42 protein-coding genes (1 of these 42 running past the window's edge) are annotated in these 57,671 nt (G+C 67.0%); 16 read left to right on the top strand and 26 right to left on the bottom strand.

Annotated elements, in window-relative coordinates:
* Both KF833_19445 and KF833_19440 read right to left on the bottom strand, forming a co-directional pair.
* Nucleotides 1–647 carry the 5' portion of a hypothetical protein gene (locus tag KF833_19445; GenBank protein ID MBX3747490.1) on the bottom strand. It extends 361 nt beyond the left edge of the window, so the window shows 647 of its 1,008 coding nt (coding positions 1–647); the start codon lies at nucleotides 645–647; its stop codon lies beyond the left edge, outside the window.
* Complete coding sequence (locus KF833_19440; GenBank protein ID MBX3747489.1) at nucleotides 644–2,389, bottom strand: amidohydrolase family protein; 1,746 nt, start codon at nucleotides 2,387–2,389, stop codon at nucleotides 644–646. Before KF833_19440 ends, KF833_19445 begins: the two co-directional genes overlap by 4 nt.
* Nucleotides 2,390–3,075: 686 nt before the next feature.
* Here KF833_19440 and KF833_19435 point away from each other — a divergent pair.
* Nucleotides 3,076–6,822 carry a VCBS repeat-containing protein gene (locus KF833_19435; protein MBX3747488.1) on the top strand — a complete coding sequence of 1,249 codons (3,747 nt, stop codon included), beginning with the start codon at nucleotides 3,076–3,078 and terminating at the stop codon, nucleotides 6,820–6,822.
* Between the two features lie 40 nt (nucleotides 6,823–6,862).
* On the opposite strand, the gene KF833_19430 is transcribed toward KF833_19435, so the two are convergent.
* Nucleotides 6,863–8,116 carry a hypothetical protein gene (locus tag KF833_19430; protein MBX3747487.1) on the bottom strand — a complete coding sequence of 418 codons (1,254 nt, stop codon included), beginning with the start codon at nucleotides 8,114–8,116 and terminating at the stop codon, nucleotides 6,863–6,865.
* 735 nt (nucleotides 8,117–8,851) lie between these two features.
* On the opposite strand from KF833_19430, the gene KF833_19425 reads away from it, so the two are divergent.
* A complete protein-coding gene (locus KF833_19425; protein ID MBX3747486.1) occupies nucleotides 8,852–9,568 on the top strand; it encodes a type II secretion system protein in 717 nt (238 codons plus the stop codon).
* On the opposite strand, the gene KF833_19420 is transcribed toward KF833_19425, so the two are convergent.
* Complete coding sequence (locus tag KF833_19420; GenBank protein ID MBX3747485.1) at nucleotides 9,555–10,139, bottom strand: pseudouridine synthase; 585 nt, start codon at nucleotides 10,137–10,139, stop codon at nucleotides 9,555–9,557. The two genes, KF833_19425 and KF833_19420, sit on opposite strands and share 14 nt — an antisense overlap.
* A gap of 156 nt (nucleotides 10,140–10,295) precedes the next feature.
* Here KF833_19420 and KF833_19415 point away from each other — a divergent pair, with 156 nt between their 5' ends.
* The 6 genes from KF833_19415 to KF833_19390 all read left to right on the top strand — a co-directional run bounded on the left by KF833_19415 (nucleotide 10,296) and on the right by KF833_19390 (nucleotide 16,678).
* Nucleotides 10,296–11,309, top strand: a complete 1,014-nt coding sequence (locus KF833_19415) for a C39 family peptidase (GenBank protein ID MBX3747484.1) — start codon at nucleotides 10,296–10,298, stop codon at nucleotides 11,307–11,309.
* Nucleotides 11,310–11,381: 72 nt separating this feature from the next.
* Nucleotides 11,382–12,230 (top strand): ABC transporter permease, encoded by an 849-nt coding sequence (locus tag KF833_19410; GenBank protein MBX3747483.1) that lies wholly within the window; start codon nucleotides 11,382–11,384, stop codon nucleotides 12,228–12,230.
* 4 nt (nucleotides 12,231–12,234) lie between these two features.
* Nucleotides 12,235–12,999: an ATP-binding cassette domain-containing protein gene (locus tag KF833_19405; protein ID MBX3747482.1), complete on the top strand. Its 765-nt coding sequence runs from the start codon at nucleotides 12,235–12,237 to the stop codon at nucleotides 12,997–12,999.
* Nucleotides 13,000–13,009: 10 nt separating this feature from the next.
* Nucleotides 13,010–14,152 carry an MCE family protein gene (locus KF833_19400; GenBank protein MBX3747481.1) on the top strand — a complete coding sequence of 381 codons (1,143 nt, stop codon included), beginning with the start codon at nucleotides 13,010–13,012 and terminating at the stop codon, nucleotides 14,150–14,152.
* 1 nt (nucleotide 14,153) lies between these two features.
* Complete coding sequence (locus tag KF833_19395; protein ID MBX3747480.1) at nucleotides 14,154–15,065, top strand: hypothetical protein; 912 nt, start codon at nucleotides 14,154–14,156, stop codon at nucleotides 15,063–15,065.
* A 236-nt stretch (nucleotides 15,066–15,301) separates the two neighbouring features.
* Nucleotides 15,302–16,678: an MBL fold metallo-hydrolase gene (locus KF833_19390; protein ID MBX3747479.1), complete on the top strand. Its 1,377-nt coding sequence runs from the start codon at nucleotides 15,302–15,304 to the stop codon at nucleotides 16,676–16,678.
* On the opposite strand, the gene KF833_19385 is transcribed toward KF833_19390, so the two are convergent.
* The 3 genes from KF833_19385 to KF833_19375 are packed head-to-tail and all read right to left on the bottom strand — an operon-like array spanning nucleotide 16,635 to nucleotide 19,929.
* Complete coding sequence (locus tag KF833_19385) at nucleotides 16,635–17,474, bottom strand: hypothetical protein (protein MBX3747478.1); 840 nt, start codon at nucleotides 17,472–17,474, stop codon at nucleotides 16,635–16,637. The genes KF833_19390 and KF833_19385 overlap by 44 nt on opposite strands.
* Nucleotides 17,471–18,661: an alanine racemase gene (alr, locus tag KF833_19380; GenBank protein MBX3747477.1), complete on the bottom strand. Its 1,191-nt coding sequence runs from the start codon at nucleotides 18,659–18,661 to the stop codon at nucleotides 17,471–17,473. Before alr ends, KF833_19385 begins: the two co-directional genes overlap by 4 nt.
* The gene (locus tag KF833_19375; GenBank protein MBX3747476.1) at nucleotides 18,658–19,929 is read right to left on the bottom strand and encodes a phosphoribosylamine--glycine ligase; all 1,272 of its coding nucleotides are present in this window, start codon (nucleotides 19,927–19,929) and stop codon (nucleotides 18,658–18,660) included. Before KF833_19375 ends, alr begins: the two co-directional genes overlap by 4 nt.
* Nucleotides 19,930–20,678: 749 nt before the next feature.
* On the opposite strand from KF833_19375, the gene KF833_19370 reads away from it, so the two are divergent.
* Genes KF833_19370 through KF833_19350 form a run of 5 tightly spaced genes read left to right on the top strand, consistent with a single transcriptional unit; the run spans nucleotide 20,679 to nucleotide 26,648 of the window.
* The gene (locus KF833_19370) at nucleotides 20,679–22,229 is read left to right on the top strand and encodes a sialate O-acetylesterase (protein ID MBX3747475.1); all 1,551 of its coding nucleotides are present in this window, start codon (nucleotides 20,679–20,681) and stop codon (nucleotides 22,227–22,229) included.
* 55 nt (nucleotides 22,230–22,284) lie between these two features.
* Complete coding sequence (locus tag KF833_19365) at nucleotides 22,285–23,328, top strand: acetyl-CoA carboxylase carboxyltransferase subunit alpha (protein ID MBX3747474.1); 1,044 nt, start codon at nucleotides 22,285–22,287, stop codon at nucleotides 23,326–23,328.
* Complete coding sequence (locus tag KF833_19360) at nucleotides 23,328–24,335, top strand: class I mannose-6-phosphate isomerase (GenBank protein MBX3747473.1); 1,008 nt, start codon at nucleotides 23,328–23,330, stop codon at nucleotides 24,333–24,335. The genes KF833_19365 and KF833_19360 overlap by 1 nt, the downstream gene beginning before the upstream one ends.
* A 7-nt stretch (nucleotides 24,336–24,342) precedes the next feature.
* On the top strand, nucleotides 24,343–26,217 hold the full coding sequence (locus KF833_19355) for a hypothetical protein (GenBank protein ID MBX3747472.1): 1,875 nt from the start codon (nucleotides 24,343–24,345) through the stop codon (nucleotides 26,215–26,217).
* A 5-nt stretch (nucleotides 26,218–26,222) separates the two neighbouring features.
* A complete protein-coding gene (locus KF833_19350; GenBank protein ID MBX3747471.1) occupies nucleotides 26,223–26,648 on the top strand; it encodes a phage holin family protein in 426 nt (141 codons plus the stop codon).
* A gap of 15 nt (nucleotides 26,649–26,663) precedes the next feature.
* Here KF833_19350 and trmB read toward each other — a convergent pair whose 3' ends face one another.
* Together trmB and KF833_19340 are read right to left on the bottom strand one after the other, a co-directional pair.
* Nucleotides 26,664–27,239: a tRNA (guanosine(46)-N7)-methyltransferase TrmB gene (trmB, locus tag KF833_19345; GenBank protein ID MBX3747470.1), complete on the bottom strand. Its 576-nt coding sequence runs from the start codon at nucleotides 27,237–27,239 to the stop codon at nucleotides 26,664–26,666.
* 82 nt (nucleotides 27,240–27,321) lie between these two features.
* Nucleotides 27,322–28,536, bottom strand: a complete 1,215-nt coding sequence (locus tag KF833_19340; protein ID MBX3747469.1) for an FIST C-terminal domain-containing protein — start codon at nucleotides 28,534–28,536, stop codon at nucleotides 27,322–27,324.
* Nucleotides 28,537–28,869: 333 nt separating this feature from the next.
* Between KF833_19340 and KF833_19335 the strand changes: the two genes are divergently transcribed.
* Entirely contained in the window at nucleotides 28,870–31,845 is a 2,976-nt protein-coding gene (locus tag KF833_19335) for a c-type cytochrome (protein MBX3747468.1), read from the top strand.
* Nucleotides 31,846–31,859: 14 nt separating this feature from the next.
* On the opposite strand, the gene KF833_19330 is transcribed toward KF833_19335, so the two are convergent.
* From KF833_19330 to nuoH, 14 genes are all read right to left on the bottom strand, one after another.
* On the bottom strand, nucleotides 31,860–32,270 hold the full coding sequence (locus tag KF833_19330) for a hypothetical protein (GenBank protein ID MBX3747467.1): 411 nt from the start codon (nucleotides 32,268–32,270) through the stop codon (nucleotides 31,860–31,862).
* 53 nt (nucleotides 32,271–32,323) lie between these two features.
* Nucleotides 32,324–32,962 carry a polysaccharide biosynthesis/export family protein gene (locus KF833_19325; protein ID MBX3747466.1) on the bottom strand — a complete coding sequence of 213 codons (639 nt, stop codon included), beginning with the start codon at nucleotides 32,960–32,962 and terminating at the stop codon, nucleotides 32,324–32,326.
* A gap of 13 nt (nucleotides 32,963–32,975) precedes the next feature.
* Nucleotides 32,976–35,147 carry a polysaccharide biosynthesis tyrosine autokinase gene (locus KF833_19320; GenBank protein ID MBX3747465.1) on the bottom strand — a complete coding sequence of 724 codons (2,172 nt, stop codon included), beginning with the start codon at nucleotides 35,145–35,147 and terminating at the stop codon, nucleotides 32,976–32,978.
* A gap of 77 nt (nucleotides 35,148–35,224) precedes the next feature.
* Nucleotides 35,225–36,451 carry an outer membrane beta-barrel protein gene (locus tag KF833_19315; protein MBX3747464.1) on the bottom strand — a complete coding sequence of 409 codons (1,227 nt, stop codon included), beginning with the start codon at nucleotides 36,449–36,451 and terminating at the stop codon, nucleotides 35,225–35,227.
* Nucleotides 36,452–36,509: 58 nt separating this feature from the next.
* The gene (locus KF833_19310; protein MBX3747463.1) at nucleotides 36,510–37,652 is read right to left on the bottom strand and encodes a glycosyltransferase family 4 protein; all 1,143 of its coding nucleotides are present in this window, start codon (nucleotides 37,650–37,652) and stop codon (nucleotides 36,510–36,512) included.
* Between the two features lie 46 nt (nucleotides 37,653–37,698).
* The gene (locus KF833_19305) at nucleotides 37,699–38,472 is read right to left on the bottom strand and encodes a redoxin domain-containing protein (GenBank protein MBX3747462.1); all 774 of its coding nucleotides are present in this window, start codon (nucleotides 38,470–38,472) and stop codon (nucleotides 37,699–37,701) included.
* Nucleotides 38,473–38,522: 50 nt separating this feature from the next.
* Nucleotides 38,523–39,509: a sodium:calcium antiporter gene (locus KF833_19300; protein ID MBX3747461.1), complete on the bottom strand. Its 987-nt coding sequence runs from the start codon at nucleotides 39,507–39,509 to the stop codon at nucleotides 38,523–38,525.
* 153 nt (nucleotides 39,510–39,662) lie between these two features.
* Nucleotides 39,663–41,174: an NADH-quinone oxidoreductase subunit N gene (locus KF833_19295; GenBank protein MBX3747460.1), complete on the bottom strand. Its 1,512-nt coding sequence runs from the start codon at nucleotides 41,172–41,174 to the stop codon at nucleotides 39,663–39,665.
* The gene (locus KF833_19290) at nucleotides 41,171–42,670 is read right to left on the bottom strand and encodes an NADH-quinone oxidoreductase subunit M (protein MBX3747459.1); all 1,500 of its coding nucleotides are present in this window, start codon (nucleotides 42,668–42,670) and stop codon (nucleotides 41,171–41,173) included. Before KF833_19290 ends, KF833_19295 begins: the two co-directional genes overlap by 4 nt.
* Nucleotides 42,671–42,673: 3 nt before the next feature.
* Nucleotides 42,674–44,239, bottom strand: coding sequence for an NADH-quinone oxidoreductase subunit M (locus KF833_19285; GenBank protein ID MBX3747458.1), 1,566 nt, complete (start codon nucleotides 44,237–44,239; stop codon nucleotides 42,674–42,676).
* Between the two features lie 19 nt (nucleotides 44,240–44,258).
* Entirely contained in the window at nucleotides 44,259–46,298 is a 2,040-nt protein-coding gene (gene nuoL, locus KF833_19280; protein ID MBX3747457.1) for an NADH-quinone oxidoreductase subunit L, read from the bottom strand.
* Nucleotides 46,299–46,610, bottom strand: a complete 312-nt coding sequence (gene nuoK, locus KF833_19275; protein MBX3747456.1) for an NADH-quinone oxidoreductase subunit NuoK — start codon at nucleotides 46,608–46,610, stop codon at nucleotides 46,299–46,301.
* The gene (locus KF833_19270) at nucleotides 46,607–47,128 is read right to left on the bottom strand and encodes an NADH-quinone oxidoreductase subunit J (GenBank protein ID MBX3747455.1); all 522 of its coding nucleotides are present in this window, start codon (nucleotides 47,126–47,128) and stop codon (nucleotides 46,607–46,609) included. The genes nuoK and KF833_19270 overlap by 4 nt, the downstream gene beginning before the upstream one ends.
* A 4-nt stretch (nucleotides 47,129–47,132) precedes the next feature.
* Complete coding sequence (gene nuoH, locus KF833_19265; protein ID MBX3747454.1) at nucleotides 47,133–48,314, bottom strand: NADH-quinone oxidoreductase subunit NuoH; 1,182 nt, start codon at nucleotides 48,312–48,314, stop codon at nucleotides 47,133–47,135.
* A 373-nt stretch (nucleotides 48,315–48,687) separates the two neighbouring features.
* Between nuoH and KF833_19260 the strand changes: the two genes are divergently transcribed.
* On the top strand, nucleotides 48,688–49,497 hold the full coding sequence (locus tag KF833_19260; GenBank protein MBX3747453.1) for a DUF1559 domain-containing protein: 810 nt from the start codon (nucleotides 48,688–48,690) through the stop codon (nucleotides 49,495–49,497).
* Between the two features lie 294 nt (nucleotides 49,498–49,791).
* Here the strand turns inward: KF833_19260 and KF833_19255 are convergent, their stop codons facing one another.
* The 3 genes from KF833_19255 to KF833_19245 all read right to left on the bottom strand — a co-directional run bounded on the left by KF833_19255 (nucleotide 49,792) and on the right by KF833_19245 (nucleotide 57,106).
* A complete protein-coding gene (locus KF833_19255) occupies nucleotides 49,792–53,733 on the bottom strand; it encodes a right-handed parallel beta-helix repeat-containing protein (GenBank protein MBX3747452.1) in 3,942 nt (1,313 codons plus the stop codon).
* 541 nt (nucleotides 53,734–54,274) lie between these two features.
* Entirely contained in the window at nucleotides 54,275–55,024 is a 750-nt protein-coding gene (locus KF833_19250; GenBank protein MBX3747451.1) for a type II secretion system protein, read from the bottom strand.
* A 315-nt stretch (nucleotides 55,025–55,339) separates the two neighbouring features.
* Nucleotides 55,340–57,106 carry a YihY/virulence factor BrkB family protein gene (locus KF833_19245; GenBank protein MBX3747450.1) on the bottom strand — a complete coding sequence of 589 codons (1,767 nt, stop codon included), beginning with the start codon at nucleotides 57,104–57,106 and terminating at the stop codon, nucleotides 55,340–55,342.
* Nucleotides 57,107–57,304: 198 nt separating this feature from the next.
* On the opposite strand from KF833_19245, the gene KF833_19240 reads away from it, so the two are divergent.
* The coding region (locus tag KF833_19240; protein ID MBX3747449.1) for a hypothetical protein at nucleotides 57,305–57,671 on the top strand (367 nt) is incomplete at its 3' end.

The following is a 57,671-nucleotide window of genomic DNA, read 5'->3' as shown; positions in this document are numbered from 1 at the left end:
AGACCCAGACCCTCGTAGTAGTCCGACCGGAGCAGATCCACCTGCTGGAGATCGATGAACAGGGACGGAACCAGCGGCCAGAGGCCATCCTCGTTGTTGTGGAAATACCCGATCTGCGGTCCGTAACTCAGCGCCGCATTCCGAACCGCCTGGTCGCTCTCCACCCCGATCCGTGCGCTCAGTTCGATCCGGCCCCACCGGAATCCCCCGCCGGCCGGGGCGCCGGTCGCCGGGGCGTCGGCATCCCTTTCGGTCGGAGGGGAATCTCCCAACTCAGCGGCCCGCTGCAACTGCACGGCGCCGCCCAGACCAAGGTCCGCCGTCAGGTTCTCCGAATGCGCGCGGGCATGCGTCGCCACCGTGCCCCGCGTGGTCGCACTGGCAAACGCCACCCAGGGACCGTGCCACGGGGAATGATCGTAACTGGCTCTCCCGCGCCACCGGAGGGCCCCGGCCCAGTCGGTGTCTCCGGACCCGGCCAGCAAGGCGGGCCTCAAATCCAGATCGTGGTTCCACAGGTGTTCCCGGGCTTCCGGCACCTCCGCCGCCCAGCCCAGGATTCCCACCAGCAGGCCGCCCACGACTCCGCCCGTTTGTCGTCGGCCCGCCGTTCCGGGAAATGCCCGGGCCCATTTCGAAGACGTCATGTTCGCTCCTCCCGCTTGAACCGGTACAACCCGTCCACCACCTCCCCGAACTCCGCCAGCAGGGTCTCCCCGTTGCCCAACAACCCCGCGAGCACGGACTCCGCCCGTTTCCGGGTCACCCCGGGTTCGGGCTTCGCCCCCGGGCCGTTATGGGCGTTCACCAGGGACAGATGCATGGACGCTGCATGCTCGCGGAGGCGTCCCGCACGAATCGTCCGGTCCACCTGTTCCGTCGGCCAGCCCTTCAACTGGCGCACGATCAACCGGCCAGCCTGATTGAAGGACAACCCGGCATCCTCGGCCCGCATCATCGTCCGGAAATACTGCCATGCGTAGTAATGGGCATCGTTGTTGATGCTCCACTGCAGCCCCCAGGGATTCACCGTGAACCGCACGTCGCCATGGCGGCTCCTGACCGCCTTCTCGAGCCAGGGCGCCGGCAATTCCCCCACCTCCCGGCTGTGCGCGGCGATGAAGTCCACATACCGCGCGATGTTCGGTGCGACCGCGCCCCCACTCCCGCCCGGAAGACCCAGGTAGCGCACCGGATTCGCCCGGGTCATGCGGTCGAAGTCCGCATCGCGAAACTTCGACTCGAAATAGCGCCAGTGATTGTCCTCCCGAACGCGGACCCGGCTGAGAAAAAAATCGCTGCCGAACAATATGCGATCCCTGTAAGGGTCCTCGCGCATCAGGCCCTCGAGATTGCGGAAGTATCGGCTCTCTAACTCGCCCCCCTTCATCGGCGAGAGGTGGAAGGCCATGTCGGCATATACCCCCTCGTAATCGCCCATCAGCGTCAGAATGACGTCCGTCCAGCTTCCCGTCGGAATCCCTTCGCCCAACAGGTTCTCTTCGCCCCCGAAATGGGCGAAACAGATCTTCAGCCCGGGATGGTCCTTGAGAATCCCCGGCCAGTGCCCCGGATCGCATTGTTGGATGGAGGCCTCCGTCCCGTAGAATCCCCCTTTGTTGCAATGCATCAGCATGGGGACGGCATGCGCCTCGCAGTACTCGAACACACGCCTCATCCGGCTGTCCCCGACCGGGTAGCCCAGGGAAGGGTAGAGCTTGACGCCGACATAGCCCTGGGAGGTCAGCGCGGTCTCCATGATCGCGTAGTGGTCCTTCCTCAGCGTGTTGACCGCAATGAACGGAAAGAACCGTCCCGGGTACGCCAGGGCGGCCCGTGAGGTGTCCCGGACCTGGCGCCGGAAAACCTCGGCATCCGCCTTGTCCCCGTTGGTGATGTCCAGCGTCAACGCCACGACGCCGGTCCCGTCGCCGCTTAGATCCATCAGGCGCCGCGCCACCCGCTCGACGCCCGGCTGGATGCCCAACGCCAGAAAGGCAATCAGGTCGTTCAGCGTCCGGTTCTCCGCGTCCTCGTTCTCCGTGACGAGGTCGCCGATCCTTCGCAGGATGTCCCGCAGCGCCCCGGCGGCCAGGCCGTCGATGTCTCCCTGGACCACCAGCGAAATGTCCGCCGGGACGGCCCGGTTCAGACTGCCGAGATACTTCTTGAACCGGCTCGAGACCCGGAAGGCGCCCACCAGCTCCCTCAGCAACTCGTCCTCGCTCAGGTAGTCCCCTTTAATGAGCTTCTTGAGGAGCTTGGAAACGGCCTCGACGACAAACTCGGGCCATCGCTCGCGCGAGATGCGCCGCAACAGCACCGCCAGGGTCGCTTCCGTGAACAGGGACCGGAAGGTGAAGACATGAGCATGACAGTTGATTCGCATCGGTGCAGTGGGTTCCCGTCAAGCCTCGCCAGAGCGTCGATCACAGCGAACCCAGGCAGGAGGTCGAGGCTCTCCAGCATGGCGGGTGGGGTCCACGCAGCGTGCGCCCCGCCTCACAGCCGTTCAAGCCCAACATATGGACCCAAATCGCCGCGTAAGAAGCCACGAGGGACTCGAAGCCCACGAAGGCAATTGCGCTATCGAAAGGCCGATCAGGATCGAACCGTAGCGGATGCGAGCGACCGGAACGATCTTTGCCCTCTTCGTGTCCTTCGTGCGCTTCGTGGTGAATCCGCTTTTCTCGGACGGGCTTACCCGGCGATCAGGGTTGGACCACGCGCGAGTGATCGTGGGTCCGCCCGGCCATGCCCACAGGCGCTCTGATCTCTCCGTCCACGCAATCCAATCCGGCTTGCGAGCCCAATGCCTTCCTCGAAAGCCGCGAAATCGGGGCTCGACGAGGCCTCCTCCGTTCCAAAGCGCCGTCCAGCAGGCCCTTCTCGTCAGCTCCATAGCCCCTCGGCTGCAGCTTCAGCCCCCTCCACCTTCCCTCAGCGACTTTGTCGGTAGCCGTGACCGAACCACGCCCACCACGACTGCGCCGCATCCATCCCTCCTGCGCCGGACCTTCATGGCGGTCCTTTTTCTGCTTCCCCGATCCGCAACCTCTGCCCCCTCATGGTGCCGTGACCCGCATCGCCGCCACGTGCCGCGCCCGCTTCCTCACCCTCGGTTGCCTCCCGGTGTTCGTCGCCTCCCTGCCATGGGTGCTGCCGCTGCCGCTCCGCGCGGATCCAGGCTGGACCGTCGAACCCACCCATCGCTGGCGCCCGCTCTCCGTCGATCCCTCCTCGCCCACCGGATTCCAACTCCTGCCCCCCGAATCCACCGGCCTCGCCTTCACCAACCACCTCGACGAGTGGAGCGGCGCCGCCAACCGGGTCCTCTACAACGGGGCCGGAGTCGCCGCCGGGGACATCGATGGCGACGGCCTCCCGGACCTCTTCCTCGCCCACCTCGGCGGCACCAACGCCCTCTATCGCAACCTCGGCAACTGGCGCTTCGAAAACGTCACCGCCGGCTCGGGCCTCGATCGCGTCATCCCCGAAACCCGCGGCGCCGTCTTCGCCGACCTCAACGGCAACGGCCACCTCGACCTCCTCCTCGCCGTCAACCGCCAGGGCGTCCTCTCCTTCACCAACAACGGACACGGCCATTTCACCGAAACCACCGCCGCCGCCGGCATCGCCACTCCCGTCGGCCCCTCCGGTGCCGGGCCCACCACGCTCGCCCTCGCCGACATCGATGGCAACGGCACCCTCGATCTCTACGTGACCCACTACCGCCCCGACGACATCCGGGACCGTGGACGGGTCAATCTCTCCATGGTCGGCGGCCGCCCCATCCTGCCCGGCGCCGAAACCAACCGGTTCGTCATCCTCAACGGGCGTCTCGAAGAATGCGGCCAGCCGGATCGCCTGCTCCTCAACGATGGCTCCGGTCGCTTCCGCCCTGCCTCCTGGACCGACGGCACCTTCCTCGACGAGGATGGCCAACCGCTGGCGGAACCCCCACTCGATTGGGGCCTCTCCGCCACCTTCCGCGATGTCTCGGGCAATGGCGCCCCCGACCTCTACGTCTGCAACGACTACTGGACCCCCGACCGCTTCTGGCTCAATGACGGACACGGTCGCTTCCGCGCCGCCAGCCCGTCCGCGCTTCGCAAGATCAGCGCCAGTTCGATGGGCGTCGATTTCGCCGATCTTAACCGCGACGGCCATCCCGATTTTCTCGTGGTGGACATGCTCAGCCGCTTCCCCGCCATGCGGAAACGCCAGCTCATGGCCCAGACACCCGCCGCCCCCCGTGCCGGTGTCTTCCATGATCGTCCCCAGGTCCTCCGCAATACCCTCTACTTCAATCGCGGCGACGGTTCCTTCGCCGAAACCGCCTTCGCTTCCGGCATCGCCGCCTCCGACTGGTCCTGGGCCGTCATCTTCGCCGATGTGGATCTCGACGGTTACGAGGACGTCCTGATCGGCGCCGGACATTTCCGCGACGTGCAGGACTACGACGCCGAACGCGAGATCCAGTCCCGCCAGCGGCCACGCACCGGATTCCGCTCCGAACGCGAACGCCAGGAATCCTTCACCCGCGAACTGATGGAACATTACCGCCTCTATCCGCCCCTCGACCTGCCCGTCGGCGCCTTCCGCAATGTCGATGGAACCCGCTTCGAGGAGCGCACGGCAGAATGGGGACTCGACCTCCCGGGAATCCATCACGGCATGGCCATGGCCGACTTCGACGGCGATGGCCTCCCCGACCTCGTGGTCAACCGCCTCAACGCCCCGGTCGGACTCTTCCGTCGCCAAAGTCCCGCCCATCGCCTCGCCGTCCGCCTCCAAGGCGCCCCGCCCAACACCCAGGCCATCGGTGCCCAGGTCACGCTCGTCGGCGGCCCTGTGCCGCGTCAGACCACCGAGGTGGTCGCCGGCGGACGCTACCTCTCCGGATCCGATCCCCTCCTCGCCTTCGCCACCGGCCCCAACCCAACCCATCTCAGCCTCGAAATCCGCTGGCGCTCCGGGCGCGTCACCACCCTCGAGGACGTCCGGCCCAACCGCCTCTACGAAATCGCCGAGGCCTCCAACACCCGCCCCGCCCCCCCGCCGCCCGAACCCGAACCGCCCGCCTTCGAAGACGTCTCACCGCGCCTCGGCGCCCGCCATCACGAGATCGACTTCGACGACTACCAGCGTCAACCCCTCCTCCCTTTCCAGCTCAGCCAGCTCGGCCCCGGTCTCGCCTGGTTCGACCTCGATGGCGATGGCTGGGACGACCTCGTCGTCGGCTCCGGACGGGGCGGCAGTCCGGGCATCTATCGCAACGATACCCGCGGCGGGTTCTCCCCCTGGCCCGGTCCCGCACCCGATCCGGTTCCCGACGACACCGCCGGTCTCCTCGGATGGCGCGATCCCTCAGGTGCCCCGCGCCTTCTCATGGCGCTCACCGGTTACGAACAGAAGCTCGACCGCGCCGCCCTCGGCTTCCGCCTCGATGCCGGACGCCTCGCCCCCGATTCCGATCTGCCGCCCGGCATGGCCACCGCCAGCACGCTCGCCCTCGGCGATCCCGATGGCTCCGGCGCCCTCACCCTCTTCGTCGGAGGCGGCGTCGTCCCCGGCGCCTATCCCCTCGGCGCTCCCTCCCGTCTCTTCCGCCATGACGGCGCCCGCTGGCAACCCGACACCCGCAACAATGTCCTCCTCGAAAACCTCGGCATCGTCCACGCCGCCGTCTGGGCCGACCTCGATGGCGACGGCTTTTCGGAACTGATCCTCGCCTGCGAATGGGGACCCATCCGTGTGTTCAAACTTCAGCGCGGCGCCCTCTCGGAAATCACTGCGGAACTCGGCCTCGCCTCCCACACCGGCTGGTGGCGCGGCATCGCCGTCGGCGATCTCAATGGCGATGGACGCCTCGACCTCGTCGCCGCCAATTGGGGCCACAACAGTCCCTATCGCGCCTCCCCCGGCCAGCCCCTCACCTTCGTCTTCGGGCAACTCGCCCAGCCCGGCGTCACCGAAATCATCGAGACCGAATACGTCGGCGCCACCCTCGCCCCAAGACGCCAGTTCGAGCCGCTGGCCCGCTCCATGCCCTTCCTCTTCGAGCGCTTCGCCAGTCATCGCGCCTACTCCGAAGCCACCCTCGAACAGGTCCTCGGGGATCGCCTCCCGCTCTCCCGCCGCGTCACCGTCACCACCCTGGCGTCCACCCTGTTCCTCAATACCGGACGCGGCTTCCAACCGGTCGAACTGCCCCGCGAAGCCCAGTTCGCCCCCGCCTTCGGCGTCGCCATTGCCGACCTCGATGGGGATGGCCATGAGGACGTCGTACTCGCTCAGAACTTCTTCGGCACCCACCCCGAAACCGCCCGCATCGACGCCGGCCTCGGCCTCTGGCTCCGTGGCCATGGCACAGGCCGTCTCGAAGCCGTCCCCGCCCGCCGTTCCGGCATCCGCGTCCTGGGCGAACAGCGCGGCCTCGCCCTCGCCGACTTCGACCGCGACGGACGCATCGATCTGGCCATCGCCCAGAACGCCGCCGAGGTGAAACTCTACCGCAACCGCATCGCCCGCCCCGGCCTCCGTGTCCGGCTCCAGGGCCCACCCCGCAATCCCGCCGGCATCGGCGCCGTGCTCCGTCTCGATTTCGGCGACCGCAGCGGCCCCGCCCGCCCCATCCTCGCCGGCTCCGGCTTCGCTTCCCAGAACGCCGCCGTCCAGGTCCTCGCCACTCCCACACCCCCGACCGCCCTCCGCGTCCGCTGGCCCGGAGGACGCGAAACCGTCACCCCCGTCCCCCCCGGCACCCGTGAACTGGTGATCGGACCCGACGCCCACCCCGTCCCGCCCGGACGGCCCTGATGGCCCCTGCCGTTCGGCAATCCAGCCTCATCCCCCAGCCTCACAGATGGTTGATGAGGTAGGCCATCGCCACACTCACACCGAGTCCAAATCCCGCCTTGACCAGATCCTTGCGCCCCAGCTTGAGCGCGCGCTGCAGGGGATTGACCGCGTCGCGCGCACTCGCAAACGCAATCTCCCGGCCCGCCAGCAACCCCAGAAACACCCAGGTCGTGCTCATCGGTACATTGCTCCACACCTTGAAAATGAAGAGCACAATCCCGTAGATGAGATCCACGATCGTCGCCGACCGGATGTCGTGCGTGTTGGTCTTGCTCGTGACCACCTTCTGGATCCGGCCACCCCGTGTCGCGTAGATGAACGCTTGAACCCCGAGCATCCACGCCACCGCAAACAACATCCACGACCACGACGGCCGGCGCGGCAAATACACAAAGATGTTCGCCATGTCCTGGACCAGCCACATCGACCACAGGAACGCCGTCGAGGTCCATTGCAGCCCCACCCAGACCGGCCGGATGCCGGCCTCGCCCTCCCGCCGCCAGCGCGCCTCCAGCGTGCGGAACGCCAGCGAGTAGGCGAGCACCGCCGACACAAACGCAATCAGGTACCCCATCAGGGACTTCGTCAGCATGCTGCCCAGCACCTCGGGCTGAAACGTGATCAGCACCAGGAACGAGGTGCTGACCGGAAAGCCCATCCGGGTCAGCAGAAAGAGGGCGATCGGCGGCAGCAGATAGGTCCAGTCGATGTACTGATCCACATCACGGCGTTCGCTCATCCGGTTCCGGGCCGCCTCCACCGAACTCACCACCTGCGTCAGGGCGACCTTCTGCGGATGGATCACATCCAGCGCCTCCAGTTCGCTGCGCACAAGGTCAAGGGCGCGATCCAGTTCGACCAGGGCGGCATCAATGCCTTCAGGGCGGTGGATGAACGTGTCCCGGGCCCGCGCCAGTTCAGCGTCCAAATCGCGGAGTTCCCCCAGCACCCGGACCTGCTCCGGATCACGCGCAAGCGCATCCACGGCCAGATCCAGCGCCCGCCGCGATTCCCCAAGGGGAACCGCCTTCTCGTAAAGCGTGTTCAGCCGCCGGTAGGAAGGTTCACCGTCGTTCCGATGCCATCCGTGGAAGACCACCACCACCATCACAGACCCGGTGAACAGCCAAAGCGTCCACCACGGCCGGTGCGAATTGGAATAGAGAAACGTCCCCAGGGTCTGGATGGAGTCGTTGCCCACCACCGCGTAGGCGGCGAGCATGAAACCCAGGATCATCAGGACTTCCGGCATGGTATCGCGCTTGACCCGGTCAAGCGCCCCACCCTCCCAAAGGCAGCCTCCGCCCAACAACGTCAGGCCGGACACGGATAAGTTACAATCGCGTCAACTCGCCGCGCACCCCCATCTCACCCTTCGGAGGGACGAGCTCCGCGAGTCCTCAATCCATTGCACCACTCCCTTTCCCCCTCCCCCCTCCTCGTACTCAGCCCGAAGGGCGGTACTCGTACTCGTCCTCGTCCTCGACGCGCAGGCACACCGTTTCAGCGTCGCCTCATGGCTGGCCCGATGGGTTCGATCCTGTTCGGACCTCCCATTCCGCATGGGAATTGGGGGGGGCGATTGCGAGCACGAGCACGAGCACGAGCACGAGCACGAGCACGAGCACGAGGCCTGCTGCAAGAGTCTGAGGTGCTCTGGCAGGGCGGGGACGTGGGGGGGGCAGCGGCTGGGTCGGACTCTGTTGGGTGTGCACGCTTTAGCGTGTCGGCGCGGATTTGGGAGGCTCACGCTGAAGCGTGGACACCCAACGGTCCCTCCGATCCCACCCCGTGAGCTTCACGCCGGAGGGACGAGCTCCGCGAGTCCTCCATCCATCGCTCCACACCGTTGCGGCCTCGTGGAACTGGGCCCTCCGAAGCGATGCCTGGCGAAGTTCGCACCTCTCCCCACAACTCCGGGATGCACGCCGGTGAAGCTTGACGCCTGCTGATGGACCGGATTACGAACTCCGCCATGCAGCCCCCCGTGTCCCGGCCCCGCGACGGCTTTACGCTGATCGAGCTGCTGGTCGTCATCGCCATCATCGCGATCCTTGCCAGCATGCTCCTTCCCGCCCTGGCCCGGGCCAAGGTCAAGGCCAACCAGGTGAAGTGCGCCAGCAACCAGAAACAGATCGGCATCGCCTTCTTCCTCTACGCCGATGACAACGGCGACTGGTTCCCCGTCCATCCCGACTGGGCCTCGACCGGAGGCAAGGACGGCACCTACGACGTCTTCGTGGCCGCCTCCAACCGCCCCCTCAACCGATACACCGGTTCCATCGAGATCTTCCGCTGCCCCGCCGACAAGGGGGACATCTTCCGCAATACCCGCCTCCAGACCAATTGCTTCCTCCAGTACGGCAACAGCTACCTCGTCAATTGGGCCGTGGACGCCTTCCGGGTGAAGCATGTCACCGGCGACAGCAATCCGGCCATGCGCGGCACGCCCCAGGGAACCCCGATCAAAACCTCCGAAATCGCCCGCAGCCCGGCCAACAAGATCATCCAGGGCGACTGGCCATGGCACTCGAACCGCGGCAACACCAACCCCCGAAGCATCTGGCACAATGACCGCGGCAAGAGCCGCTTCAACATGCTCTTCGGCGACGGTCACATCGAGTTCTACCGCTTCCCGCCGCCCAACCAGATGGACCCGTGGATCTGGTCCCCCGCCCCGGACCCGAACTTCATGTGGTGGTGACCACCGGCCGCCGCAGGACCTCCCCCTCCTCCTCCCGCACCAGCACCCGCCACTGCCCGGCCGGCAGGCTCCCCAGCTCGAACGCCCCAATCCGCGCCCGAATCAGCCGCAGCGTCGGATACCCCACCGCCGCCGTCATCCGGCGCACCTGGCGGTTTCGCCCCTCCACCAAATCCACCGCCAGCCAGCAATCGGGTACCGACTTCCGAAACCGGATCGGGGGCTCACGCGGTCCCACCATCGGAGCCGGCTCCAAACGGCACACCCGGCACGGCAACGTGCGCCGCCCCTGCACCATCACCCCCGCCTCCAGCCGCCCCAGCGCCCCGTCGTCGGGTATGCCCTCGACCTGCACCCAGTACCGCCTCGGATGGGCCCGCTCCGGAGGCAGCAAACGCCCGGTCCATCGCGCCTCGTCGCTCAACAACAACAACCCCTCCGAATCCGCATCCAGCCGCCCGATCGCATACACCCCCGCCGGCAACCCAAACTCCGCCAGCGTGCGATGGCTCGACCCGTCCGCCGTGAATTGCGACAACACCCCCCACGGCTTGTGAAACGCAACCAGCACAGGGCTCACCTTCGCCAGATCCCCGCCCCACGGTCAATTGGCCCCGGCCTCCCGCCGGCTCCGGCACCCCGGCGGCCCCCGATCGCTGCCATTCTGCTGCTCTCCCTTGCCTCCATGCATCCGTCTCCAGCCGCGTCCGATGCCATCCCGGACGCGATGCCAGTCACGCTCGGTTGGACCCGCGCCTTCGAGTGGCCTGATTCAAACCAATCTCCGGAAGGCGTCGTCCTCCTGTCGCCCCTCATCACCACGGCGGCCGCCTGGAACGAACTCGTCGTCTCCTGGAACATCGCACCCGCCGACGGCGCCGGCCTCTCCATCGAAGCCCAACCGGTCGGCCCCGGGGGCCCCGCCCGTTTCTACCATCTGGGCCACTGGTCTCCCGATACCCATGGGCCCCTCGAACGAACCAGCGTCCGTGGCCAGCGCGATGCCTTCGCCGAGGTGAAAACGGACACCCTGGTCCTCCGCCAACCCGCCCATGCCCTGCGCCTCCGCCTCACCTTGTCCGGCGAACTGGCCCGGCACCCGGACCGCCTGCGCTGGATCACGGCGTCCCTGTGCGACACCACCCGCCCACCCGCCGGCCGCCCCGCCCTCACCCAAGCCTGGGGAACCGTCCTCGATGTCCCCGAACGTTCGCAGGTCTCCTACCCCGAGGGCCGCGCCTGGTGCAGCCCGACCTCCGTCTCGATGATCCTCGCCTGGTGGGCCAGGCAACGGGACCAGCCCGATCTCGATCGCGACGTCCCCGAAGTCGCCCGCGGCGTCCACGACCCCGGCTGGCCCGGCACCGGCAACTGGCCCTTCAATACCGCCTACGCCGGTTCCATCCCCGGCCTGCGCGCCTCCGCCCTCCGCTTGCGCGACCTTCGGGACCTCGAGCAACTCGTCCTCGCCGGCATCCCCGTCGTCCTCTCCGTCAATGCCCCCATGCTCCGCGGCGAACCCCGGCGCCCGGACGGCGGTCACCTCGTCATCGCCGTGGGCTTCACCGAATCCGGTGACGTCGTCACCAACGATCCCTGGGCCCGCCTGTCCGAAGGCCAGCGCGTCCGCCGCACCTATCAACGCGGCCACCTGGACGCCGCCTGGAATGCCTCGCACCGGCTCGCCTACCTCATCGCCCCCGAACCGGCCGCCCGCGCCTTTCCCGTTCTCAGCCGGTAGCGCTCCCCTCTCCCCTCACCCCCCGTTCACCCGCGTTTGACCGCCCGGGAACCCGTCCCCTACGGTCCCCCCGTGCCCAGGGAAGAAGGCATCCGCTCCGAACCGGACTCCCGTGTGCTGCGCGGGCTCGATGCCGGATTGGATCTGCTGCTCCGGCCGCTGGTGTCGGGGTGGACGACCCTCCGCCGGCTGACGGCGTTCGGGTTGATCGTGCTGGCGACAACCCTCACCAAGTTCACCCACGCCCGCGCCATCGTGCATCCCCTGATCTGGGCGCAGATCCGCTACAGCGGCCTTCGACTCCTCCCCCTGACCGCACTCCTCTCCCTCGTGGCCGGAGTCATCCTCATCGGCCAGGCCGCCGTGCTCCTCCGTCAGATCGGGGCCCAGAATGTCCTTGGAACCGTCGTGGTCGTCGCCCTGTTTCGCGAACTCGCCCCCCTCGCCGCCGCACTTCTCGTCCTCCTCCGTGTCGGCACCGCCACCGTCGTCGAACTCGCCACCATGCGCGCCACCGGCGAAGTCGAAGCCCTCGAGGCCTTGAGCATCGATCCCGTGCACCTCCTCGTGGTCCCCCGGGTGATCGGTCTGGCCATCTCGGTGTTCTGCCTCACCGTGTATTTTCTCATCGGTACCCTCCTCAGCGGTTACCTGTTCTGCTTCGCCCAGGATGTCCCGCTCCCGCTCGCCGATTACCTCGGCCAGATCGCCCGCGCCCTGACCTGGGCCGATTTCCTGGTCCTGATCCTCAAGAGCGCCGCCTTCGGCGCCACGCTGGCCGTCGTCACCTGTTACCAGGGCCTCTCCCGCCCGCTTCGACTCGAACAGGTCCCCGAAGCCACCACCCGCGCCGTCACCCACAGCCTGGCCTTCTGCCTCGTCCTCGACGTCGCCTTCCTCGTCCTCCGCTCCTTCCTCTGAACCCATGGGCGCCGCATCCCCTTCCCCCACGCCCCTCGTCGAACTCCACGACGTCGATGTCCCGCCTCCGGGCGATCCCGATCAGGTCCTCGTCGGCACCGTCAATTGGACCGTGCTCGAACACGACCGCTGGCTCGTCGCCGGCCCCTCCGGCGCCGGAAAATCCAGCGTCCTCGGCGTCGCCGCCGGCCTGGTCCGCCCGCCCCGCGGCAGCCACCGCCTCTTCGGGGCGAACCTCGCCACCCTCGGCGAACGCGAACGCGTTGCCCACCGCTCCCAGGTCGGCCTGGTCTTCTCCGGGGGCGGTCGCCTCTTCCGCAATCTTACCGTGGCGGAAAACATCGCCCTGCCCCTCGGCTACCATGGCCGGGGCAGCTTCGAACACTGGGTGGCCCGCACCTCCCGCCTGGTGTCGGCCCTGGAACTCACCCCCTTCGCAGGCCGGCTCCCAGGCGAACTGCCCCGCCGCATTGCCCAACGTGTCGCCCTCGCCCGCGCCCTCGCCCTCGAACCCAGACTCCTCATCCTCGATGACCCCGTCAGCGGCCTCGGTCCGGAAGATCGCACCTGGTGGTCTCATCTCCTTCGCGGCAACGCCGACATCCCCATGCCCTCCACCCTGATCCTCGCCTGTTCCGACGCCGAACCCTGGTCCCCTTGGGCCACCCGTCACGCCTTCGTGCAGGACCGCTGCTGGCAGGTCACCGAGAACCCACCCCCGCACCCCCCGCCCGACGGGTCGGCTTCCAATTCTGCAAGCATCCCTTAACCCTCTCCCCATGGCCCTGCAGGACCTCACCCCGCAACTCCGAACCCGCATGACCCGGGTCGAGCGGCTGGTCGGCCTCTTTGTCGCCCTCGCCGCCCTCCTCATGGCCGCCGTCTTCGCCTATTACCTCCGCGATACCGGCAAACGACGCGGGTGGTTCGTCAACAAAATCCCCTACTACTGCTACACCACCGATGCCACCGGCCTCAAAGCCGGTGACCCGGTCCGCCTCCTCGGCCGTGACGTCGGCCGCATCCTTCAGGTCGAGGCCAGCCCCCCCGATCCCTGGTTCATCGAACAAAACTTCAACGTCTTCGTGAAGTTCGAGGTCTGGGAACCCTACTTCGGCTACATCTGGTCCGATTCCCGCGTCCGCGTCGTCTCCGCCGACTTCTTCGGATCCCGCTACATCGAGGTCACCCGCGGCGAAAACGGCCTCGCCACCGTCTGGCACAAACCCCATTTCGAGGATACCGAAATCCTCAGCGACAAGGACGCCGAGGGCAGACCCTGGACCGGTCCCGATGCCCAGGAACCCATCCCCGTGCCCCTCCGTGACTCGAAAAACGGGGTCTGGCTGTTCACCGACGAAACCCCGTCCATCGCCCAGCAGGCCGAACAGATCGTCCGCGCCCTCGCCTCCTCCCTCCCGCCCCTGACTGACCAGGTCGCCGCCGTCCTCGCCCAAACCGTGGCCGCGACCTCGAATGCCAACCTCGCCATCGCCCATCTCCAACCCACCCTCCAGCACGTCCAGGGCATCGCCGGCCGGCTCGAATCCGAAGACGGCGCCGTCGGCCGCATGCTCCTCACCACCAATCTCCAGGCCCAGGTCGATGACGCCCTCGCCGGCATGGACGCCATGCTCGATCAGACCACGTCCCTCCTGCGAACCAGCGAACAGCAGATGCTCGACCTCACCCGCCGCATCGCCATGACCCTCGACAACGTCGCCCTCGTCACCAGCAACCTCAGTCGCCAGGTGGACGCCAACAGCCTCGTCCTCGGCGAGGTATCGTCCCTGGTCACCGGTGCCGATGACACGATCCGCGGCCTTCAACGACACTGGCTCCTCCGTTCCGCCTTCCGCCCGGCCACCAACCCACCTGTCGAGAGCGCCCTGCCCCCCAGCCTCGACCGCCCCTTCCGCTGAGATGAAGCCCCGCCTCCCGTCCTGTCCGGCGATGCCCCCGCCCACACGCCTCCTGGCCAGCCTCCTCGTCGCGTCCCTCACCTTCGGTTGTGCCAGTCGCCCCCCGGAAGAACCGCCTCCGCGTGCCCTCGCCGACGCCGACCGCCTGGCCAGTCAGGCCGCCCAACTGCAGGCCGCCCAAAACTGGCCCGGCGCCGCCGCCTGGTGGCAACGGGCCGCCCTCCAGTTCCAATGGCTCCATCAGCCCATCCCCCTCGCCGTTGCCTGGCACAACGAAGCCGTCTGCCGCCGGGAGCTGGGCCAATGGGAGGACGCCCGCTCCCTCCTCGAAAACGCCGCCTCCCTCAATCAACGGACCGGCCAGACCAACGCCTGGTGGCGCAACCAGCTCGCCCTTGTGCAGTTGGAATCAACCCTGCCCGATGCCTCCCCGATCCCTCGCCTGAATCGCCTCCTGCCCCGGCGCTCCGAACCCGACCCTCCAGCCCAAGCCATTCTGGCTCATGAGGCGGCCCGTTCTCTCCTCGATCAACAGGAGGCCCACGCCGCCCTCCGTGAACTGTCCGAAGCCGAGTCGCTCTTCGCCCGCCTCAACGATGCCCAAGGCCTTGCCGCCGTGCGCCTGACCCAGGCCCGTGCGCTGCTCCAACAGGGCGACCCAGTTGCCTCGGAAGCCGCCTGGCGGGACGCCCTTCGCCGATACCAGGCCCTCGGCAACCTGCCCGGCATCGCCCTGGCCATGGCAGGTCTGGGCACCACCCTCGCCGACACCGAAAACCGCCTCGATGAAGCCGAATGGCTTCTCTCCCAAGCCGTTGAGAATCTGCGGAACCTCGGAATCGAACCCTCCCTCCAAGCCGCCGAGAATCGGTTGCGGCAACTCCAATCCACCCAATCCCGACCCGGCCGATGAACCCGCACCCGACAATAAGTCGAGGCGGGCGCCTCGCGACACCCGCCTCGACTCAACAACCCAAACAACAACACCTAGCGGACTTTGCGGTGTGAAACCCGCGGGACGGGCAGCGAATCCCGCCCCGCGGGCGAACCCAAACAACTCCGAAAACTTCGACGCCTACGATTGAAAGACGTTCAAAGGACATCGAAAAAAAGTTGGGCTCGTACCGCCACCCGGTGAGGATCCACCCCATGCGGATCACCAACCTCAATCCCGCCAGCGATATCGGCGCATCCGCCTGGCTGGTGGAACTCGAGGATCACCGCCTCCTCCTCGACGCCGGCCTCCACCCCAAACGCGAAGGTCGCCTCGCCCTCCCCCTTTACGACCAGATCGATGGCGACGACCTCGACGCCATCGCCATCAGCCATTGTCACCACGATCACGTCGGCTCGCTCCCCGTCGCCATGCGGCGCTTCCCCAAGGCCCACGTGCTCATGACCGAACTGAGCTACTTCATCGTCAGCCGCGTTCTCCACAATTCGGTCAATGTCATGCTCCGCCAGCGCGACGAACTCGGCGTCAAGGACTACCCCCTCTTCACCCACGATGAGGTGGACGAGTTCGAAGCCGTCTTTCAGGGATTCCGCTACAATCGCGAAATTGACTGGGCGGGCCCCACCCGCACCCGCCGCGCCCTCCAATCCCCAACCCTCGAATTCCTCGACGCCGGCCATGCTCTCGGCTCGGCCGGCGTCATGGTCCGTGGAGCCCACCAAACCCTCTTCTATTCCGGGGACGTGTCCTTCCAGGACCAAACCCTCCTCAAAGGTGCCCGCTTCGAAGATGCCAAAGCCGATGTGCTCATCCTCGAAACCACCCGCGGCGGACGCGAAGTCCCGCCGGACTTCAGCCGCGCGGCGGAAATCGAGGCGCTCGCCCAGGCCATCCGCGCCGTCCAGGAACGCAATGGCTCGGTCCTGATACCCGTCTTCGCCCTGGGCCGCTCCCAGGAAATCCTCGCCCTGATCGCCCTCCTCATGGACTCCGGCCGCCTCCCCCGACAGCCAGTCTATATCGGTGGCCTCGGCCGGGTCTTCACCGAAATCTACGATCTCCAGGCCCACCGCACCCACCGCCATCACAGCAACCTCGCCCTCACCGAGGCCCTCGACCTCCAGGTCCTCGGCCGCCGCCAGTGGGAGTCCATGAAACTCGGCGGAGGGCGCCTCTTCGTCCTGACTTCCGGCATGCTCAACCCCAATACCGCCGCCCACGAACTCGCCCTCCGCATGCTCGACGACGAACGCCACGGGATCTTCTTCGTCGGCTACGCCGATCCCGCCACCCCCGCCGGCATCCTCCGCGCCAGCGCCCACGGCGACACCCTCAACCTCGGACCCCAGGACCGCGACGTCACCCGGCGTTGCGAAGTCCGGGAATTCGACCTCACCGCCCACGCCAACCGCGACGAACTCCTCGACTTCGTCGGCACCGTCTCCCCCCGCGTGGTCATTGTCGGCCACGGCGAAGACGACGCCCGGGCCTGGTTCAAGGACGCCCTGGCCCGGCGCCATCCCCGAATCAAGGTGCTGGACCCCGCCCCGGGCGAGTCGGTCGAGGCCTGATCGCCGGATCAATTCGGACGCAGGACTCCCGCGCCAGTTCCGCCAGCGGCCCCGGTTGGAAATCCCGGAACTCCGCGGTCTCCAGCCGGTGCCGGCCCTCCGGAAGCCCCTGCCGTACCAAGTGCCTCAATTCCCGCCCGTTGCCGGACCACCGGCACCCGTTCCAAAACTCGAGCGGCTCGAACTGCGCCTTGTACAACGCCCGCTCCGAATAGCAGGTCCCCAGGTACAGGTGCTCGTATCCCGCCGCCGCAAACTGCGCGACCGCCCGCGCCATCATCCCCATCCCGTAGTGCTTGGTTTCCGGGGTTCGCCGGTAAAAGGCATAGTAATAAAACGCCGCCCTCGGCGGTTCGCAGTACACCAGAGCACTCCCCACCTCCTCCCCGGTCCCCCCCTCGGTGCAATGAAATAGATGACTCACCACCGGCCCCCCCATGAGCCGGTCCAACCGCTCCGGCGTCATGATCCCCACACCCCATTTCCCGGCGGCATATTCCAGCCATCCGGCCCGTCGCTCCGCCGTGTCCCCAAAGGCCCCCTTCTCCACCAACTCGCATCGCCAACCCTCGGTCCGACGCAACACCCGCCGGTTCTCGGAACTGGGAGCCCATCCCTCCAATCCCACCCGGATCTGGCGCACCATGTACCACCGGTCCATCTCCGGTGTCCCCGGCATGAATCCCGACGCCAATGCGTCCGCCGGCGTCTCGCCCGGCTCCAGATAGCCCCACAGCACATACGGGTACAGGTAGTGCCCATAGTCGTGCCCCACCTCGGAACACAACACCTTCATGCACCCCCCCCCTCCAGATACACCCGCGGCAGCCGATGCCGCCAACCCAGCAGGATCTCGTACGGCACACTCCGCTTCAACCGCGCCAACTCATACGGCGTGATCTCCATCCCGCCCTGTCGCCCCATCAGCACCCCCTCATCCCCCACCCCCGCCTCCGGCACCTCCGTCAGATCCACCATCAGCGCATCCATCGTCACCCCCCCAACCACCGGCACATACCGACCCCGAATCAACACCCGCCCCTCGTTCCGCAACCGCGGATACCCATCCCCATACCCCACCGGCATGACCCCGATCCGGCTCCGCCGCGTCGCCGTCCATCGCATGCCATACCCGACGCTGTCGCCCGGATCCACCGGCTGCTCCGCCACCACCCGCGCCTTCACCGTCATCACCGGTTCCAAACCCGCCACCCGCCGACACGAGGCGGACGGATAAACCCCGTGCGCCAGAATCCCCACCCGGACCAGGTCAAAATGCGATTCGGGCAACTCCAGCGCCCCACCCGAATTGGCGTGATGCCGCCGGCACGGAGAAATCCCAGCCTCCCGCAACCGATCCAGGCAGCCCTCAAATCGCCCCGACTGCGTCCGCGCATAGGTCTTGTCCGGCTCGTCGCTCTGCGCGAAATGCCCGAACACCCCCGCAACCTCCAACCGGTCCAGCCTCGCCAGCCGCACACTCCACTGCTCCACCTCGCGCCATGGAAACCCGAACCGGTTCATCCCCGTGTTGATCTTCAGATGAACCGCCACCCGCCGCCCCATGCGCGTGGCCAGTCGGTTCAACGCCTCGGCCGCCGCCACCGACCCGATCGCCGGTTCCAGATCGAGTTCCAGCACGTCGGGCCATTCCTCCTCCAGCCGCTCCCCCATCAATAGGATGGGCGCCCGAATGCCCGCAGCCCGCAATTCCGCCGCCTCGTCCAGAGTGACCACCGCCACCGAATCCCCCCCCGCCCCCAGCACCGTGCGTACCGCCGGCACCGCCCCCAGTCCATAAGCGTCGTCCTTCGCCACATACATGAGACCCACCGCCGCCGGCAGATCGGCCCGAATCAACGCCACGTTCCGCCCCAACCCCGCCAGGTCCACCTCCACCCACGCCGAAACCCTTCTCAATCCCGGTTTCGGGAACTCCTTCCCGGACGCCTCCCTGCACGCGGCGACAATGTCCTGGCTCATGGATGGCCCGGCGGCCACAGCGACCGCCCAATGTCCGTCCGGTAATAGCTCCCCATCGAACGGATCCTCCGGATGTTCTCGTACACACAATCGATCGCCTCCCCCAGGGTCCCCGCCACGGCCGCCACATCGGCAAGACGATGACCCGTCGCCTCCAGCCCCCCATCCTCGCGCCCCGCCACCTCCTGCCACCACACGTCGCATGTGGGCGCTCCCTCGGTCACGACGGGCACCCGCGGCCCGGCCAATTGCGTGAAGGGATACCCGTACCCAGCCAGCGTCAGACTGCACCCGAATCGCGCCTCCGGCCGCCACCGCGGCGCCAACCCAAATCCCTTCGCACACCTCCAAAATGTCTCCACGGGATTCGCCAGCATCCGCCCGATCAACGGGCCGCACGTCACCCCAAGCCGCACGTTGTACTCAATCACGTGCCAGCGGTCGTCATGCAGAATCGCGGTCACCTGGACGGGCCCGCGATACTTCACCTCGCGAAACCAGGGAAGCAGCGGATGCAACAGCTGCCGCGCCAATCCATGGCGATCTTCCGGATCCCTTTCCACCAGGCCCCCCAGAGGCGCCCCCGCCACCATTCCCAGATTCCCATCGAACGCCCGCTTGTACTCCTGGTTCGTCACCAGCGAGTGGATCTCCCCATCGCTGACCAGCGCAATGTGCCCCGCCTCGCGACGACCCAGGTTCTCCTGCAAGAAAATCCCCTCGCTGTCGTCCATCCGCCCCAACCACGCCAGCGTGTCCTCCCAGGTGTCGCAGACCACCGTGTGGATCGGGCTGGTCGGCGAACACAGCGGATTCTTGATCACATACGGCCGTTGCTCCCGCCGCACCAGAACCTCCGCCTCCCCACGTGACCCCACCCGGACCGCCCTCGCAAAGGGAATCCCAGCCTCCTCGCATAGCCGACGCGCATAATCCCGCTCCCGCTCCAATCGCAACCCCTCACCCGTCGGACACAATAGCGCCGGACCCAAAGCCAGAAACTCCTCCGTCCACGACCGCAATGCCCATTCGATCGACATCGGCACAATCAGGTTCGGACGCTCCCGCCGCACCAGGTCGCACGGGTTTGCCACCTCGTCGATCGACCACGTCCTCCCCTCCTGGCGCGGTCCCCAATGCCCATAGTCCCGCGTCAGGTACGCAGCCACCTCCGCTCCGTCCTCCCGCAGGCAACGCAGCAGGCCCTGGGTGAAGGCCCCGATGCCCATGACCCAAGCCCGAATCGGCGTCGGCACAGCCACTTCCATACGTCGCGCACCAACGCTAGAAACCTGTCCACACGCCGGAAAGGTCTTTCGGACGACAGTTGTTCACCAACCGGTTCGCTTGACTCCCAACGCACTCTGCCCGCCCGAACCCAGCGCAATTTCCAGAACCCAATAGACAAAAAAACCGGGCCCCGCAGTCTGAGGGAGACCGCCGGGGCCCGGGGAATGTCGAATCCAAGGTGCAAGTAGGCTGATGGGGATGCCGGAATCGTGTGCACCCGCACAACTCCGGAAATCTGTATTACGTCACTGTCTCAGCCATTTTTTACCGCTTGTCCAAAGAGCACTCGCAAACAACGCGCACAGAGTACCCTTCCCCGCCTGACCGTCAATCGTTTGTTTTTGCACCGCCCAAAGAATTAAGAACCACTGATTCCATCCATCACTCAATACAATATTAATCATCCCCCCCTGTGCGCGTCCTCATGCTCAACGTCCCTCAGCAAAGCCACTCAGCAAAACCAGGCATCATGACGTTGCCGCCCCCCTCGCCCCCCCCGAACCCCAAACTGCAACTGCCCGCGCTGCCCCCTCCGTCACTCCGTCATGGTCAACTAACTATGAGCCTGACTTTCTATATTGTTGTCGTCAACTGTAAATAGACTGGCTTTTTATTTCGAAGCTCCCGGTAAGCCCAAGAATCCTCACGTCTGCAGGCTCGTTCCGGATTCAGGCGGCAGCAGACCCAGGCCTTGACGCCGCCACCCTCCATGCCCTGTCCTCATCCCGTGCCTCCCCTCCGCTTGCCCGCCGGCGCCCCCGCACTCGCCGCCGCTCTTCTTCTTACCACTCCCGTCATCCTCGCCGACATCCGCCTGCCCGGGCTCTTCACCGATCATGCCGTCCTCCAACAGAAATCCCCCATTCCTGTCTGGGGTTGGGCCGAACCCGGCGAATCGGTGGCCGTCGAGTTCCGCGGGCACACCCAACAGGCCATCCCTGCCGCCGATGGACGATGGCACCTGCAACTCCCCCGGCAACGCGCCGGCGGACCCGACACCCTCACCGTCCGCGGCCGCAACCACACCGTCGTCCTGACCAACATCCTGGTGGGCGAGGTCTGGATCTGCAGCGGCCAGTCCAATATGGAATGGCCCATGCACCGCAGCGAAAACCCTCAACCCGCCATCGATGCCGCCACTCATCCGCATATCCGGTTGTTCAAGGTTCCAAAACTCAAGGCCGAGTCGCCCGTGGACGACGTCGCCGCCCGCTGGCAACCCTGCCAACCCGCAACCGTCCGCGACTTCTCGGCGGTGGCCTATTTCTTCGGCGCGGCCCTCGAAGCCGCCCGCGACGTCCCCATCGGCCTGATCCAGACCGCCTGGGGCGGCTCCCCGGCCGAAGTCTGGATCCGCGAAGATGCCATGTGGGAGCATGACGAGTTTCGTCTCGACATCCTGAATCCCCACCTCGCCGCCCGCCGTCGCTTCCAGGACCAACTTGTGGCTTGGGAAGCAGAAACCGCCCGCCTGCGTGCCGAGGACCAATCCCCGTCCCAACCCCGCCCCACTCCCGGATGGCAACCAGCCGAACTCTACAACGGCATGATCCATCCCCTCCTGCCCTATGCCATCGCCGGTGCCATCTGGTACCAGGGCGAGTCCAACGCCAGCCGCGCCGACCAATACGCCCGCCTCTACCCAACACTCATCCGAAACTGGCGCCACGACTGGGCCCAAGGCGACTTCCCGTTCCTCGCGGTCCAACTCGCCCCCTGGGACAGGAACCGCAATCGATCCCTCGACGAAATCACCGCCCACCCCGTGGAAAGCGACTGGGCCGAACTGCGCGAAGCCCAAGGCATCGCCACCCGGGTCCTGCCCCGCGTCGGCCTCGCCGTCATTACCGATGTCGGCGACAAGGACGACATCCATCCCTCCCAAAAGCGCCCGGTCGGAGAACGTCTCGCCCTGGCCGCCCGCTCCATCGCCTACGGCGAACGACTCGTCGCCGGAGGGCCCCTCCTCCGTTCGGCGCGATTCTCACAAGGCCGCGCCCGCATCCGCTTCGACCAGACCGGAACCGGCCTCGAAGTCCGGGGCGAGGGGCTGCAAGGCTTCCAAATCTGCGGTCCTGACCACCAATGGGTCTGGGCCAACGCCCAGGTGACCGGCCGGACGACCGTCGAGGTGTCACACCCGTCCATCCCCCAGCCGGTCGCGGTCCGGTTCGGCTGGGCGGACTTCCCCGTCGTCAATCTCTTCAACCGCGAAGGGCTTCCCGCCTCGCCATTCCGAACCGACGACTTCCCCCTGACCACGGCTCGCAAGCCCTGACGCCAAAAACCGACGTTGCCGGGAGCCGTCGCGTCCCCCTATCCTGCGAAACGCGATGAAGCATCATCTCGACTTCGAGAAGCCGCTCATCGAACTCCAGCTCAAGCTCGAGGAGTTGCGGCGCGCCCAGCAGGCCAATCCCCTCGGCCTCCAACTGGACAACGAAATGCAGGTGATCGAGGCCAAGCTGGCGGAAACCCGCCGCCAGATCTACGCCAACCTCTCCGCCTGGCAGCGTGTCCAGCTCGCCCGCCACCCCCAACGCCCCTACTTCCTCGACTACGCCCGCCTCGCCTTCACCGAGTTCTCCGAACTCCACGGCGATCGGCTCTTCGCCGATGACCACGCCATGGTCGGCGGCTTCGCCCGACTCGGTCCCCACCGCCTGATGCTCATCGGCACCCAAAAGGGCCGCGACACCAAGGAAAACATCCTCCGCAATTTCGGCTCGGCCCACCCCGAGGGCTATCGCAAGGCCCTCCGCCTCATGCGCCTCGCCGACAAATTCCAACTCCCCATCGTCACCCTCATTGACACGGCAGGCGCCTTCCCCGGCGTCGGCGCCGAGGAACGCCACATCGCCGAAGCCATCGCCGTCAACCTCCGCGAAATGATGCGCCTCCGTGTCCCCGTCCTCAGCGCCGTCATCGGCGAAGGCGGCTCCGGGGGGGCCCTCGGCATCGGCGTCGCCGATCGCGTCCTCATCCTCGAAAACGCCTACTACTCGGTCATCAGTCCCGAAGGCTGCGCCGCGATCCTCTGGAAGGACCGCAAGGCCACCCCCCAGGCCGCCGAGGCCCTCCGCATTACCGGACGCGACCTCTTCGAGTTCAAACTGGTGGACGAAGTCATCCCCGAACCCGCCGGAGGCGCCCACCACGACCCCGCCGCCGCCGCTACCGCCCTCAAAGCCACCCTCCTCCGCCACCTCCAGGAACTCCTCGCCCTCCCCGAACCCGAACGCCTCCAGCGCCGCTACCAACGCTTCCGCTCCATCGGTCACCATACCGTCCGCCGCCGCGCCAACCCGCCGGCCCCTGACGAACGATCCTCCCCAGCCACCCCCGCCCCCAATCCGGTCCCCAACGAGGTCCGCTGATGGTCGGGTATCCCCTGCGCTTCCACCCCATCTACCAGCAACGCGTCTGGGGCGGTCATCGTCTCGCCCATCTCTACCATCGTCCCCTCCCGACCCACGAGCCCATCGGCGAATCCTGGGAAATAGCCCATCGCCCCGATGCCACCAGCGTGGTCTCCAACGGCCCCCTCGCCGGCCAGTCGCTCGACGACCTCCTCACCCGGCACCCCCGTGACCTCCTCGGAGACGCCCTTCCCGTCTCCGGCCGCTTTCCCCTTCTCGTCAAAATCCTCGACGCCCGCGACATCCTCTCCCTCCAGGTCCATCCCCCCGCCCACCGCGCCGCGGAACTGGGTGGTGAACCCAAAACCGAACTCTGGTACTTCACCGAGGCCGATCCCGGTGCCGAAATCCTCGTCGGCCTCCGCCGCGGTACCTCCCGCCAGGATTTCGAACGCCGCCTCGCCGACGGTTCCGTCGCCCACTGCTTCCATCGCCTCCCCGTCCGCGCCAGCGACGCCATGTTCCTCCCCAGCGGACGTGTCCACGCCCTCGGCGCCGGTCTCGTCCTCTTCGAAATCCAGGAGAACTCCGACACCACCTTCCGCGTTCACGACTGGAACCGGCCCGGCCTCGACGGCCATCCCCGCCCCCTCCATGTCCGCGAATCCCTTGCCAGTATCGACTTCCAGGACATCGAGCCCTCCCTCCTGCCCCACACCTGGGAGGCCCACGGCCCATGCTCGGTCCGCCACCTGGCCCAACATCCATCCTTCGCCGTCCACGCCCGCAAAGGCCCCGCCGGCGCCCGGGACACCTTCCCCCTCCATCGCTGCACCGTCCTCGGCATCGTCCGTGGAACCATTCAAATCGCAGCCGCCACCCCGCTCCCCGTAACGGAACATCTCCATCCCGGTGACTTCTGCCTCCTCCCCGCCTGCCTCCGCCAGGCCCGCCTCGAAGTCGTCTCAGACGCCGAATGGCTGATCGCTACCCCCGGAGGAAACGCCCCTTCCCCCGGCCCCTGATGACCCCATGAACCCCCGGCACCCCCCTCAAGCCGGTGGCCGCCGTGTCCGCCGTAGCTGGCTCCACCGGCGCCTCAGCCGGTTCCAACTGTTCCGGATCCTCCGGCACGACCGCCTGTTCCTCGTCCTCTTCTCCGGCATGGCGCTCATCGCCCTCCTCGTCGCCCTCGGAGTCCCCCGCATCTGGCGCACCACGCCACACGACTTTTCCGGGCCGTTGATCCGGGTCAGCGGGATCGATCTCCTCCAGGTGAAGTCCCTCTCCCGCGCCGCGCAACGAGCCTCCCGCGCCCACCGCCCTGCCGAGGCCCTCTACGCCTGGCGCAGCGCCCTCGCCAATAACTTCGCCGATGTCCGTACCCATCGCGCCCTGCTCGCCTTCCTCCACGACCAACCCCGCACAGAGGTCAGCGACCCCGTCCTCGCCCTGGTCAGCGTCTCCTGGCTCATGGCCCTCACCCACACCAACCGTGCCGACGTCCCCCTCGCCGCCGATATCCTCGAAAAGTTCGGACGTCCCCACCTCGCCCTCCACCTGACCGAACCCCTGGCGGACCTCGACGATGCCGTCGCCCGCGCCCACGCCCGTTCCCTCCTCGCCGCCGGCCGCTACCGCGCCTTCGACACCTTCTGGGAACGCCACGGCCACTCATGGACTTCCGATCCCGTCATGACCCTCTACCGGGACGCGGGACTGGCCGTCACCGACACCACCTCCACCGGCCTCTCCTCCCTCGATCGCCTCCGGCACGCCGTGTCCCAGCCCGGGCCCATCGGAATCCGCGCGGCCCGCCTCCTCTCCCGCGTCGCCGTCCAGCGCCGTTCCGTGCCCGATTTCGAACGCGCTCTCGTTCGGCTCGATGCCGACGGTGCCGCCTCCGTCGCCGATCATGCCGACCTTTGGCGCGCCCTCGCCGCCGAAGACCGCGCCCCTGAAGCCCGCCATCGCGCCCGGGATTACGCCGCCCCCCTGCCCCGCGATGCAACGGTCGCCCTCCACTACCTCGAAACCCTCACCTCGCTGGACCTCGACGACATGGCCCTCGCCTTCCTCGAACGCCACGCCACCCGCTACGGCCTCGCCAGCGGAATTTGGAAACTCCACTTTGACCTCCTCGCCAGGGCCGGACGCTGGAACGACCTGCGGCGTCTGGCCACCGACCTGCACAGTCGCAGCAGCCGCAACGACCCCGTCTTCCCCGAAGTCGTCTGGGCCGAATATCGCGTCGCCCATGCCGAAGGACGCAGTGCCGAGGCGGATACCCTCGCCCGGGAAATTGCCCATCTCCCCGCACCAACCGTCGAAGCCGCCACCCGCTTCGCCTCCGGCCTCCGCGCCCACCACCGCGCCACCTGGGGACTCCAGCTTCTCCGCAACAACGAAACCGCCTTTGCGGACGAGGCGGAGTTCTGGACCGAACTCTTCGCCCTCGCCTACGAGGTCAAGGACGTGGCCGAACTCACCCGTGCCGTCGAAGGCCTCCTCCGTGTCCAGCCCGGAAGCGACCTCTGGACCAACAACCGCGCCGCCCTGCTCCTCATCACCGGCGAAAACCCGGCCGAAGCCCTCCAGCTCACCTTCAACGCCCTCAGCCGACGCCCCCACGCCGTCGGACTTTCCATCAACCACGCCCTTGCCCTCGTCCGCAATGGACGCGCCGCCGAAGCCGAAACCCGGCTGCAACGCATCCCGGCTTCCCGCCTCACCGGTCCCGCCGCCGCCAACTACCACCTCGCCTGGGTCGAGGTCCATCAGGCCCTCGGCCGCGCTCCGGAGGCCGCCGGCGCCGCCCGGCACATCGACCCCTCCCACCTCCTGCCACCCCAGATCCAGCGGCTGGAATCCCTCCTCCCCACCCCCGACCCCTCCCCCATCCGCTGACCGCCATGCCCTTCCAAGCCCGCCATTTCCTCCTCCGATGGGGCATCACGGCGCTCGCCGTCCTCGTCGCCACCCAGATCGTTCCCGGCCTCGAATGCCGTTCCTGGACCGGTCTCGCCGTGGCCGCCCTCCTCCTCGGATTCCTCAATGCCTTCGTCCGCCCCCTCCTCACCCTCCTCAGCCTCCCACTGGTCGTCCTCACCCTCGGCCTCTTCCTCTGGGTCATCAACGCCGCCCTCCTCGCCTTCGTCGGCTGGCTCGTCAAACCCTTCCTCGTCGCCTCCTTCTGGTCCGCCCTCGGCGGCGCCGCCGTCATCAGCATCGTGACCTGGCTCGTGGGGGGCGTACTCGGTCTCGATGCCTCCGACCGTCGCCCCCCACCCCCACGCCGACGCGGCCCCCCCGGCAGCGGCCCCGTCATCGACGTCTGATCCCCCTCCCTCAACTCAACCCGCCCGGAACCCCTCGACCCCCCCCCCGACCTTCCGGTAACTCGCCCGCCGCGTGGCAATCCCCCGCGCCAGAAACTCCCGCTCGAAATCCGTCGTCACCGCCACCAACCCCTCCGGCGTCGGCACTTCCTCGAACATCCCCCTGCCCCCCTCCCCCTCAAACACCTCCCGCATCCGCTCGAAGTACGCCCCATCATCCGTCCTCAAATGGACGACCCCGCCCGCCTTCAACACCCGGTTCGCCAGCCCCGGAAATCCCTCGTTGATCAGCCGGTTCTTGTGATGCCGCCGCTTGGGCCACGGATCCGGGAAATACACATGCACCGCCTCCGCACTCTCCGGCGGCAGCAGATACTCCAGCGCATACGCCGCCTCGATCCGCAGCCCCCGAAGATTCCCCAGCCCCGCCCGGCGCCCCTGCCGGTCCAGCTTCCGGATGCGGCCCAGCAGGCGCTCGATCCCGATGAAGTTCCGCTCCGGATGCGCCGTCGCCCACGCCAGTAGAAACGAGCCGTCCCCGCTCCCCAATTCCACCTCCAACGGCCGCGGCACCCCAAACATCGCCCCCATCTCCAACGGGGCAAACCACGTCGCCGGACGGTAGATCAGGGAATCCTCCGCCGGAGGGGCGGCCACCTCGGGAGAGGGCACTTCAGGATGCGATGTCGCGGTCACCATGCGACACGAAGAGTGCGGCAGCCGCCGTGTACCCATGGAGAAAATTCCGCCCCCCCACCGGACCGATCTCGCCGTTGCCGAAGAATCCCGCCAACGGCACCTCCCCGCCCAACCCCCGATGCACCGCCCCTGCATCATGGTCCGGTCGCCCAAACAATTGCGCACCCCGTCCCGCGCAACTGCACAGGCACGCCGCATGCACCTCCCGCCCCGCCAGTCGCCGCCGCACCCCCTCGATCAACTCCACCAGATCCTCGTCCGCCGCCCCACCGTCCCGAAACTGAAACTGCAGCGTCTGCCCGATCCGCACCCGGGCCCCCACCGCCACCACCCCCGAATTCGGATCCGCCGCCAGAAGATTGCGCACCAGGAAATCCCCGCGCCGATGCTCCTCCTGATACTCGTTCACCGCCAACCCCACGAAGATGTTGCCCCTCGCCCGCTCCTTGTCCCGCGCCGGTAGCCCGTCGAACGTCTCCTGCAAGACCGTCAACGCCGGAAGATTCCCAATCTGGTGAATCAGGTTCTGCTCCGCCCCGGTCACGGTCCACGGCTTCCCGATCGGTCGGCACCCCTGCGAGACGATCGCCTCGATCCCCACCTCGCCTCCCACCGACACCACCACCGCCCCCTCCGTCAACACTCGCTGGTTCAAATACAGTTGCGTCTGCGTCACCCCGGCCCCCGCCCCGGCCAGCCCACCCACCATCGGCACCCCGGGAAATGCCTCGTTCCACTGCCGCAGCCACGATTCCGCATCGAGACTGTACGGATCCCCAAAAGCCAGCCACCCCCCCGTCTCGTCCACACCCGTCCCCAACCGTTCCCGCCACCCCTCAGGCTCCAGTCCCGCCTCCACATCCCCCGCGGTCACATGCGCCCCCACCAACCGCGCCCCGGGCAATCGCAGCAGCGCAAACGCCAGCGCCGGTCCCTCCTCCACCTCCTCCCCGTTCCCCAACACCCCAAGCCCGCTGCAACCCGCCAGCAACCGCGCCCGCCCATGCACCTGCACCATCTCCACAATTTCCCCCGACTGCCCCATCAAGTCCGCACTCACATACACCAGCGCCAGATCGCACCGCTCCTCCGCCAACAAAGCCCGCGCCCCCTCGATCCGCTCCCGCAAAGCCCCCTCGTCAAAAGGCCCCTTCACCACATCCGCAATGGACCGCTGTCGCTCGCTCATGATGCCCTCCACGGTAGGCGCTGCCGCCCACCCCGTAAATCGGCGCCTGCCCCTCCCTCCCCTTGCTCATCCAAACCCACCGCCCCAAGAACCAACTTAAACTTCGTGCATATGCACGATGATTCAGTCGATTTTGCCTCCCCCCCCTCCCCGGCCAGGCAACCCCGGCTCACCACGGAATGGCCCTAAACTGCGTGCACATGCACGCAGTTTAGGGCCATTTTCGCGCCCGGTCCGGCAGTTCCCCCGCCATCGACGGGGCGAAATCTCTCTCCCCCCCCTCCTTCCGCCCCTTGCTTGCCCCCCTGATTCCCTCCCCGCATCCTCACGCCCATGATGCCCTTCCGCCTCCCTCTTCTCCGGGCCCTTCCTCCCCTCGCCGCTTCCGTCGCCCTCAGCGCCGCCGATTTCCCCCTCAATGGTCACCAATTTACCCTGCCCCACGGGTTCTCCATCGAACTCGCCGCCGGACCCAACCTCGTGGCCCGCCCCGTCTCCGCCAGCTTCGACCCCGAGGGCCGCCTCTATGTCACCGAATCCTCCGGCTCCAACCTGCCCCCGTCCGAACAACTCAAAGATCCCCGCAGCCGCCTCCTGCGGCTCGAAGATACCAACGGCGACGGCCGCTTCGACCGCACCTCGGTCTTCGCCGACCGCATCATGTTCCCGCAGGGCTGCCTCTGGCACAATGGCTCGGTCTACGTCGCCGGCCCTCCCAGCATCTGGCGCTTCACCGACACCAACGGCGACGGCGTCGCCGATCGCCGCGAGGAATGGTACCAGGGCCAGGTCCTCACCGGCTGCGCCAACGATGTTCACGGCCCCTACCTCGGCCCCGAGGGCATGCTCTACTGGACCAAGGGCGCATTCGCCCGACTCGACCTCCAGGACCATCGCGGCCGCCCCATCCGAGACCGCGCCGCCCACATCTTCCGTGCCCACCCCGATGGTTCAGGACTCGAAGTCGTGCTCTCCGGCGGCATGGACAATCCGGTCCAGGTCGCCTTCACCTCCGAGGGCGAACCCATCCTCATCAGCACCTTCATCGACCTGAGCCAGCCCGGCCGTCGCGACGGCCTCGCCCACGCCGTCTATGGCGGCGTCTTCGGAAAGGCCAACGACGCCGTCGAGGAACCCGTCGTCCTCCGCACTGGCGATCTCCTACCCGCCATGACCCACTTTGGCCCCGCCGCCGCCTGCGCCCTCACCCGCTACGAGGGCGACGCCTTCGGCCCGGCCTATCGCGACAACCTCTTCGCCACCCTCTTCAACCTCCGCAAAGTCACCCGTCATGTCCTTCAGCCCCACGGCTCGACCTACACCACCGAAGACAGCGACTTCCTGACTTCGAATCACCCGGACTTCCGCCCCACCGATGTCCTCCAGGACGCCGACGGCTCCCTCCTCGTCGTCGATACCGGCGGCTGGTACAAGCTCTGTTGCCCCAGCTCCCAACTCGCCAAATCCGATGTCCTCGGGGCCATCTATCGCATCCGGGCCCATCGCCCTGACGCCTCCCCCGAACTCCCCTTCCCCACGCCATCCGACCGGGCCGCCGCCTTCGCCCGTCTCGTTCAACCCCCTTCCTTCGCTCCCAATTCCGAAATCGCGGCCCTGAAGCGCCTCGCCCTCCGCGCTCAACCCGATGACGCCCCCCGCTTCCGCCAGACCCTCGCCCGTGAAATCCCCAGGGCCACGGCGTCCTCCGATGCCGCCCGTCTGGCCCGCGTCGCCGCCGAGGGCCTCGGGCGCATGGGCGACCGGAATGCCGTTCCAATCCTCATCGAGGCCATCACCCGGCTCGGCACTGCCGATCGCTTCCTCGAACACAGCCTCCTCTACGCCCTCATCGAGATCGCTGATGCCCCCGCCTTGCGCCCCTTCCTGAATGCCGCCAACCCGCTCGCCCAACGCGCCGCCCTCCTGTCCTTGGAACAAATCCCCGCGAGCGGACTTCTCCCCTCCGACGTCCTCCCTGCGTTGGTCGCCGCCTCCGATCCCCTTCGCATCACCGCCCGTTGGGTCGCCCGACGCCACCCTGAATGGAGCCCCCAACTCGCAGCCTTCGTGGACAGGGAACTGGATCGCACCGACCTCGATCCAGCGGAGCGCGAACGCCGAACTTCCCTCCTCCCGCTCGTTGTCTCCAGCCCGGAAGGACAACGCCTCATCGCCGGCCTCCTTGCCGACGACCGCGTGCTGCCGGCCACCCGCGGGGCCGCCCTGCATGCCGTCGCCAACGCCCGCCTGAAGGAACCCCCCGCATCCTGGATCGAGGCCATCGCCTCCGCCCTCCACCATTCCGACAGCCCTGACACCGTGCGCCAGGCCGCCGTCCACGCGGCCCGCAGCCTGACCCTCCCACGGGAAGGCGCCCCCCGACTCACCGAAGCCCTCCGTTCCCTGGTCCGCCACCCCGCCCTCCCCGTCTCCCTCCGCCTGGACGCCCTCGCCGCCCTCCCCCCGGCCGCGACCCTTGGCGAGACCGAGTTTGCCGTCTTGAACAACTCCCTCGCCCCGGATCGACCTGCCACAGAACGCCTCGCCGCAGCCACTGCCCTCGCCCGCCTTGGCACGTCTGCCGAGCAGCGCAACCTCCTCATTCCCGCGGTCGCCCAGGTCGGGCCCCTCGAACTCCCCCGCCTCCTCGCCGCCTTTGCCCCCGGAGGCGATCTGCTCCTCGGCCGTTCCCTGCTGACCGCCCTGTCCAACTCCAAGGCCCTGCGCTCCCTCCGTCCCGAAGATCTTCAACCCCACCTCGCCCGTTTCCCCGATGCCATCCGCCTCGAAGCCGAAACCCTCCTCACCACCCATCGCTTCGACGCCTCCGAAGACTCCCTGCGTCTCGACACCCTCCTCGCCGAAATCCAGTCTCTCGCTGGCGACATCCGGCGCGGTCAGGCGATCTTCAACAGTCCCCAGGCCGCCTGCGCCGCCTGCCATCGACTCGGCTACCTCGGCGGCGACCTCGGCCCCGACCTCACCTCCATCGGCACCGTCCGGACAGACCGCGACCTCCTCGAAGCCGTCCTCTTTCCCAGTGCCAGTTTCGTCCGCAGCTATGAACCCTGGCTCGCGGTGGACGCTCGCGGCGAAATGCACTCCGGGGTCCTGCGGCGCGAAACCGCCGACGAAATCGTCCTCGGCATCGGTCCCGGCGCAGATGTCCGCATTCCCCGGTCCGAACTCGCCGAATTGACGCCTTCCCCCGTCAGCACGATGCCTTCAGGGCTCGATGAACAACTCACCCGCCAGGAACTCGCCGACCTCCTGGCCTTCCTGAAGAACACCCGCTGGGGCGTCAACTGAACCCTCCCATCCGCCTACCCCTGCACCAGCCACCAGCCCCATCCCACCTGTCCCACCACCACCCCCAAAAACACGCTCCAGAACAGCCCTTCCCAAAGGTTCACCGAACGTCGTCGCGCCGGCGCCAGACTTACCCGCACCCGGAAGGCCCCCACCATCAACTCGTCCCCGTTGCGAACCCGATGCCTTTCTGACGGCCGCCCCTCAACCATCACCACCGCCCCTTCCTGGCACCGCGCCACCAGGCCCTCCCCCCGGTCCATCTCGAATCCCACATGACGGTCCCAGACTCCAGCCCCGTCCATTCGCAGGTCCACCTGCACCCCCCGCCCTATAACAAACGGGTCCCGCGTCATCGGAACCCAACGCTCCGCAACACCAGGACCCGTCACCGTCAATCCAAACACCGGCCACCGGCGTGACATTCACGCCTCCCCTGTGGGAACCGTTTCGCCATTCGCCATTCGCCGATGCATGCTCAACCCCCGAATGGACTGCGTCGCGGCACGTAGATCCTGTCGCCCGGAAACACCGGCAGATCCAGTTGTGCGTTGTCCTTCGCCCGGTCCCCGTGGATCACGAACTTCTCCCCGGTGCGCCGCACCAACTCGATCCGGCGCCGTGCCGCGAAGTCCGTAAACCCCCCCGCTGAGGCGATCGCCTGCAGCACCGTCAACTGTCCCGCGTAGGGCAGTCGGCCCGGCCCACGAACCTCCCCGTCCACGAAGAACACGCGATACTCCGACCTCACCGTCACGGTCAACTGCCGGTAGTAACGCGGCACGAAGGCCTCGTGGATCTCCCGCTGCAACTGACCGTCCGTCTTCCCTTCGGCCACAATCGCCCCCACCAGCGGCAGCGAAATGGTCCCGTCGTCCTTGATCCGTTCCTCAATGTCCGTCGGGGGCGAGGCACTCCCCGAGAATCGCACCTCGACCATGTCCCCCTTCCGCAAGGTGTCCGTGAAGACTTCCGTATTCCCTGTCCGGGCCCCCTGTCGCGCCCCGCCGGTCGTCCCGGTCCCCGGTTGCCCGCACCCGGCCAGCCAGACGGCCAATCCCACGACCGCCAGACGCCCCGCCCAATCCATCGATGCCTTCGCTTGTTTCCGCCACATACCAGATCGTCCCTCAATACTTCTTCTTCAGCTCGATCCTCGAGCCGTCGCCCGAGCCGTTTTTCTTCGTCTCGTCCTCTCCCGAGCCCTCGTCCTTGTTCCGGCTCTGGTAGTAGTCGTAGTAGTACCCGCTGTAGTAGTAGTAGTTCTCGTCCTGCGACATGTTGATGTTGTTGAGGACAATCCCCACCAGGTACCCGCCCACCTTGGACACCATCTGCTTCGCGCGGATGGTCATCGCCTGGGGATACTTCCGGTACTGGATCACTTGCAGCGAAATATCCACCTCGCTGGCCAGCACCACCGCGTCGCTCACCCCCATGATCGGCGGCGAATCGAAGAACACGAAATCGTACCGGCGCTTCACCTCCGCAATCAGATCCTTCATCTGCTGCGAACTCAGAATGCCCATCGAACTGCTCGGCAGCTTGCCGCTCGGCAGAAAGTCCAGCGTCGGCAACGTGCTCGTCTGAATGACTTCCTCAAGCTTCTTCTGCCCAAGCAGGCAGTTCGTGATGCCCACCGAATTCGACACCTTGAAGAACCTGTGCATGCTCGGCCGCCGAAGATCGGAGTCGATCACCAGCACCCGGTGCCCGTTCTGCGCGAACACCACCGCCAGGTTGAACAGCGTCGTCGATTTCCCTTCGCCCGCGCCGCCGCTGACAATGGTGATGGTGTTGAAGGTCTCGTCCTTCCTCGTGAAAAGCACGTTGGTCCGCAACACCCGGTAAGCCTCCGCATGCGGGCTGTCCGGCCCCTCCTCCAGCAGCGACCCCACATTCTGTGGAATCACCCCCAGCACCGGCGCCTGCAATGCCCGTTCCACGTCGTCGATGGTCTTCACCGACGTGTCCAGATACTCGATGAAGAACGCCAGACCAATGCCCACCACCAAGCCCACAATCACCCCGAAGGCAATATTCAGCGGGATGTTCGGCTTCACCGGCTTCAACCCCTCCTCCGCATGGTCGATGATCGTTACCAGCGACTGACGCGGCACCGCCCGGTCGAACGTCTCCGACGCCAGTTTCCGGCTGAGCACGTCCAGCATCAGCTTCTCGTTCTCCAGCTTGCGCTTCTTCAGGAAATACTCCCGGTAATCCTTGGCCCGCCGCAAATCCTCCTGCTTGGCCTGCAACACGATGCCTTCAAGGGCCGCCAATTCATTCTGATAGGCCGACAATTGCGCCTCGTACCCGATCAGGACTCCCTCGATCCGTGCCTCGATCTCCCGGTCCAATTGCTCCAACAACCGGGACACCCGCACCACGTCCGGATGGTTGTCCGCCAAGGTCGTGGTCAGCGCCACCAACTGCTGCCGCGCCTGGCTCTCCTGCTGCAACAGCTCGATCAATTGAATCTCGTTCGGAGTCACCGTCGGCAGCGCATGTCGCAGCTTCGCCGGATCCAGACTCTTCAGCTTGTCGAGCGTGGACTGCACCCGCACCAGCATCCGCATGCTGTCCATGCGCAACCCCTCGGTCTTGCGCACCGCCTCCTGTTCCATCGTCCCGGAACTCCAGGCGTCGAGCATCATGTCGGTGATCTGGTGCCGCTCCCGCAATTCATCCAGCTCCTCCTGCTCCCGTTCCACCGAACCCCGCTTCTCCTCCAAGGTCTTCTGGATCGTCGCAATCCCGCGGTCCGACATCTCCTGCCGCTCGCTCAACCGCGTGTTCCGGTACACCTGCGCAATCTTGTTCGCGATCTGCGCCGCCTCGGCCTTGTTCCGGCTGTACACCCGGATCTCGATCAGGGTGGTGTTCCGGTACTGACGCACATCGATCTTGTTCCGCAGAATCTCGAACGTCTCCTGCGTCCTCAACGTCCCCGAACTCAAATAGTCCTTCGACCATTTCTGGTTCAGGTCCAGATCCTCGATCACCTGGTACAGGTTGGTCTTCGACTGGATCACCTCGAACTCGGTCTGCAGGAAGAACGGATCGGGCGGCCCGGACGGCATGATCTGTCCCAACAACGGTATGTCCGCCGTGTCCTTCTCGACCTTGATCCGTGTCCAGCTCATGAACGTCTCCGGCAGCATATAGGTCACGACCGTGGTCGTGATCACCACCAGGAGGAACACGGCGATAATGACGGTCTTCCGAATCCGGATGATCCGCCAGTAATCGAGAAAGTGAAGCTTCGCCTCGGCCGGCTCGGGCGCCTTGAAGTTATCCATAAAAAAAGAGAGAGGCTAGACGTGGCATCCAGCCTCCCTCCGACAACACGTCAAATCAAGCAACGATCTCGCCCGGATCAAAACTGTCCGCGCAAGCCCAGAAACACCCGGTTGCGGGTGAACGTTCGCGACGCGAAATCCGAGTCCAGCCGGTCGTAGTTGTATCCCGTCTCCACCGCCAGGTAACGGTTGATGTCGTACGACAAGCTGATGCCTGCCACGTACAGATTCTCGTCCACCCCGTCCGATGCGCCACCGCTGAACTCGCCCATCTGGATCTGCCCCGACGCCCGTGCCGTCAGGCTCTCCGTCAGCTTGTGGTTCACCAACCCGTAGAACGTCACCGCCTCCTGATCCAGTGCGGTCACCACGTCGGTCCGGTTGCGCCCATACTTGGCTCCCGCCCGGAAATAGCTCCCCTCGAGATACTCAAACGTGGTGCTCACATCCGCAAACGGATTCCAGTCGTCCTGCTTCGGCACCAGATTGTCGTAATGCACGTTCTGCGCACCGCCCCGCAGCGAAACAAAGCAGTTCGGCGACACCGTGTAGTCCGCACCGCCCACGATGTAGTGCGAGTAGCTGTTGCGCGCGTCGGACATCAAACCAGGCGCAATGAACTGATCCCCGGTGAAGTTCACGTCCTCGTACCAGTACCCCAGAATGCCCGCCAGAGTCGGCGTCAACGTCCATCGCGTCTCCGCCCGGAACAGGTGCTCCAATCGGTCCAACAGCGCGCCATAGCTCCCCGGGCCGTCCTCCTCGTAGCTGTACCAGGTATTCTGGTAGCCCAACTCCAACCCGATCAACGAGTTCAACTGCCCCACATACCGCCCGTCCACCACGTTCCGGATGTTGCTCCCGTCCGAACGCAGCGGAGAGGTGATCGGACCGCCCTGATCCAGCAGCGTGCCTTCGCTGGTGTACGTGAACGTCTCGTTCAACCGCAGCACATGGCTCGGGTTGAGCTGATACTCGCCCGCCAGATCCGCGATGAACGTGTGATCCCAGTTGTCGTCTCTCCGGTCCTCAAACCAGCGGCCCGAGTACAACAGCGAGAGCTTCACGATGTACTGCTCCCCCTTGTGACCCACATCCAGGCCAGGGCGCACCTCGATTCCGAGGCTGTCGCGCTCGCCCCCCTTCGGCGCCGTCAGGTAATTGTCGTCGTAAAACCCGCGAAGCGCCGCGCTTACCGTCCACCACTTCGATTCATCGACGGTGACGGTTTGAGCCGCGCAGGTCGTCTGAAAACCAACGACGGCCGCTGCCGCCATGCCCGCTGACGAGAGGATGTTCTTCATAAATGGCTGGAAACTTGTCAGTTAACCCGAGTTAGAGTCGCTGAAAAGTGCGTCTTCTCTAAGCCGCCGGCCCGCGAGTGTCAACCCATTTCCTCCCCGTATCCTGTTCAGCCCCCGCACAGGCCTCCAACCAGCCGCATACTTCCGGCAAAACCCGCTTCCACCGGTACTCCCCGGACCGCCGCCACGCCGCCTCCCGCAGCCCCTCATACCGCCCAGCCCCGCCCATCGCCCATGCCACCCCGTCCGCCATCGCCTCCGGTGTTTCCCCCCGGCAGACCACCCCGGTCACCCCGTCCACCGTCGAGTCCACCAACCCGTCCACCGGGTACACCACCGCCGGTGTGCCCATCGCGTTCGCCTCCATCACGTTCAATCCCCAGCCTTCCCGTACCGACGGATGCACCAGAAGGTGCGCGCGCTGCAGCCAGTCCAGCTTTCCCGCCTCGGACTGATACCCCACAAACCGTACCGCCCCCTCCAGCCCCATCCCGGTCGCCATCGCCCTCAGTCTTCCCGCCATCATTCCGCCCCCGACCACCGTCAGTTCCGCCGGAAATCCGCGCCCCCGCAGCAAAGCCACCACCTGGATGGCGTGCTCCACCCGCTTGTTCGGCGCCAACCGCGACACCGCCACCAGGCGCCACGGCAATTCCACCCGCTTCACCGGCAATTCCCCCAGCGGCTCCACATCCAACCCGTTCGGCTGAACAGTAATCTCCCTCACCCCATGCCGCTGCAAGGCCCGCCGCGTGGACTCCGACGGCACCCAGAACGGTACCCGCCCGTACAACCGATGCGTCCATCGCTCCTGCCATCGCCCCAGGGCGCCCTTCGGCCACCGGTAAAACGCGTCCCAGATCGGCCCCAGCACCTCGTGGATGTACGCCAGACATCGCGTCCCACACCACCACGGGGCAAACCACGGCAGCCCGTGATGCTGGTCGATCACCAGGTCGTACCGCGGCTGCCGTCGCACCCATCGTATCGCCCCCACAATCGCCGTCCCAACCCCTCCCCCCCGCCGGACTCGAATCCCGTCGATCCACTCCTCTTCCGCCCCACCCGGAAACGCGAACGTGTACCAGTCCACCGCGTGCCCCCGCTCCACCAATCCGCGCATGAAGGCCAGCGTCACCCGCTCCGCGCCGCCCGCCAGCGGATTCCGCGGATCCCGCCAGTTCAACATCAAGTATCGCATACCCGCCTGATCGCCCCTCTCCCCGTCTGCCCTTCCCATCGGCCCCTTATCGCCCGCCCCCATCCCTCGTTGCCATGGGCCGCCCCGCACCCTCCACCTGCGCCCGCAGGCTGGCCAGATCGTGATACCCCACCGCGACGTGCCGGATGATCCCCTCCCGGTCCAGGAAGAACGTGGTCGGAATCGCCCGCACTTCCGAAAACGGAGCCGGCAACCCCGCCCCATCCGCCGACGCCACCGGATACGGGATCTTTCGCGTCCGGACAAACGTCTCCAATGCCGATTCATCCTCCCCGCTGATCCCCAAAATCACCAACTCCCCCTCCCCATACTCCTCGTGCAGCCGGATGAAATGCGGAATCTCCTTCACGCACGGCGGACACCACGTGGCCCAGAAATCCAAAATCACCCGGCGCCCCTTCAGACTCTCCAATCGCATCGTCCGCCCATCCAGGGTCGTCACCTCGAAGTCCGGCGCCACCCTGCCGTGCCACGCTTCGAATCCCGAGGCCCCCAATGACCGGATCCCCGCGATCTGCGACCCCATCCCCGCAAACAGCAACGCAAACGCCAAACCCAGCCCAACCGCCAGCCCCGAGGTCGTCACCCCGGCCCAGCCCAACCCGCGCGGCCCCGTGCCCCGCCGCAGATGCACCCCGCCGGCAACCAACCCCGCCACCCCGAACACCGCCCCCACCACAATCACACTCGTCACCATCCCCAGCACCCCCAACCCCAACGACACCAAAGCCAGCACCGGCAGTCGCCCGCCCCCCGCCACGGACTCCCCCCCCGCCCTGCCCGATGGATTCGCACTCATGCGCCCACTCTACCCGGCCATCCAACCCGGCACCAGCCGCCAGCGCGAACTCACCGGCGGTACGACAGCAACGTCACCGCCGCATACGCCCCCAACAACACCCAGCCCGTCCATTTCCGCAGCCGATCCCCGGACAGTATCGCCGACACCCGGAACACCAACAGGATCCCCAGCATCGCCGGAAACAGCAGCACGAAGAACCGCGGCTCCGCCTCCAGTCCCCCGCGCGTCACCGCCGCCGCCGTCCCCGCCACAAACAACACGTTCAGAATGTCCGCCCCAATCACATTCCCCAGAGCCAGGGCGCCATGCCCCTTGCGCACCGATGTCAATACCGTCACCAGTTCCGGCAACGACGTCCCAAACGCCACCAGCGTCGCCCCAATCACGCTCCTCGGCACATGCAGCCTCTCGGCAAACTCCTCCACCGACGGAATCAGCACCTTCGAGGACAACACCACCAGTCCAATCCCCACCCCGAGCTTCACCAGCACCCAACCGCTGCGCCCCGAATCGACATCCGGCACCTCCGTGTCCCCGGACTGCCGCGCCCACTGGATCGTCTTTCCGATATACAACACCAGCAGCAGCACCAGCAGCCATCCCCCCCACTGCGGCAGTCTCCCCCCTGTCTCGAACACGGTCGCCGGAGAACTCCACGGCATGCACAAGGCGATCAGCAGCAATCCCGCCCCCAACTGTATCCAGCTCTGCCGCTCCAGAATGCCCCGCTCCAGCGGTATCGTCCCCAGCAGCACCCCAAGCCCAAGGATCAGCCCGGTGTCGCAGATGATCGATCCCACCGCGTTCCCCAGCGCCAGATCCGGACGTCCCCCCAGGGCCGCCGCCACCGACACCGCGGTCTCCGGCAACGTGGTGCCCAGACTGACAATCGTGGCCCCGACCACCAGCGTCGGCACCCCCCACCGGATCGACAGTGTCACCGCCTCCTCCACCAGCAGATCCGCCCCCTTGGCCAGGACAAACAACATGGCCACGATCACCAGAAGCAAGCCCCACAAAGGCAGCATCTCCATCCAGGATTCCAGCAGAGTTTCCAGCATGACGAAAAACCGGGCCGCAACTTCTCCAACGCCCCGCCGAGCGCAAGCCCAATCGGACGGTCCATCTCCCCGGACTTCACATCGCCGTCGCCGACCTGCTCGGCTGAACCCAGTCAACGTCCCCCCTCAAAGCCCCAGCGCCACCAACCCCACCCGCAGCGGTTCCAGCAGCACCGCCGGCAGGCAACCGGCCGCCACCACCCCCGTCGCCGCCGCCCCTACGGTCCAACGTTCCACCCCGCCTCCCGCCATACCCTCCCACCCGGCCGTCCCCGGCTCGCTGACGAAGACCTCCTTCAACAGCCGCAGGTAGTAGTAAAACGACACGCACGTGGTCGCCGCGCCCAGCGCCACCAGCCACAGCAGCCCCATGCCGCCGTCCCCACCCCCAAGGGCCGTCGCGAACAGGTAGAACTTCCCGAAGAATCCCACCAGCGGAGGAATCCCCGCCAGCGAAAGCACGAACACCGCCAGGCACAACGCCAGCCCCGGTGCCCTCCGGGCCAGACCCGCGAAGTGCCCGAATTCCGAACCGCCCGCCGCCTTCTCCACCAACCCCACCACGCCAAACGCCCCGAGCGTGGTCAGCGCGTAGGTGACGGCATGGAACGTCACCGCCGCCACCGCTTCGGCGCCCCCTCCCATCACACCCACCAGCGCGTACCCCGCATGGGCCACCGCCGAATAGGCCAGCAGACGCTTCACGTTCCGTTGCGCCAGCGCCGCCAGGTTCCCCCAGACCATCGAGACCGCCGCCACCAGACCCAGCAGCGGAGCCCATCCCGCCCGCAACCCCGCCCAGCTCCCGTCCCCGGCCAGCGTGCCCAGCCCCACCACCGCGAACTTCGCCAGAATGAACAGCGCCGCCACCTTCGCCCCCGCCGCCATCAATCCCGCCGCCGGCGTCGGCGCCCCCTGGTAGGCGTCGGGCGCCCAGAAATGGAACGGCGCAGCCGCCACCTTGAACCCCAACCCCACCAGCACCAGCGCCAGCCCCGCCAGCGCCAGCGGCGAGTCTCCCGCCCCGGCCAGCCCCGCCGCCATCGCCCGGAACTCGATCGCCCCCGTCGCCCCGTACAGGAAACTCAACCCCAGCAGCAGAAACGCCCCGGCCATCCCCCCGAACAGGAAATACTTCAACCCCGCTTCCGTGGACGCCGGATCCCGCTTGTCGAAGGCGGTCAGGATGTACAACGAGAGGCTCGCCAGCTCGAGCCCCAGGAACAGCATCAGCACGTTCTCCGCAGCCGCCACCCACATCATCCCCACCGTCCCCAGCAGCACCACCGTCACGTATTCCCCCACGTGCGGCGTGAACCGCATCCGCCACGACAACAACAGTGTCCCCGCGGTCAGGCTCACCAGCGCCGCCCGCACCCAGCGCGTCACGGCGTCGCTCACAAACATCCCCCCGGGCAACGCCCCCTCGGGGCGCATCGCCACCAGCCAGCCCAGCGTCAGCACGCACCCCGCCACACCGATGCCCAGGACCCGCCCCGCCCGCCGTTCCCAAGCCCCCTCGTCGCCCGGCCCCTCCCCCCCCGGCCGCCCGGCCAGATCCACGCCCAGCGCCACCAGCGCCGTCACCACCAACAGCGCCTCCGGAACCGCCAGTCGCCCCAGTTCGAGGTAATTCATGGCCACCCCATCGTCGTTCGCAGCGCCCCGAACACCGGCGACGCCAGCCCGGCGTCAATGCGCGCAATCCAGCCCTGCGGAAACAGCCCGATCGCCAGGCTCGTCCCCAACAGCAGCACCGCCCCAACCCCCTCCGCCCAGGTGATCGGCGGCATCGGCTCCATCCCGCCCCCACCGACGTCCCCAGCCGCGCCCAACTCCCCGAAAAACGCCCGCTGCAGCACCCGCAGCGTGAAGGCCACCGACAGCACCACACCCAGGCCCGCCGCCATCGCCGCCCACGGATAGGCCTGCCACGTCCCCATCAGCACCTGCAGTTCGGCCACAAACCCGCTGAACCCGGGCAGCCCCATCGACGCCACGCTCGCCAGGGTGAAGGTCACCGCCGCAAACGGCAGCGCCCGCGCCAGCCGCAACCCCTCCAGCACACTCAGCTCCCGCGTGTGCGTCCGGTCATACACCATCCGCCCCACCACCCCGAACAGCAGCCCGGCAATCACCCCGTGCGACACCATCTGCAACACCGCCCCCGACATCCCCCGCGGCGTGGCCGCCGCCAGTCCCAGCAGCACAAACCCCATGTGGCTCACACTCGAATACCCGATCACGAACTTGAAATCCCGTTCCACCAGCGCCACCAGCGCCGCATAGACAATCCCCACCACCGCCAGCGTCGCCACCGCCGGCCCCCACAGCCGCGCCCCCTCCGGCATCAGCGCCATGGCCACCCGCAATGCCCCATACGCCCCCAGCTTCATCACCACCCCGGCCAGCAGCATCGACGCCGCCGTCGGCGCCGCCACATGCCCCGTCGGCGCCCACGTGTGGAACGGCCACAACCCCGCCAGAATCGCGAACCCCACGAACACAAGGGGAAACGCCCACCCCTGAAACGCCGCGGTCAATCCCGCCTCGGACAACCGCACCAGGTCGAAGGTCTGCTGCCCCGCCGCCACATAGATCGCAAGAATCCCCACCAGCACCATGGCGCTCCCCACAAACGAATACAGCGCCAGCTTCATCGCCCCGTACTCCCGTCGGGTCGATCCCCAGATCGCGATCAGGAAGTACTTCGGCACGATGGCCAGTTCGTAGAACGCGAAAAACAGAAACAGGTCCTGGCTCAGAAACACCCCGTACACCCCGCCGATCAACAGCAGGTACAGCCCGAAAAAGGCGTTCGCCCCGCGCTCGACGTTCCACGAAAACAACACCCCGGCCACCGCCGCCACTCCGGTCAACAGCAGCAACGCCAGACTCACCCCGTCCGCCGCCAGGTGGAACTCGATCCCCAGCGCCGGAATCCACGGCACCCGTGCCAGCGTCACCGCCCCGTCCGGCACCCCCATCGACAACGCCCCCCAGCCCGCCAGCAGCAGGCCCGCCAGCGACACCCCCAGCGCCAGGCCCCGCGCCAGCCCGGGTCGCCCACGCCCCAGCACCGTGGTCGCCGCCGCCCCGATCAGCGAAATCCAGATGGTCCAGGTCAATAGCATCACTCAATGGCCCCCGATCAACTGGCCCACGGTCGGATTGGTCAGCCGCAACATCCAGTGCGGAAACACCCCCAGCACCAGCATCAGCCCCACCGGAATCCCCAATTGCACCCGCTCGGCCAGCGTCAGGTCGGCAAACCCCGCCCACCCCGCCCCCAACGGCCCGTGGAACAGCCGTCCCATCATCCCCACCAGGAAGATCGCCGTCGCCAGCACCCCCACCAACCCCGCCGCCGCCACCCACGGCGCCGCCGAAAACACACCCTTGAAGATCAAAAACTCGGACACAAAGCCGTTCAGCCCCGGCAACCCCAGCGACGCAAATACCGCCACCCCCATCAACCCGCAGAACACCGGCGCCACCCGGCGCAACCCGCCAAACCGGTCCATCTCCCGCAGCCCCGCCGTGCGCCGCTCGAACACCTCCACACACGCAAACAACGTGGCCGCAATCAATCCGTGGTTCAGGATCTGAAACAGCACCCCGTTCAACGCCGGCGCCGCCACGCCGTCCGCCCACCGTTCTCCCCAGTCCCCCGGCGTCACCACGAACATCCCCAGCAGGCAGTACCCAAGGTGGTTGATCGAGGAATAGGCGAACACCCGCTTGAAATCCGTCTGTGCCAGCGCCGCCAGCGCCGGCCACACCACCGTCACCAGCGCCAGCCCCACCAAGACCCCCTGCGCCGCCCGGAACTGGTCCGGAAATATCGGCAGCCCCAGTCGCAACAGCCCGTACACCCCCATCTTCGACATCACCCCCGTCAGCACCATCGTCACCGGCGCCGGCGCCGCCGTGTAGGTGTCGGGCAGCCACGTGTGAAACGGCCACAACGGCACCTTCACCGCAAACCCCAGCAGCACCCCGCCGAACACCACCATCGCCAATCCCTCGCCCGTCCCCGCCCACGGCACCCGCTCCGCCAATCCCCGCGCCAGCTCCCCCGACCGCCCCATCGCCGCCAGTTCCAGAAAATCAAAACTCCCGCCCGCCGCCCGCAACGCCAGAAACGCCAGCAGCAGCGCCACGCTCCCCACCATGGTGTACACGAAGAATTGAAAGGCCGACGCCCCCGCCCTTTCCCCCCCGAACAGCCGCACCAGGAAATACGCCGGCACCAGGCTGACCTCCCAGAACAGAAACCAATGGAAGAAGTTCAGCGCCGTGAACGTCCCGAACAGCCCCCCCTGCAACACCAGCAGCAGCGCATGGTACAACCCTTCCCTCCCCGCCGCCGCCCGTCCAGAAACCAGGGCCGCCAGCAACGGCACCCCCGCCGCCAGCAGCACCGCAACCAAACCCAGCCCGTCGATCCCCAGGTGATACTCCACCCCCAGCGACGGCACCCAGGCGTGCCGCTCGACCCATTGCATGCCCACACCGTCCACCTCGTAGCCCGCCGCCACCCGCAGGGTCATCGCCAGCACCACCCCATGGAGAGCCAGTGCCAGGAGCCGCGCCTTCCCGCCACCCCCTGCGCCGCAACCCCCGCCACGACCCGCCCACACCACCACCACCGCCCCCGCCAGCGGGACGAACGTCATCAGACTGAGCCACGGAAGATTCATCGCGGGTGCGTCCTGTCCTTCATCCGGTTCTCAACCCCCACACCAGGACCCCCACCAGCACCGCGCCTCCCAGCGCCATCGCACTCAGATACCGCTGCGCCCGGCCGCCCTGCAGCCGTGACACGCCTGCGCCACCCCGCCGCGTCCCGGCGCACCCCGCGTCAAACCCGGCATTCACCCCCCTCTCGTCCATCCAGCGCGCCAACACCGCCACACCCCGGAAAAGCGCCCCGGTCCCCGCCACCAACCCGCCGATCACCCACCGGTCCAGCCACGCCACCCCGGACGCCACCCACCGCTGACCCCGCACCCACGTGACCTCATACAACTCGTCCACCCACATCCGGTCGCGCAATGCCCCGAACACCCGCGGCACCCTCGCCTCCAGCGGATCCGCCGCCTCAACCGTGCGGCGCGGGGTCCGCCCATACGCCCACCACCCCGCCCCGATCCCCACCGCCACCACCCCCGTCGAGACCAGCATCAGCGGGATCGCCTCCCCCAGCCGCCCCGCATCGAACACCACCGGGTTCCCCGCCAGATACGCCTGGAACCACGGCCACGCCGGCGTTCCCAGAAATCCCAGCCCCACCGCCCCCACCGCCAGCGCCACCAGCGGCACGGTCATGACCCCCGGACTCTCATGCACCGCCGTTCCCCCGCCCCGGTACGGCCCGAAAAACACCGTCGCCACCTGACGGGTCATGTAAAACGCAGTCAGCACCGCCCCGGCCAATCCCAGCACAAACGGCCATCGGCTCGGCTCCCACAGCCACGCCTCGTGGAGGATCTCGTCCTTGCTCCAGAACCCCGAGAAGAACAGCGGCACCCCGGCCAGTGCCATCATCCCCACCGCATAGGTCGCAAAGGTCACCGGCATCCACCGCCGCAACCCGCCCATCCGCCGGATGTCCTGCTCGTCCCCGCACCCGTGGATCACCGATCCGGCCCCCAGGAACAGCAGCGACTTGAACACCGCATGGGTCACCAGGTGGAACATCGCCACCCCCACCCCGCCGGTCCCCAACCCCACGAACATGTAGCCAAGCTGCGACACCGTGGAATACGCCAGGATCCGCTTCAGATCGCTCTGCCCCACCGCCACCAACGCCGCGAAAAATGCCGTCACCGCCCCCACCCAGGTGATCGCCACCAACGCCGCATCCCCCCCATCCCCCAGCGTCACCCCCAGACCGCCCGTCATCAGCGGATACACCCGCGCCATCAGGAACACCCCGGCCGCCACCATGGTCGCCGCATGGATCAACGCACTCACCGGCGTCGGCCCTTCCATGGCGTCCGGCAACCACACATGCAGCGGCACCTGCCCGGACTTCCCGATGGCCCCGACAAACAACAGCAGCGCCACCGCCGTCGCCACGCTCAACGACCCCGTCACCATCGTCGCCGTCATCCCCGCCAGCGCCGGACCCTCCAGGCAGCCTTCGCCCCCATCATAAAACAACAGGGTCCCCGCCTCGTGGAACCACCACAGCATCCCGAGAAACAATCCCAAATCCCCGATCCGCGTCACGATGAACGCCTTCTTCGCCGCCGCCGCCGCCGCCGGGCGCTGGAACCAGAACCCGATCAGCAGGTACGAGGCCAGCCCCATCAACTCCCAGCACAGGAACAGCAGCAGCAGGCTGTTGGCGATCACCAGCCCCAGCATCGCCGCCGCAAACAACGCCAGAAATCCAAAGAACCGCGTCGCGTTGTCGTCGTGCGCCATGTACCCGACGCTGAACACGAAGATCGCCAGCCCCACCCCGCTCACCATCGTCAGCATGATCGCCGCCAGCGGATCCAACAGGATCCCCAGCGACACCTGACCGCTCCCCACCGGAAACCACGGCACGTTCGTGAACCTCGGACCCGCCGATTCCCAGCCCAGCGTCCCCACCAGCGCCGCCACCGACAGCACCAGCGCGCCCACCATCGACCCGATCGCCAGTCCCATCGCCCACCGCGTCATCCGACGCGGCATCAGCGCGATCGCCGCCGCCGCCACCAGCGGCAGCAGCGGTATCCACATCACATGGCTCGCCGTCCCGTTCATTCAGCCTCGCATGCTGTCCGCCATCTCCAGCGCCGTCGTCCGGCGATGCCGGAACAAGGCGATGATCAACGCCAGTCCCACCGCCGCCTCGGCCGCCGCCACCGCAATCGAAAACAACGCAAACATCACCCCCGTGTGCGGGTCCGGATGCGGACCAAACCGCCAGAACACCACAAAGCTCAAATTCGCCCCGTTCAGCATCAACTCGATCCCCACCAGCGTGAGAATCGCGTTCCGCCGCAGCAGCGCTCCCGTCATCCCGATCGCAAACAACAGCACCGCCAGCACCAGATGCGGCACGATCGGGTTCATCCGTCCCTCCCGTCCCGGCGTCCCGCGCCTCCACCCCTCGGCCTCAACGCAATAATCGCCGCGCCGATCATCGACGCCGTCAACAGGACCCCGACCACCTGCAGCGGCAGCACGTAGTCCGTCATCAGCGCCTCCCCCAGATCCACCACCCCTGGCCGCTCGGCCGGGACCTCCCGCACCGCCAGTCCCGGACGCAGCACCACCGCCACCAGCACCAGGGTCACCGCCACCCCCCCCGCCGCACCCCAGCGCCAGCCTTCCTGCCATCGCGACGGCGTCTCGCCATCTTCGCTCCGGGTGAGCAGCAGCACGAACACCAGCAGAATCGCCACCGCCCCGACATAAACCAGCACCTGCGCCAGCCCGAGAAACTCGGCGCCCAACCCGAGAAACACCCCCGCCAGCCCCACAAACGTCACCACCAGGCACAGCGCGCAATGCACCGGGTTGCGCAGGGTCATCGCCGCCACCGCCCCCCCCAGGGTCATCGCCGCCAGCAGATAGAAGAGCGGGCTCATCGGTTCAGCCGGTCGCGTACCGGTACGTTCGCGGACGCACCCGGCGCCGCCCCGCCAGGGCCCGGCCCAGCAGCACATACGCCGCCGCCAGGATCGGGCCGCACACCAGCCAGCCCAGCCATCCGCGCCCCAGCACATCCCACACCACCACCACCGGCAGGATCACCAGCGCCAGTGGCAGCATGAACTTCCACGCAAAGTCCATCAGTTGATCCATCCGCAGCCGTGGCGTCGTGCCCCGCACCCAGATGAACAGCGCGATCAACACCCCCAGCTTCCCGAAAAACCACATCCACGACGGCACCCACTCCAGGAACGACACCGGCGCTGTCCACCCCCCCAGAAACAACGTCACCGCCATCGCACTGCTGGCGAACATCCCCAGGTACTCGGCCATGAAGAAGATCGCGAACTTGAACCCCGAATACTCGATGAAATACCCCGCCACAATCTCCGACTCCCCCTCCGGCAGATCGAACGGCGACCGGTTCGACTCCGCAAACGCCGCCAGCAGGAACACCAGGAACGCCGCCAGTCCCCACGGCGTGAACACATTCCAGTTCGCCAGCCATTCCCCCGCCCCGGCCGCCTGCGCCTCCACAATCCGCACCGTCGACAGCGAGCCCGCCACCATGATCACCCCCACCGTCGAAAGGATGAAAGGCACCTCGTAACTCAACATCTGCGCGATCGCCCGCATCGCCCCCAGCAACGAGTACTTGTTCCGGCTCGCCCACCCCGCCATGAACACCGCCAGCTCCGTCGATGCCCCCGCCGCAAAGAAGAACAGCAGCCCCGCATCCAGATCCAGAATCACCATGTTCCGGCCGAATGGCAGCACCAGGAACGTCAGCCACACCGGCACCAGCAGCGCCAGCGGCGCCAGGAAAAAGACCACCCGGTCCGCCGTCTTCGGGACGATGTTCTCCTTGGTCAGCGTCTTGATGCCGTCCGCCACGAACTGAAAAAACCCGTAAGGCCCCACCCGGTTCGGCCCCAGCCGGTTCTGCATCCGCGCGATCGCCTTCCGCTCGATCACCGTCACCAACCCGAACAACAGCCCGAACGCCCCCGCCATCGCCCCCAAACTCAACACCAACGTCACCGTCCCCCGCAACGGCTCCGGAAACCACCCGGCCACCCCGTGCAGCAGGGTCACGAAAATCTGGTCGAGTCGCTCAGCCATGGCCCGTTCCGACCGCGCCACGCGCGCTTCCACCCGGGCCACCGCTCCCCGGCCACCGATCTGCCGCGCGCATCCCCTCGGTGCCATCCCCTGGTCTGGTCTGCGTCTCGACTTCCATGCGTCTCCTCACGGGTCTCGAACTCCAATCACCGGCGCACCCACTCTCCAATGATCCCCCTCCCATCGAGAAGAACATTTTCGTAATCCCTGCCGTTCCCGTGCATCCCGGAGTCGTGGGTCAGGCGGCAGCGAGCCGGAGGGACGAACTCTGCGAGTCCTCAACCCAACGCTCCACACCCTTGCAGCCTCGTGGAACCCGGCCCTCCGAAGTGCCGCTTGACGACCTTTCCCCCCGCCCGGTCTCATCCCAGCCATGAGCCCCTCTTCATCCCACCCCAGCCTGCCGCGCCGCGCCTCCCCGGCCTTCACGCTCATCGAACTCCTCGTCGTCATCGCGATCATCGCCATCCTCGCCAGCATGCTCCTCCCCGCCCTCGGCCGCGCCAAGGCCAAGGCCAAATCCGTCAAGTGCATCGGCAACCTCCGCCAGATGGGCATCGCCCTCTTCACCTTCTCCGATGACCACGGCCACTATCCGGTCGGCATCGATCCCCGCGATGCCTCCTGGATCTGGCCCTCCCAACTGCGGGAACACATCGGGTCCGGCCGTGGCGTGGATCTCTTCAAATGCCCGTCCGCCCCCGAGGAGGCCCAATGGAAGGTCACCTTCGGCAGCGGGCTCCCCGCCTCCGACGGCTACCTCGCCGATGAGATCCGTCTCGTCCCCGGCGGCACCCGCTTCATGAGCTACGGCTACAATGTCTGGGGCGCCTACGCCGGTCTCGTTCCCAACCAGGGCCTCGGCGTGTACAAGGGCGACCCCGTCTATGGCGAAACCAAACCGTCCGCCGTCCGCAATCCCACCGACATGATCGCCCTCGGCGACAGCAACTGGGACCTCAAACGCCGCGGCGACCGCGACTGGAGCGGCTTCATCGGTATGTACGAGGAACGTCAGTGGCCCCTCGATCATCACAACCAGCGCGCCAATATCCTCTTCTGCGACGGCCACGTGACCAGCGAACGCCGCCTCGACCTCGCCGCCCAACTTCACCGCGACCGCGGCGCCCGCGAGCGCGTCGCCCGACGCTGGAACCGCGACAACACCCCGCACCTCCCCTGATCCGGGCCTGGCCGCGGCTTGGAGCCTGTCTGAAGACTGGAAGGGGCCCTGCGACGAGGGGTTTTGGCCTGGGCCAAGGCGGCGAGGCCGGCGCATCCCCGCAGCGGGCTGTCACGGTCGAGCCAACGCAGGCCCAGGCCGAAAGGACCGTCGCCCGAAGGGTTGTCGCGGAAAAGGCCGGCTGGCTTCGTTGCTCCTCGGTCACAGACCGCTGGCGGGCAGGCTCCCTCCTCGCGCCTCGTCATCCGGCCTTTTCCGCGACAACAGGGCCCCTTCCAGTTTTCAGACAGGCTCTTAGCGAGCCGTGGCGGACCGGAGCCGGTACACACGTACCGCACCCTCCGTGTCCACCGTCACCCCCATCCTCCCCTCCGCCGCCACCGGGTCGGCCAACACAGGGGTCCATCGCTCGCAATCCGTCGAGGATTCCAGCACGTACGCCCCACCCGCATTCTCCCAGTCGATCCAAACCCGGCCCGGCCCCTCCCGGGTGACTCGCAAGGCAGGCACCCCGACCGGACCCACCCCCCGGGGCGTGAGGAAGAAGGTGTGCGCCACCGGCCGGAAATTACTGCCATCCTCCGATCCACCCGTCACCCACAGCCGCCCATCCGACAACATCGCGATCCCCACGCCCGAAAGCACATACGCCGGCTCGATCGGCTGCGTGCCAATCGAGTCGGTCCAGCTCCAGTCCGCCAGCCGGACGCTCAACAGCCGGATCGACGTTCCCGCCACCCCGCTGACCTGTGCCAGCAGGTGCGCCACCCCGCGCCCGCGATCCAACACCGGCGGCCACAACGAGGCCTCCGTGCTGTCGGGCAACCCGGGCTCGGTCGCCACCGGCACTACCGTCGCATGCGCCGGATCAAACGTGAACAACCGGTGCCGCGTCACCCCCCCCTCGGTCCGGCGCGCCAGGAGCAGATACCGGCCGTCCTCCATCCGCTGATCCACAATCGCCCGCGTATCCTGCGTCAGTCCCCATCCCGCCTCCCCTTCAAATAGCTCCGCGCGCACCACCTCAAACCCGCCCGTTTCCGGATCGAACCGCTCCACCGCGGTCACCATCGCGCCCCCCTGCACCCCCGTCCCTCCCAGCACCACCGCACCCCCATCCGCCGTGGGCAGCACGACCGGATACGCCCGCGGATGGTTCAACGCGCCGGCTGGCACGAACCCGCCCGCGCCCGGATCGAACCACTCCGCCCGGGTGTGCGCGTCGTTATGCGTCCACCAGGCCCCCGCCACCAATACCCGCCCGTCCTTCAAGGCCGCCGATCCAGCCCCGCTCCGAAACCGCACCAGGTCCCCAACCGACGCGAATCCGCCGGAGACCGGATCAAACACCTCGGCCGCGGCATACCGCGGAATCCCCAGGTCCGCGCTCCCGCCCGCCAACAGCCACCGGCCATCCGCCAACCGCGCAAAGACCGCCATGTCGTGGCTGTGCCGCATCCCCTGCACCAACACCTCGCCGGCGCCCGGCAAAAACGACTCCGCACTGCTCAACGCACGGAACCCCGTCCCATGCCCCCCAAACACCATGACCCTCCCGTCATCCAACGTCGCCACGTGGTGTCCCATCCGCGCCTCCCGCAGTGACGGCCCGGCCTCGATCGCCGGCCGTTCCCCAGGATCGTCCGTCCACTCCAACCGCCATGGCTCGAACCAGACCCGGTCGCTCACCGCATTCCCCAGACCGCCCGGATTGAGGGCCGCATGGCGCGGACCCGTGGGATCCCCCCACCACGCGCTCCGGGCATCCACTTCGGCCGGACCCTGATTCCGCACGCCAAACTCGGTGTTGCCCCAGATCCCACACGGACCCAGCACCAGCGGCACCTCCCGGTTTCGAACCATCAGCCCAACGCGGTTGTCCGTCAGTTCGCATCCCTCCAACCGCACCGTCCCACCGCTTCCATCCACCCGCACCCCGTCGCCCGCCACCTTCCGAACCGCCACGGCCCGGAGCGTCAGGTCCCCGGTCCCCGTCTTCTGCAGGCCGACCGAATCCCAGTACCCGGAGTACTGCAGGGTCGCGTGCTCGAGGTCGGCGGAACCCGCGTTCCGAACGAACACGCCCCGCCAGTTCCCCGGCGCCGGCAAGGTCCCGGCCCCGTCCCCGTTGGCATCCCCCCCCGCCGTGTCGTCGCGCCAATCCGTGAAATGGATCGGCAGCGTCGCACGGCCCCGCGCCTCCAGCTGCCCGTCCACCCAAAGCCCCGTGTACGTGGCAAACTTCAACACCGTCCCGGGCAGGACGGTCAACCGCGCCGCCTCCCCCACCGTGATGCTGCCGCTCACATGCATCGACCGCTCCGGCTGCAATCCCCACACCACCGGCCCCGTCAACGTCCCGGCCTCGACCTGGAGATCGACGTTGTTCCCCAGGAACGCGGAAGTCTGATCCCTCCACGAGGCGCCCAGCCCCAACCGCACCCCGCGCACGCATTTCCGAAAGGTGTTGCGCGCCGAATCCAGCAACCCATACCCCGCCGGCAACCGCAACCCGTCCCCGCCGTGGTCCCGCAACACCGTGTCGCGCAAGGTCAATGCCCCCGCTCCCGTCACCGCAATCCCCACCCCGTCCCAATAGCCGCCGTGCGCCACGTCACAATGCTCGAGCCGCGACGCCTGCGCCCCGGCCAACGCCATGCCACGCCACCAACCCGCCGTCGCCTCACGCCCCACAAACGCGATCCGTTCCCCTCCCGTGCCCACTGCGGTCAGCCCGCCTTCCACCCGCAACCCGGTGTACGGCGCAAACCGCACCTCCACCCCGGGGAGGACTGTCAACGTTCGCCCCTCCGGCACCGTGATCGTCCCCAGCGCCGCAATGACAAATCCCGCCCCTCCCCCCCGTGCCCAGGTCACATCCCGCCCCATCGTTCCCCCCTGCACCCCCACACTCCCCAGCCCGTTCTCCCCAAAGGTCTGCAACGCATTATCCAACCCGTCGGATGCCTCCTGAAGAACCCCGTAGTGCCCGTTGCCGGCAAATGTGCAGCCCGCCGCCGTCACGTCGCTGGCCTTCACATGGAGACCCGACTGCGTGTTCCCCGTGAACGTCGTGTTCCCAATGCCCGTGGCCCCCGTGCTCCCATCCACCCGCATCCCGTGCCCCCCCACCTGCCCCACTTCCCACCGGTCCAGGGTCAGCGTGCCCGCGCCGCTCTTGTGCAGCCCCGCCCCGTCCCAGTACCCCGCGTAACGCAGGCTCCCGTGCGTCAGGACCGCGGAACCGTTGTTCCGAACAAACAACGCCCGCCACCAACCCGGCCCCGGCGTCGTGGCGTTCCCATCCCCGTTCGCATCCCCCCCCACCGTGTCGTCCCGCCAGTCGGTCATCCGGATGGGCCGTTCCTCCGTGCCCCGCGCCTCCAGGAGACCATCCACCCACATCGCTCCGTACTGCCCGAACTTCACCACCGTCCCCGCCCGAACCGTCAACCGCGCCCCCTCCCCCACCGTCACGCCACCCGCCAGATACAGCGAGTACGCCGCGTTCAGTCCCCACACCACCTCCCCGTCCAACCCGCCCCCGTCCACATGCACATCCACCTGGTTCCCGGCAAACGTGGACGTGACATCGTCCCACGACGCCCCCGTTCCCAATCGAACCCCGCGCACGTTGTTCCGGAACAGGTTCTCTCCCGAGACCAGCGCCCCGTACCCCGCACCCAGCCTCAGTCCGTCGCCCGCAACCTCCTCCACGACCGTCCGCCGCAACGTCAGCGCCCCACTCCCCGCCTGCATGACTCCCACCCCGTCCCAGTAACCCGAGTGCGCCACCCGGCATCCTTCCAACAGCGCCGACCCGCCCTCCCACAGTTGAATCCCCCGCCACCAACCAGCCAACGCCTGCGTCCCCTCGAACCGTACCGGCTCGGCCTCCGTGCCCACCGCTTCCAACCGCCCCCGCACCACCAGCATGGTGTACTGCCGGAATCGCACCGTCGTCCCCGCTTCCACCGTCAGCACCGCCCCTTCCGCCACCGTCAGCGCACCCGTCACCTCAATCGGCCCGTCCGCGGCCCGCCATGTGGTCGCGGACGCAATCGTCCCCGCCACCTCGGCCGCGCCTGCGGTCCACCCCAGGCCCAGGATCCCAACCAGTCCCCAGACCCACGCCAACCCTCCCCGCTTCGACCCGGACGCCGCACCCCCGGAGCTTCCACCTGCCCCACTCGTCAACAAACCCTGCCGATCCGAAACGCAGCCAGAGGAGTTCATACGCAGTCCTTTCGCAATATCAGAAGAAGAAGCCACCCGCCGCCTGAATGGGGCCGACCCGAAGTTGAACCTCCATCGCCACCAGCCTCCCAATGCCGCACCCGGGTGCGGCGCCGCCGGGGCGATCCGCCATTTCACCACTCTGGCTATCGGCAGGCCCCCCCCCGCCACTGAAGGCATATTCAAACTATAAGTAGTACGCTATAAAGATATTAGAAGAAATCCGCGAATCGGATTTGAGATCAAGAGGCCCCCCTCCATGCCGTCGTTGGAACATCCACTGGGATCCGCAGGATGTTCCTTGGCTCCCCCACGCAATCCCTCCTGGTAGAAGGCGACAAATCGTCAGGTTTGTTTTTGTTTACCGTCCGCCACGAGTCCCTGAAATGCGCATTTTCGAATGAAGCCCCGCGTCATCATCTTTGAGCCTGACCTATTATTTTCATCATCCTCACCGCGACAAAAAAAAGCGCCCCGGCTGTCCGGGGCGCTCTCTGGGTGGTGATGTAGGACTGCTGTAAGCGTTCCTCGAAACCGAATCTTACTGCGCCGCGTTCTTGCCGGGCTGCGAGTAGTTGTTGTCGGTGTCGCCCGAGTTCAGGATCGTCTCGCGGAGACGGGCGGAGGTGAGCTGCTGCACCGAGCCGTCCGACAGGGCCGCGTTGCCCGCGTTCTGGTGCATCGCCTTCTCGTCCCACTGCAGGGTCTTGACCTTGCCCTGTTGCGCCGCGTTGAGCGTCGGGATGTTGCCGCGGACCGACTTGGCACTGTTGTACGCAAACGGCGTCTGGCCATCCCATGTGATCGAGCGGGTGGCGGACAGAATCATCTGCGGCCGGGTCTCGTCGGCGTTGATCCCCACGCCATAGCTGATGGACCGAGTCTTTGCCTTGTTGTTCACGGCCATGTCCGTGAAGTTCGTGGCGTCGTACCGGTCGGAGTCGGCCGGGCTGATCAAAATACGAGGCGTGGTCAGCTCGTTGGACATCACCCAGAAGTGACGCCAAGTGAACTCAGCACCCCCCGTCGCAGCGACGGGCAACCAGTCCGCCGAGCCACCTTCGTTGGTGGACACCTGCATCGGGTAGCGATCCCCGTTGTCGGTGCCGAACACGCGGAACGCCAGACCGATCTGCTTGAGGTTGTTGACGCACTTGATCCGCACGGCCTTGGCTTTCGCCTTGGCGAGCGCGGGGAGGAGCATGCTGGCCAGAATCGCGATGATGGCGATGACGACCAGAAGCTCGATCAGGGTGAATGCGCGCTTGGCGCGCTGACGGAGTGAGTTCATTGGCAAATATGGTTAAGCGGTGCGGGGTTTTTAGGAGACCCCCTTCCGGGTGTCAACGGATTTCCCCCTCGCAGTTCGCGTGCCAGACCTTCCACCCGCTTTTCCTCTTCGCCGGGATGACATCGCCCGCCCCGAAGATGCGCCACCGTAACTCCTTGGAAGCGCAGGCGTCAGAAGGCGAACCCTCGATGCATGCTCCACTCCCCTGAACGCCTCCGGCTCGGCGCCTGCCGTTGTCCTCCTCCACGGAGCGCGCTGCTCATGGGGACTCCCGGTCGCGCGACGTCCACGCAATAGGCGCGAAATTCACGCCCTTCACGCCCCCCCCTCCAACCGTCCCCCGCCCGATCCCCGCCGCGCCCCGATTCCCTCCACCAACTCCGCCAGGGTCCGGCCTCCGGCCTCCTGTTCCGCTTCCGTCACGTCCGCCAACACCCCCTCGGCGATCTTCCGTCCCTCATCCGACCTCGTCGGAAACTGGCTCCCCAGACCCCGCCGCATCGCCTCCAGGACGTCGGCCACCCGGATGGTCTCCAAAGGGCGCCCCGGCACATACGCCGGTTCGCCCCCGTTCACTTCCACCAGCAACCGCGTCCTGCGCAGCACAGCGAGGGTCTGGCTCACCAGTTGACCGGGAACCTCGAGCCGTTCGGCAAGAACCCCCAGCGAGGGCGGCGGCGCGCCGCGCACAAAATCCCGCGCCGTCTCGATCAGAATCCGCAACGCCACAAATTCCCGTCCCGCCTGGTGGACCCGGTCCACCCGCCGCGCCGCCAGGTAGCTGTGCCGGTTCTGAAAGGTGTAGGCCACCTGCGCCCCGAAAAGCAGCAGCATCCAGAAGAAATAGAGCCCCACCATGAACACCGGCACCGCGGCAAGGCTGTTGTAGATCGCCCGGTTGCGGGTTGCCTCGGTCACGAAACGCACCCCCAGCTCGTTGTTCAAATACCACAACACCCCCGCCACCAACCCGCCCACCAACGCCGCCCGCCACTGCACCCGGGTGTTCGGCATCAGCGCATAAAACAACGCGCACGCCCCGCCCAACAGCGGGATGGGCACCAGCGCGATCAGGATCGTGCCCACCACCGGCAACCGCTCGATCCAGTTCCGGTCCATTCGCACCACCTGGGCCGGATACGCATCCTCCAGCAACAACCGGTTCCGTCGCGCCACCGGGATCCCCTCCGCCACTGCCACCCCCGCCTCGCCCACCGCCCGCTCGGTCCCCGGCCGCAACCGAACCCCGGCAAACCGGTTGCTCTCGAAAATCGAGTCCCCCGCCACCACCGCATTCAACTCCGCCACCAGTTGCGCCCGCAATGCCTCCGGAAGCCGCCCCTCCCCACTCCATCCCTCCAACACCCCCGCCGTCTCCCGGGACAACCTCCCCCGCAGATACGCCGATACCGCGTCGTCCGGCGCCTTCAACTGCGCCGCCAGCGACGCCGCATCCCGCAGCGACGCCGAGGTGAACTCGGGATTCCCCGGCCGGATGGGACCCAGCCGCAGCGACGTGGAAAACCCGATCGCCGCGAATATCAGCACCGGTCCCAGGCTGATGGCCGCCCAGTAGTTCACCAGTCGCGCGTACCAGGACCGCCCCTGCGACACCCCCCAGATGTCGTTCATCGTCTCCTCCACCCGCGACAGCATGAACAGGATCAACACCAGCAACGCGATCATGCCCGTGGTCCCCAACGTCCCGCTCTGCACGTTGTCGATGGTGCTGAGAATGTACGACACCACCGTGTCCTTCGTATCGGCGAACTCCTCGGTCTTCATCAACTGCGGCACCAGGTTGACCAGCACGTCGTCGATCCAGCCGCGTATCCGGGCTTCATCGTTCTTCAACAAACTGGTCGAAATGCCGATCACCACCGCCAGAAGAGGGATGAACGCCAGCAGCGAGGAGTAGGCCAGCGCCGTGGCCCGCACCGGACATCGGTTGCCCACGAAGCTCTGCCCCACCATCACCCAGAACCGCACCGCCTGCCGCCACCACGGCGCGTTGCCCTGCTGCTCGCCCTGCTCCTCTTCAATGAGCAGCGTCCTGACCTCCCGTCGCAACCGCTGGAACATGAGGCCCACTCCTAGCGCATCCCTTTCTCCGGCACCAGCCACGACACCCCGCCTTTCCATCGCTCCGGCGCATCCCCGCGGCGGGCTGTAGCGGCGGAGCCGGCACCCGCCCAAAACCAGACGAATCAGCCGGACCCGCCGGCCGGACCCGATTCGATTTTGGTTGAAATCCGATGCCCGATGGCCGCCTCTCGATCCGTGCAACGGATCCGTACGTCTTCCCGATTCCACACGCCGTTCCTGAGCCTCCTCGTCGCCTTCGCCGGCTGGCTCCCGTTCTCCGCCCAGGCCCAACCCGAGTTGCTCGCCGGCCCCACAACCGAGCAACTCCAGGTTCCTGGGACGACTCTCAGCTTCATCTTCTCTGAGCCCATGAACCAGTCGGAGATCCACTTTGCCTGGTCGGGCACCGGCATCGATCCCGCCCGGTTCTCCTACCAGTGGATGACCTTCGGCCTTCCAATCCCCGCCCTGATGCTGGAAGCCACCTATGCCGGCGGACTTCCCGGCAACATCGAGGTCACCTACACCTTGAATCCAGGCAACAGCGGTCGGATGAAAAGTC

It is taken from the genome of Verrucomicrobiia bacterium, assembly GCA_019634625.1.
Lineage (GTDB): Bacteria > Verrucomicrobiota > Verrucomicrobiia > Limisphaerales > CAIMTB01 > CAIMTB01.
The sequence above is the reverse complement of the archived record's forward strand: the minus strand, read 5'-3'. Positions and strand labels throughout refer to the sequence as shown.

Excerpts from the sequence above, each read along its gene's own strand:
- KF833_19360 (MBX3747473.1), top strand. The coding sequence starts at position 23,328 with ATGGTCGGGTATCCCCTGCGCTTCCACCCCATCTACCAGCAACGCGTC.
- KF833_19285 (MBX3747458.1), bottom strand. The coding sequence starts at position 44,239 with ATGAATCTTCCGTGGCTCAGTCTGATGACGTTCGTCCCGCTGGCGGGG.
- nuoL (MBX3747457.1), bottom strand. The coding sequence starts at position 46,298 with ATGAACGGGACGGCGAGCCATGTGATGTGGATACCGCTGCTGCCGCTG.
- KF833_19320 (MBX3747465.1), bottom strand. The coding sequence starts at position 35,147 with ATGGATAACTTCAAGGCGCCCGAGCCGGCCGAGGCGAAGCTTCACTTT.
- KF833_19260 (MBX3747453.1), top strand. The coding sequence starts at position 48,688 with ATGAGCCCCTCTTCATCCCACCCCAGCCTGCCGCGCCGCGCCTCCCCG.
- KF833_19385 (MBX3747478.1), bottom strand. The coding sequence starts at position 17,474 with ATGAAGGTGTTGTGTTCCGAGGTGGGGCACGACTATGGGCACTACCTG.
- KF833_19405 (MBX3747482.1), top strand. The coding sequence starts at position 12,235 with ATGGGCGCCGCATCCCCTTCCCCCACGCCCCTCGTCGAACTCCACGAC.
- KF833_19305 (MBX3747462.1), bottom strand. The coding sequence starts at position 38,472 with ATGAGTGCGAATCCATCGGGCAGGGCGGGGGGGGAGTCCGTGGCGGGG.
- KF833_19325 (MBX3747466.1), bottom strand. The coding sequence starts at position 32,962 with ATGTGGCGGAAACAAGCGAAGGCATCGATGGATTGGGCGGGGCGTCTG.
- KF833_19295 (MBX3747460.1), bottom strand. The coding sequence starts at position 41,174 with ATGAATTACCTCGAACTGGGGCGACTGGCGGTTCCGGAGGCGCTGTTG.
- KF833_19400 (MBX3747481.1), top strand. The coding sequence starts at position 13,010 with ATGGCCCTGCAGGACCTCACCCCGCAACTCCGAACCCGCATGACCCGG.
- KF833_19315 (MBX3747464.1), bottom strand. The coding sequence starts at position 36,451 with ATGAAGAACATCCTCTCGTCAGCGGGCATGGCGGCAGCGGCCGTCGTT.
- KF833_19335 (MBX3747468.1), top strand. The coding sequence starts at position 28,870 with ATGATGCCCTTCCGCCTCCCTCTTCTCCGGGCCCTTCCTCCCCTCGCC.
- nuoK (MBX3747456.1), bottom strand. The coding sequence starts at position 46,610 with ATGAACCCGATCGTGCCGCATCTGGTGCTGGCGGTGCTGTTGTTTGCG.
- KF833_19440 (MBX3747489.1), bottom strand. The coding sequence starts at position 2,389 with ATGCGAATCAACTGTCATGCTCATGTCTTCACCTTCCGGTCCCTGTTC.
- KF833_19300 (MBX3747461.1), bottom strand. The coding sequence starts at position 39,509 with ATGGAGATGCTGCCTTTGTGGGGCTTGCTTCTGGTGATCGTGGCCATG.
- KF833_19365 (MBX3747474.1), top strand. The coding sequence starts at position 22,285 with ATGAAGCATCATCTCGACTTCGAGAAGCCGCTCATCGAACTCCAGCTC.
- KF833_19310 (MBX3747463.1), bottom strand. The coding sequence starts at position 37,652 with ATGCGATACTTGATGTTGAACTGGCGGGATCCGCGGAATCCGCTGGCG.
- KF833_19340 (MBX3747469.1), bottom strand. The coding sequence starts at position 28,536 with ATGAGCGAGCGACAGCGGTCCATTGCGGATGTGGTGAAGGGGCCTTTT.
- KF833_19350 (MBX3747471.1), top strand. The coding sequence starts at position 26,223 with ATGCCCTTCCAAGCCCGCCATTTCCTCCTCCGATGGGGCATCACGGCG.
- KF833_19245 (MBX3747450.1), bottom strand. The coding sequence starts at position 57,106 with ATGTTCCAGCGGTTGCGACGGGAGGTCAGGACGCTGCTCATTGAAGAG.
- KF833_19375 (MBX3747476.1), bottom strand. The coding sequence starts at position 19,929 with ATGGAAGTGGCTGTGCCGACGCCGATTCGGGCTTGGGTCATGGGCATC.
- KF833_19330 (MBX3747467.1), bottom strand. The coding sequence starts at position 32,270 with ATGTCACGCCGGTGGCCGGTGTTTGGATTGACGGTGACGGGTCCTGGT.
- KF833_19415 (MBX3747484.1), top strand. The coding sequence starts at position 10,296 with ATGCCAGTCACGCTCGGTTGGACCCGCGCCTTCGAGTGGCCTGATTCA.
- KF833_19355 (MBX3747472.1), top strand. The coding sequence starts at position 24,343 with ATGAACCCCCGGCACCCCCCTCAAGCCGGTGGCCGCCGTGTCCGCCGT.
- alr (MBX3747477.1), bottom strand. The coding sequence starts at position 18,661 with ATGAGCCAGGACATTGTCGCCGCGTGCAGGGAGGCGTCCGGGAAGGAG.
- KF833_19270 (MBX3747455.1), bottom strand. The coding sequence starts at position 47,128 with ATGAGCCCGCTCTTCTATCTGCTGGCGGCGATGACCCTGGGGGGGGCG.
- KF833_19255 (MBX3747452.1), bottom strand. The coding sequence starts at position 53,733 with ATGAACTCCTCTGGCTGCGTTTCGGATCGGCAGGGTTTGTTGACGAGT.
- nuoH (MBX3747454.1), bottom strand. The coding sequence starts at position 48,314 with ATGGCTGAGCGACTCGACCAGATTTTCGTGACCCTGCTGCACGGGGTG.
- KF833_19290 (MBX3747459.1), bottom strand. The coding sequence starts at position 42,670 with ATGCTATTGACCTGGACCATCTGGATTTCGCTGATCGGGGCGGCGGCG.
- trmB (MBX3747470.1), bottom strand. The coding sequence starts at position 27,239 with ATGGGGGCGATGTTTGGGGTGCCGCGGCCGTTGGAGGTGGAATTGGGG.
- KF833_19430 (MBX3747487.1), bottom strand. The coding sequence starts at position 8,116 with ATGCCGGAAGTCCTGATGATCCTGGGTTTCATGCTCGCCGCCTACGCG.
- KF833_19390 (MBX3747479.1), top strand. The coding sequence starts at position 15,302 with ATGCGGATCACCAACCTCAATCCCGCCAGCGATATCGGCGCATCCGCC.
- KF833_19395 (MBX3747480.1), top strand. The coding sequence starts at position 14,154 with ATGAAGCCCCGCCTCCCGTCCTGTCCGGCGATGCCCCCGCCCACACGC.
- KF833_19250 (MBX3747451.1), bottom strand. The coding sequence starts at position 55,024 with ATGAACTCACTCCGTCAGCGCGCCAAGCGCGCATTCACCCTGATCGAG.